A 55,488-nucleotide genomic window follows, 5' to 3' on the forward strand; every position below is an offset into this window, starting at 1 on the left:
CGTCGCAAGGAAGCTCCTGGTCGTCCTCAACGCTATCATTCGCGACAAAACCGCATTCGCGTGAACACAGTTGCCATGCCGTGACGTCGAAGCGCCGCAGCGTTTCAGAATTCTGCACCGTTTGCACCCTACGGCAACCGTCACGGCATGGATTCTAGGGTCTGCGCTCCGCTACGCGTCGCTCCGCCCTAGAATGACGAAGGCACGGATGGTCGCCCTAGTTCCCCTGCGCGTCGTCATACGCCTTCTTGATGTCGTCCGGCCAATCCTTCATCGACGGCCAGGCCTGCGGCTCGCCATTGTCGCCGCGGCGGGCGAAATAGACTTTCTGCTTGGCCGGGTCGAGCGCCATGAAGCCGTCATTGCCGCCGCAGTCATGCGGCACGCAGCCGGTGGCGTAGAAGGCGCCGGACGCCGTCTCTTCGGTGCCGCCGCCGACCAGAAGGCTGGTCGCCATGTCGGGCATGTCGTTGCCCAGCAACGCCTGTCCGGCCTTGTAGACGGCCTCATTGTGGAAGGCATCGATGATGTTGTCCAATTTCGACGGGTCGACATCCTTCCAGCCGGTGCCGGGTTCGGGCGTGTAGGTCAGGGTGCCGGAGGTCGTCAGCCCTTCCGTGGGCGACCATTGCAGCGCCGGCTTGGACTCGCCCGGCAGCAGATAGGGCACGAAATAGATGGCGCTGTCGGAGACTGCTGCCGGCGGCGCGCCGCATTCGTCCTGCTCGACCGTGGTGGTCTGGATCTCGCCGTCCTTCGGCTTCCAGACGATGACCTTGGCCGGCCCGCATTGGTTGCCGCCGTCGCCGACATCGACCAGCGCCACGTTGACGTCGCCGATCTTGACGATCCTGTCGAAAAAGACGTCGTAATTGCTGGCCAACTGCTTGCCGTCATAGGCAAGCACCCTTTCGCTGTCCTGCTCCGGCTGCGTGATGGTGAGCTGCCCGCCCTCGAACGGGATCGGCGCCTGCTTGTCGTCATTCGACGCGGCCTGGTCGTTGCCCTGGTCGGCCGCGCCTTGATCGGCAGCCGGCTGGTCGGACGCGGCGGGCGCCGGCTGCGTGGCCGGCGCGGTGGTTTGCGCATTGGCGCCGATCGTGGCGAGAAGGATTGCCACCGAAGCAGCCAGAAGCGAGCGTGTCATGACTGTCCCTCCATTCAGCCGTCACGAACCCGGCCTGCGAAGGCCGGAGCCTATTGATTTAAAGCCATGCCGCCCAGAGACTGTTTCGAAATTCGCTCTGGCGAGTCATATGGTGGTGGTTTCGAGAACCGTAGCGCAGCGGACATTTGGTCCGTGAGCAACGGAAGCGCAGAAACCGCCATCAGATGGCCGCCGGAGTAGAATTTCCAAACGGTCTCTCAGGCCCAGGGGCGCTGCTCGGCATTCTTCTTCTCGAAGGACGCGATGGCGCCGGCCTTCTCCATGGTCAGCCCGATGTCGTCGAGGCCGTTCAAAAGGCAGTGGCGCTTGAAGTCGTCGAGGTCGAATTTGACCACGCCGCCATCCGGCCCGCGGATTTCCTTCGCCTCGAGGTCGATCGACAGCGTCGCGTTGGAGCCGCGCGAAGCGTCGTCCATCAGCTTGTCGAGGTCTTCCGGGCTGACCGTGATCGGCAGGATGCCGTTCTTGAAGCAGTTGTTGTAGAAGATGTCGGCGAACGAGGTCGAGATCACGCAGCGAATGCCGAAATCGAGTAGCGCCCAGGGCGCGTGCTCGCGGCTCGAGCCGCAGCCGAAATTGTCGCCGGCGACCAGGATCTGCGCCTTGCGGTAGGCCGGCTTGTTGAGCACGAAATCCGGATTCTCCGAGCCGTCCTCATTGTAGCGCATCTCGGCGAACAGCCCGGTGCCGAGCCCGGTGCGCTTGATCGTCTTCAGATAATCCTTGGGGATGATCATGTCGGTGTCGACATTGACGATCGGCATGGGCGCGGCGACGCCGGTGAGCTTGGTGAATTTATCCATGGTCCTTGCCCGTCTTCTTCGTGGCTTGCGGGGAATTTTGCCGGACGGTTTACACAAAGCCGGCGGCAAATGAAAGGCAACTGTTCGTGCGCGGGCCTTGGGCCATGTCGAGCATGGCATGCGCGCCGGAGCTGGAACACCTCAAAAAACGGCTTCGAAATCCTGGCCGGCTGGTGCAATCTGCGGCCATGGCCGATCCTTCAAAAGTCCTTTACGCCAGCGAGCCCACCCTCGACGTCGACGAATTCCGCCGTGTGCTGGTCGAATCCGGCCTCGGTGCAACACGGCCCGTCGACGATGAAGCGCGCCTGAAGACAATGCTCGGCAATGCCAATCTGGTGCTGACAGCGCGGCTCGACATCGTGGGCAAGCCGCTGATCGGCGTCGCGCGCGGCATCACCGATTTTTCCTGGGTCTGCTACATCTCCGAGCTCGCCGTCTCCAAGACGGCGCAAGGGCTCGGCGTCGGCAAGGGCCTGATGGACGAAGCACAGCGCCACCTTGGCCCTTCGGTCGCCATCAGCCTGATCTCGATGCCCAATGCCGTCGGCTTCTACGAGCGCATCGGCATGACGCGCATGACCGACGCGTTCTGGTTCTCCCGCAAGCGCTGACCTGAACCGCCACCGATATCGGAGCTGACTCCTGCCTGGAACCGGCAAGCCAGATCGACCCCCACTCCGTCGAGCTTCGCTCGACACCTCTCCCCCGATCGACGGGGGAGAGGAAGGACGCGAACTTCATTCAGCCTGGCTCCCTTCCTCTCCCTCCGGAGGGGGAGAGGTGGCGCTGCGAAGCAGCGACGGAGTGGGGGAAGGCGCTGCTCAAAATCGAAGCCGCCTCAAGACAGGCACAATCCGGGAAGCAAGAAAACTCAGGCAAGCAGCAATCAGGCTGCAGAATATTTTCGCTAGCGCTTGACATGCAACCAAATGGTTGCATATTAAAGTCATGAGCATGGATGCCGTCTTTCGCGCTTTGGCCGACCCGACCCGCCGGCAATTGCTGGACAGCCTCCATGCCCGGAACGGGCAGACGCTGAACGCGCTCTGCGAGCACATGGAGATGACGCGCCAGGCGGTGACCAAGCACCTGGCGATCCTCGAGGAGGCGAACCTCGTCACCACCATGCGCCGAGGCCGCGAGAAGGAGCACTACCTCAACCCCGTTCCGATCAACGAGATCGCCGAGCGCTGGATCGGCAAGTTCGAGCGGGGGCGGCTTGCCGCTCTCAGCGACCTGAAGCAACGCCTTGAAAGGGAAGAGCCGTGAGCGAGAACAGTTTTGTCTATGTCACCTACATCCGCACCACGCCTGAAAAACTCTGGCAGGCGCTGACTGACCCGGAATTCAACCGGCGGTTCTTCCTCAGCTCCTACCAGGAGAGCGACTGGAAGGTCGGCTCGAGCTGGAAGCTGGTCTTCCCCGACGGCCGCATCGCCGATTCCGGCGAGATCCTCGAGATCGACCCGCCGCGGCGTCTGGTGATCAAATGGCGCAACGAATGGATGCCCGAGGTGAAGGAGGACGGCTACACCCGCTGCACCTTCACCATCGAGCCCGACGGCGAATTGATGAAGCTTGCCATCACCCACGAGGCCGACGGCCCGCACAGGCTGATCCAGAACGTCTCCAAGGGCTGGCCGCTGGTGCTGGCGAGCCTCAAGAGCCTGCTCGAGACCGGCAAGGGTTTCGAGCGCCCGCCGTCGAAGGAGTAAAGTTCGTTTCGGACACGAGACAATTGCCGGCAGAGGTGGATTCGATGCTTCAATTATCCTTGCCGCAAGCCATGGCGAATGCGGACACGGTCATGGCCTCGGCCGAGCTTCCCGCCTCACCGGACGAAGTTGGCGCGGCGCTGGTAACCAGCGAGGTCGAGCGCTGGTGGGGTTCGCCCGAAACTTACCGCATGACCGGCTGGAACGCCGATCTGCGCGTCGGCGGAAGCTGGCGTGTCACGGTGCGAACCGCCGACGGCAGGCGCCTGCCCGCCGGCGGAGAGTTTCTCGAAATCGAAATGCCGCGCCGGATCGTGCAGACGCGGCGCTACGACTGGGACCATCCGGCGCTCGGCCGGCGCGAAACGACCCTCGCCTATCTGCTGGAGCCGATCGCCGGCGGCACGCGGCTCACCATCTGCCATGGCGGCTTCGCAGGTTTCCCGGACGCCGCCGCGGAACATGCCGAAGGCTGGGCGCGGGTGCTTGGGTGGCTGCAAACATATTTTAGTGACGGACGGCAGGCGGCTTAGTGCACCTTCTCCCCTTGTGGGGTGAGAAGCGGTCCGCGCAGTGGACGAAAAGCCAATTGCTTGGCTTGTCGAGCTTCGAACGCCCTGAGCCTGCGAAGGGCCGGGTGGTGGATCGGCGCGCAGCGCCGAGACGGATGAGGGGTGTTCCAGCGGAGTGAGACGCTGGCTTTCCCTGGAACACCCCTCATCCGTCGCCTTCGGCGACACGTTCTCCCACAAGGGGAGAAGGGGGAGCCCTCAAATCACGTTCAGCTCCCGGAACGCCCGTCCTTCTGCCACACGCTCATATCCAAATGCCGTACAGTCGATCGTCCGATACCCGCCATGCACGATGAGCTCGGCGATCGACTTCCCCACCGCCGGCGCCTGTTGCAGGCCGTGGCCGGAAAAGCCGTTGGCGAACAGGAAATTGTCGACCTCCGGATGCGGACCTATCACCGCATTCTGGTCGAGCGTGTTGTAGTCGTAATGCCCGACCCAGGCGCGCGTCGGCTTGATCGCCTCGAAGGCCGGGATGCGGGTGGCGAGCACCGGCCAGATCACCTCTTCGAACAGCGGCCAGTTAACCTCGAAATCCGTTGGATCGGGCGCATGATCGCCTTCCTCCGGCTCGGCGCCGCCGGTGATGTAGACCGAGCCTTCGGGCCGCACATAGATGCCGGACGGATCCACCAGCAGCGGCATGTCGGCGAATTTGTCGCGCGCTTCGAAGACGAAGACATTGCGCTTGCGCGGCTCGACCGGCAGCGCCAGCCCGGCCAAGGCGGCGACGTTGCCGGCATTCGGCCCGGCCGCGTTGATGACGATGCCGGCTTCCAGCGTCTCGCCATTGTCGAGGCTTACACTGGTGATGCGGTTGCCGTCCCGCGCGATGCCGGTGACGGAGGCGGTGATGAGATCGATCTTCTTGTCGCGCAGCGCCTTGCGGAACAACATCAGCATGGCATGCGCGTCGAACCAGCCTTCGCCGCTGCGGCCATAGGCGCCGGCGGCAATGCCTTCGGCCGATAGCCAGGAGAAACGCTGCGTCAGCTGGCCGGCATCCTCCAGCACAATGTCGGCGCCCTCGGCGACCTGCGTCTCGTGATTGGCCTTGAGGATCGGCAGCCCGGCCTCGCCGGCGAGGATGAGATAGCCGCCCTCGCGAAAGCCGATATCGGCGTCGGCGCCGAAGGTTTCCTTCAGCCGCCGGAACAGTTTCAGCGTGAACTGCGACAGGCGGATGTTTTCAGGAATCGAGAATTGCTGGCGGATCGAGGCGCAGGACAAGGTCGTCGCCGCATGCGAGAATTGCGGATCGCGCTCGATCAGCGCGATGGAACCGGTAAAGCCCTCCTCGCGCAAATAATAGGCGACCGAGGACCCGACGATGGCCCCGCCGATGATGACGATGTCGTAGCGCACGCTTTTGGTTCTCCGACTCCAGAGCATGATCCCGACGCTCGGGTTCGCACGCTCAAATCAATGCAGGAAGATCGATCTCGAAGCGCGTGCCGCGCTCGGAGTCAATCAGCCTGATCGTGCCATCATGCGCTTTCAGGAGGGCCAGCACGATGCCGAGCCCCATGCCGGTGCCGCCGGATTCGCGCCGCGTGGTGAAGAAGGGCTCGAAGATCCTGGCGCGGTTGGCGGCCGAGATGCCGTCGCCGTCGTCGCTGATCCGGACCGACGCGCGCTCGCCGTCGGCTGAAGCATGGATCGCCACCTGTCGGGCGCCATGTCGTGCCGAATTGTCGATGAGATTGGCGAGCACGATGCCGAGATTCTCGGCCGAGATGCCGAGCCTGATATCGCCGCCGCCTTCAAGCCGCGCTTCCAGCCTCGTGTCGATCGGCAAGGACGCCAACGCCGCATGAAGCGTGGTGCTTTCGCCGCTCGGCTCCAGATTTTCCGCGCGCGCCAGGTCGAGCAGGCGGCGCACCAGGAGATTGAGCCGCCCGGCATCGGTGACGATGTTGTTGGAGAAACGCCGCCGCTCGGCCTCGTCCATCGCGCCGCCGGAATCCCTCAGCAGCTCCGCCGCGCCCTGGATCGCCGTCAGCGGCGATTTCAGCTCATGCGAGACATGGGTGGCGAAGGTCTGGATGCTGTCGGAGCGCGCCTGCAGTTTTTGCGCCATGTCGAGGAACGCCGCCGACAGCGCCGCCATCTCGCGCGTGCCGTGATGGGCGAGCGGCCTGATTGCTTCGCGGTCGCCGGCGGCGATGCGTTTTGTCCGCTCGATCAGCGCGTAGATCGGCCGGCTGACGGTGCGGATGAACACCAGCGCGATCAGCAGCGTGCCGCCGAGGATGGCGATCGCCGCCAACGTCACCTTGCCGCGCTCGCCATAGAGGTGCTTGACGATGTTGTTCGGCGTTCGCGACAGATAGACCACGCCCGCGACCCGGCCGTCGAGCTCGACCGGCAGGGCGACGAAGACGCGCACCCTGGTGCCGCGGCTCACTGAGTAGAGCGGCGGCGGCGGCTGGTCGGGAATGCGCAGCCTGAGCGCGCTGGCATAGGCGCCTGAAAGCGCGGCCCGCACCTCTTCGATCTCGCCAAGCGACTGGCCGACCTCGTCGCCGCCGGCGATCACCACGCCGCGCGGGTCGAGCAGGCGGAAGCCGGCAAGCGTCGTTTTCTGCGTCTCGTCGAGAATGCCGTCGAGCCGCGCGCCTATTGCCGCGAAGGCCGGATCGGCGGTGGCGGGAAGCGCCGCCGGGCGCGTCGGCATGACATCGTCCGAGGCAAGGTCGAGGCGCGGCTCGATCGGATCATAGGGATAGTTGTTGTCCCTTGCCGGATCGGCCGAGATCGGCGACCCCAGTTTTTCCTGGGGAATGCCTGCGGCGCGCACCTCCTGGGCATAGACGGCGGCGACGACCGCGCCTTGCGCGATGAGCTCGCCTTCGGTCTGGCGGATGAGCTGGTTCTCGTAGAGCCGGAAGAAGAACAGCCCGACCAGCGGCAGCGCCATCACCAGGATGAGGATGACGACGACGACAGTGGCAAGCCTGGGCCGCCACTTCTCCTTGCTCAACCACCGCATCGACCGAGCCGGAAGCCGACGCCATGCACCGTCGCGATCGCGTCGAGACAGCCGACCGCCGCCAGCTTGGCCCTCACGTTGCGGATATGGCTGTCGACCGTGCGTTCCGAGACATGGATGTTGGAGGCATAGGCATTGGCCATCACCGCCTCGCGGCCAAGCACATGAAGCGGGCGGGCGAGGAAGCCCTTCAAAATAGCGAACTCGATCGCCGTCAAGGTGAGCGGCTTGCCGTCGAAGCTGGCTTCATGGCTTGCCGGGACGAGCATGAGCTTGCCATGCACGAATTGACGGTCGTCGGCTTCTTCTTCGACCGGCGCCGGACGCGCGCGCCGCAGGATGACGTTGACGCGGGCGACCAGCTCGCGCGGGCTGAACGGTTTCGTCACATAATCGTCGCCGCCCATCTCCAGCCCGAGCACCCGGTCGATCTCCTCGTCGCGCGCGGACAAAAACAGCACCGGCACGTCGGACTTCTGCCGCAACCTGCGGCAGACCTCCAGCCCGTCCATCTCCGGCATGCCGATATCGAGCACGATGAGATCGGGCGCGCGGCGCTCGACCGCTTGCAGCGCCGCTGCGCCGTCGGCGACGGCGGCCGTCTTCATGCCGGCCTTTTCCAGCGCGAAGCAGATGATCTCGCGGATATGCGGGTCGTCGTCGGCGACGAGGATGTTGTGCGGCATGAAATCAGCGGCCCGGCGCGTAAGATAGGATGACGGCAGGATTAGAGCAATTCCAGGGAAAAGTGCGAAATTGTTTTCGGTCCGGAGTGGAGCGGCCTCGGGGCGAAAAGCAGGATACCCGCCCCATGGCATGGTCTTTGCGGCTCGACGAGCCACCAGCCTTCAGTGCGGAGCCGGCGCGGCAGCGACCAGCGGGATGTATGAGGTGTTCGCATGATGCCGGTTTCGCCGGCCGGTGCGGTAAGTGCGCGGCGGAATCCCGGAGCTTTTCAGCAAGGGTTTGCAGATTTGGTGCAGGCAGGTCGCCTTTTCGGCGGGATAATCGCGTAGGGCGCTCCCCCTCTCCGTCTCGGCTTCGCCGAGTCACCTCTCTCCCGCCTCTGGCGGGGGCGAGGAACCCAGGCCTGCGAAGGTCGCGCGCCCTCGGCGATTAGCGTTTCCTCGCCCCACAAAGTGGGGGAGAGGTGGCTCGGCGCGCAGCGCCGAGACGGAGCGGGGGCTGGCGCCGCCATATGCGATTGTCCTGTCCCCTCCGCCTTGCCTCGCCCGCCATCACCCGGCATAGATCGGCGATGGCTCAAGAACCCTACCGCCCGCGCCGCTCTGTGCTTTACATTCCCGCCTCCAACGACAAGGCGTTTGCCAAGCTCGGCTCCCTGGCCTGCGACGCCGTCATCATCGATCTCGAGGACGCCGTCCTGCCCGCCGGCAAAAAAGCGGCGCGCGACAAGATTGCCGGCATCCTGGCTGCGCGCCCCGAACGGCGCTGCGAGATGGTGGTGCGCATCAATCCTTTGGCCAGCGAATGGGGCACTGATGACCTATTGGCAGTGGCCAAGGCCGAGCCCGACGGCATTCTTCTGCCCAAGATCGCCACGCCGCGCGACATCCTCGAGGCCGGCGACCTGCTCGACGACAATTTCGCGCCGGACAGCGTGAAACTATGGGCGATGGTCGAGACGCCCAAGGCGCTGCTCAACATCGGCGCCATCGCCGAACTCGGCCGCGATCCGGCTTCGAGGCTGGCTTGTTTCGTGACCGGAACGAATGACCTGGTGAAGGCGACCGGCATCCTGGCGACGCCCGACCGGCGCTATCTGATGCCGTGGCTGATGCAGCTGGTGCTTGCGGCGCGGGCCGGCGGTCTCGACGTCATAGATGGCGTTGCCAATGATTTTTGCGATCTCGACGCTTTTGCCCCCGAATGCGCCGACGGGGCGGCCATGGGTTTCGACGGCAAGTCGCTGATCCATCCCGCCCAGATCGAGCCGGCGAACCGCGCTTTTTCGCCGTCGCCCGAGAGGCTGGCTGCGGCCCGGGCGATCCGGGAGGCGTTCGCGCGGCCCGAGAATGCCGGCAAGGGCGTGATTGCGCTGGACGGCCGCATGGTCGAACGGCTGCATCTGGCGGAAGCCGAGAAACTTCTGGCGAAGGCCGCGATCATCGGCGCATGATGTCGGACGAAACACGATTTTTCAGCCCGGCTTTTCGCCCAATCACGACAAATTAGTTACGACAGATTAGGCACGACAGGATCAATCCATGAAACTCTACCGCTTCCTCACCGGCCCGGACGACGCCACCTTCTGCCACAAGGTGACGGCAGCCCTGAACAAGGGCTGGCACCTGTTCGGCTCGCCGACCTATGCCTTTGACCAGCAGACGAAGTCGATGCGCTGCGGCCAGGCCGTGGTGAAGGACGTCGAAGGCCAGGACTACACAGCCGACACCAAGCTCAGCGACTGGTAGGAGGGCAGCAGGCTCTCTCATTCGTCATCCTAGGGCGTAGCGACGCGAAGCGGAGCGCAGACCCTAGGATCCATTCCGTTCCCTCTGCCGAAGGGCGCGGCGGGCCAGAATATAGGGAAATTGCGGTGTCGGGCGGCAGGCGTTCCGTTCTGCACCGCGGCTTGGTGTTGATGGAATGGCATGGATCCTAGGGTCTACGCGCGTCGCTTCGCTCCTTGCTTCGCCCTAGGATGACGAGGTGCGTGCTCAGCCTGCCGCCGCCTGCTCCGCCGCCTCCTCGATCCGCTCCATGTCGTCGTCCGACAGGCCGAAATGGTGGCCGATCTCATGGATCAGCACGTGGGTGACGATGTCGCCCATCGTCTCTTCATTCTCGGCCCAGTAGTCGAGGATGGCGCGGCGGTAGAGCGTGATGCGGTTTGGACCTTCGCCGGTCTGCGGGTTCCAGCGCTCGGCGATGCCGCGCCCCTCGAACAGACCGAGCAGGTCGAAGGGCGTCTCCAGCGACAGATCGTCCATGATCTCGTCGGTCGGGAACTCGGCGATCTGGATGATGATCTCGCCGGTGAGCTTGCGGAACTCGTCCGGCAGATGGGCATAGGCCTCCAGCGCCAGAAGCTCCATCTCGTCCATCGACGGCGAGAGCTGGTCGTGCCAGGTGCGGGTCTTGTAGATGCGGGCCATGAAATGTCCTTTAATCCCGGCATATAGGCTTTCACGCCGATTGAGGCAAATGGACCGGCTGGGGTGTTCGCTTTCAAGGTAAAAGACGAAGGAATAAATTCCTTGCGACTCTGCTTGACTCTTCCGGGCGCCTCTGGAATCTATAGGAACATAACAGGAACAACTGCTGCTGGAAGTGAACGTCATGGCGATGAGCGCCGTGGCGCGGGACACTGTTTTTGCCCTGCGCCGCCAGATCGCGAAGATCGAGGGAACGCTGCCCGAGCGCCTGCAGGCGCCCTCGGGGTGCGCGCCCGAAGCAATTCCAGGAAAAGTGCGAAGCAGTTTTCCCTCCGGAATGGCGCAAAACCAAACATCCAGCGATGCCGCCGGGCCGGACATGACGATTGTCCGGCGCGGCCTTGCCGTGGCTTCGGCGGATGCCTTCCTGCACACCGGCATCGATAGGCTCGATGCAGCGCTTGGCGGCGGCCTGCCCAAGGCGGCGCTCAGCGAAATCCATGGCCTGGAGACCCGCGATGCCGGCGCCGTTGCCGGCTTCGCGCTCTCGCTCGTAAGCCTGGTCCTCAGGGAGAAGCAGGGTCTGCCGATCCTCTGGGTCGGCACGGCGGAAATCTTCCACGAGGCCGGCATGCCCTATGCCAGGGGCCTTCATGCCCTGTTCGGCATCGAGCCGGGGCAATTGCTGTTTTCCGAGGCGCCGAAGCTGCTCGACGCGCTGTGGATTGCCGAGGAGGCCGCCCGCATGACGGCCTTTGCCGCGGTCATCCTCGAGATCCGCGGCAGTCCGCGGCTTCTCGACCTCACCGCCACGCGCCGGCTGCATGCGCGGGCCCGGAGCGCCGGCCGCCCGCTGCTGTTGCTGCGCCAGGCCGGCGAGGCCGATCCCACCGCCGCTCCGGTGCGCCTCATCGTTTCGGCGGCGCCCGCGGCAAGCCGCGAGACCCTCGCCGGGCCGCTCGCCGGCTCGATCGGCCGCCCGGCCTTCAAAGTCGATATCGGCAAGAGCCGCACGGCCCTGCCTGGACAGTTCACACTGGAGTGGAACCCCGATGAGCACGCTTTTGCAGAAAGAACAGAGAATTCTGTCGCTGTGGTTCCCGCATCTGGCCGCGGAGCGGATCCTGCGCCAGCGTCTGGGGCGGTCCTGGCGTTCCCGGCCCTCGCATCGCCTGCCGTCGCCTCAGCCGCCGCTGGTGATCAGCCATCGCGACAACAACACCCAGCGCATCGCAGCCCTCGACGAGCGGGCTGAGGCGCTCAGATTGAAGCGCGGCATGGGCATCGCCGATGCGCGCGCCATGCATCCCTCGATCGATGTGGTCGAGGCAGACCCGGAAGCCGACCGCCGCCTGCTCGAAGGCCTTGCCGACTGGTGCGACCGCTACACGCCGCTGGTGGCGATCGACGGCGAGGACGGGCTGTTCCTCGACGTTACCGGCTGCACGCATCTGTTCGGCGGCGAGCGCGCCATGCAGGACGAGATCCTCGCCCGCTTCTTCCAGCAGGGCTTCGATGTCCGCGCCGGGCTGGCCTCGACGCCGGGCGCCGCTTGGGCGGCGGCGCGCTTCCATGGCGATCGCATCCTAGCCGGCGGCGAGGAGGAGGCGCTGCTTTCGCCGCTGCCCTTGTCGGCGCTGCGCATCGCGCCGGAAACCCGCGCCAGCCTGGAAAGTGTGGGCCTGCGCACCGCCGGCGCGGTGATGGCAGCACCGCGCGCGCCGCTCGCCCGCCGTTTCGGCGCCACCTTGCTTCTGCGCCTCGACCAGGCGCTCGGCCGCCTCGACGAAGCCGTGTCGCCGCGCCTTCCCGTCGCGCCGCTCTCGGTCGAGCGCCATCTTGCCGAGCCGGTCGTGCTCACCGACGACATCGAGCGGCTGGTGAGCCGGCTGGCGATCGCCTTGAAGACCGACCTCGAACGCCGCGGCGAGGGCGCAAGGACGCTGGCGCTGCTTCTCTTCCGCGTCGATGGCGCCGTCAACCGCATCGCCGTCGGCACCTCGCGCCCGATGCGCGAGCCGCGGCTGATCCAAAGACTGTTCCATGAGCGGCTCACCGCGCTGGAGCAGAGCATCGACGCCGGCTTCGGCTTCGATCTCGTGCGGCTGTCCGTGCTGTCGGTCGCGGCCTTCGACCTGGTTCAGGGCGACCTCACCGGCGAGACGGACGACGATGACGCCGACATCGCGCTCTTTGCCGACCGCGTCCGCGCCCGTCTCGGCGAAGCCGCCGTGCTGAAGCCGGTGGTCGTCGAAAGCCATCTGCCGGAACGCGCCGTCAAAACCGTGCCTTTCGCCGAAGCGCCGCAAGGACGCGCCCCGGCGGCCGGCCGGACGCCGCCGCCCCGAACAGCGCCACCGATGACCGTTTATCCGCCGGAGCGGCCGGTGCGCCTGTTCCGCTCGCCCGAGCCGATCGAGGTGCCGGCGACCGAGATCCCGGAGGGACCGCCGATGAATTTCCGCTGGCGGCGCGCGCTCTATCGTGTCGCCCGCGCCGAGGGGCCGGAGCGCATCGCCGCCGAATGGTGGCGCCAGCTGCCCGGCGAGGAAGAGGCGCCGACCCGCGACTATTACCGCATCGAGGACAGCGAGGGGCGCCGCTACTGGCTCTACCGCCAGGGCCTCTACAGCAGCGCCGCGCAGGCCGCGCCGCCGCGCTGGTTCATGCATGGGGTGTTCGCATGAATGCGCTGACCGTCATCCCCTATGCCGAGTTCGGCATAAGCTCGAATTTCTCCTTCCTGCGCGGCGCTTCGAAACCCGAGGAGCTGGTGGTGACGGCGAAGTTCTACGGTTTTGCCTCGATCGGCCTTGCCGACCGCAACACGGTCGCCGGCGTCGTGCGCGCCTGGCAACAGGCCAGGGTGGAAAAGCTCGCCTACCATCCCGGCTGCCGCCTGGTATTTGGCGACGGCACGCCGGACATCCTCGCCTATCCCCGCGACCGCCAGGGCTGGGGGCATCTCTGCCGCATGCTCACGCAAGCCAATCTGCGCGACGAGAACGAGAAGGGCGCGACGCTGCTCCAGTTGAGCGACCTGCTCGAATGGGGCGATCGGATGTCGCTGGCGATCCTGCCCGATTTGTCGGCAGGCGCGCAAGGCAACCTGGCATTCATTAGCCGGTTTAAGGATCGCTTCGGCGCAGCGCTCCGGCTGGCCGTGGCGCCGGATTATGCCGGCAACGACCGTTTCCGCATCGAGCAGGCTTCCGCGATGGCCGAGCATGCCCGCGTCCCGCTGATGGCGACCAACGACGTGCTCTACCATGCCGCCGATCGCCGGCCGCTGCAGGACGTGCTGACCGCAATCCGCCTCAACACGCCGGTTTCCGAGGTCGGGCTGGAGCTGATGGCCAATGCCGAGCGCCACCTGAAGCCGCCGCCGGAGATGGCGCGGCTTTTCCGCCGCCACCCGCAGGCGTTGGCCGAGACACTGCGCTTCGCCGACGAGCTCGCCTTCTCGCTCAGCGACCTCGAATACAATTATCCGGACGAGCCGACCGAATCCGGGCTTGGACCGCAGGCCGAGCTCGAACGGTTGGCGCGGGAAGGCGCGGCCGTTCGCTATCCGGCCGGCGTTCCCGAGGATGTGCTGAAACGCATCGACAGCGAGCTCGTCTTGATCGAGCGCCTGAACTATGCCCGCTATTTCCTCACCGTCCATGACATCGTCAAATTCGCCCGCAGCCAGGGCATCCTTTGCCAGGGCCGCGGTTCGGCCGCCAATTCGATCATCTGCTTCTGCATCGGCATCACCGAGGTCGGACCCGAGCGCATCGACACCTTGTTCGAACGTTTCATCTCGGAGGAACGCAACGAGCCGCCCGACATCGACGTCGACTTCGAGCATGAGCGGCGCGAAGAGGTCATTCAGTACATCTATACGAAATACAGCGCCAAGCGCACCGCCTTGGCCGCCGCCGTCATCAGCTATCGCGGCCGCTCGGCCCTGCGCGAGGTGGCCAAGGCCATGGGCTTGTCGGAGGATGTCCGCAGCGCGCTCTCCAGCACCATCTGGGGCTGGTCGACCTCCGAGCTCGGCGAAAGGGAAGCCAATGCCGGCGGCCTCGACCGCACCGATCCGCTGTCACGTCAGGTGCTGGAACGCGCCAACGAGATCATGGGCTTTCCCCGCCATCTTTCCCAGCATGTCGGCGGCTTCGTTATCACCCGCGACCGGCTCGACGAGGTCGTGCCCATCGTCAAGACGGCGATGGAGGAGCGCAAGATGGTCGAGTGGGACAAGGACGATCTCGATGCTGTGAAGATCCTCAAGGTGGACGTGCTGGCGCTCGGCATGCTGACCTGCCTGAAGCGCGCCTTCACCTTGCTCACCGATCATTATCCGCGGGCGCGGGATCCGTTTGGACAGCCTTATGTGCTCGCGACCCTTCCCGAAGAGGATAGGCGCGTTTACGCCATGATCCAAAGAGCCGACACGCTCGGCGTCTTCCAGATCGAGTCGCGCGCGCAGATGTCGATGCTGCCGCGCCTCAAGCCGGCAAATTTCTACGACCTCGTCATCGAGGTGGCGATCGTGCGCCCCGGCCCGATCCAGGGCGACATGGTGCATCCCTATCTGCGCCGGCGGCAGGGCAAGGAGAAGGCCGAATACCCCAAGCCTGAGTTGGAAGAGATTCTCGGCAAGACCCTTGGAGTGCCTTTGTTCCAGGAGCAGGCGATGAAGATCGCCATCGTCGCCGGCGGCTTCAAGCCGGGTGAGGCAGACGAGTTGCGCCGCGCCATGGCGACCTTCAAACGCACCGGCACGATAGGAAACTATGAAACGCGAATGGTCGAGGGAATGGTCAAGAAGGGCTATCCTAGAGAGTTCGCCGAGCGCTGCTTCAAGCAGATCGAAGGCTTTGGCGAATATGGCTTTCCCGAAAGCCACGCCGCCTCCTTCGCGCTGCTTGTCTACGCCTCCTGCTGGTTCAAGACCTTCTATCCGGACGTGTTCTGCGCCGCGATCCTGAATTCCCAGCCGATGGGTTTTTACCAGCCGGCCCAGCTCGTGCGCGATGCGCGCGACCATGGTGTCGAGGTGCGCGAGGTCGACATCAACCATTCCGTCTGGGACTGCACGCTGGAGGAAACCGCCTTCGATCCGTCCCGCATTCTCGAGCGCCACGCCTCGATGCGCGGCGTTATCGAGACGGCTCACGCCGTCCGCCTCGGCTTCCGCCAGATCAAGGGCCTATCCGAAGAGCGCATGGATATAGTCGTTGCCCGCCGCGGCGACGGCTATCGCTCGGTCAGGGACGTCTGGCTGCGTTCGGGCCTCGATGTCGGCGAGATCGAAAGATTGGCGCAAGCGGACGCCTTCCGCTCGATCGGCCTCGACCGCCGTGCCGCGCTCTGGGAAGTCCGCGCCCTTGACGGCAAGAGCGCCGCCGAGAAACTGCCGTTGTTCGACCAGCCCTCGCTTCGCCTGCGCGAGCTGGAGCCGGAAACGAAACTGCCGAAAATGCCGCTCGGCGAGCATGTCGTGCACGACTACCGCTCGCTCGGCCTGTCGCTGAAGGAGCATCCCGTCGCCTTCCTGCGCGAACGGCTGGATCGCGCCGGCGTCACCCCCAACGCCCGCCTGCCGTCTGTGCGCGACGGCCGTCGCGTCTCCGTCGCCGGGCTGGTGCTGGTGCGCCAGCGTCCGGGCAAGGGCAATGCCATTTTCCTCACGCTGGAAGACGAAAAGTCGATCGCCAACGTCATCATCTGGCCACGCGTCTTCGACCGCTTCCGCCCGGTGGTCATGGGCGCGCGCTTCATCCGCGTCACCGGCAAGCTGCAGCATGAATCGGACGTCATCCACATCGTCGCCGACCGGGTCGAGGATTTGACGTCCTGGCTGGGCGTGCTGCTGGAGTCCGCCAACCGACCGGTCATCGAGCATAATCCCGCCGAACGGCCGGTTGGAGCCGCCGCAAACCGCGGCCGGCCTGTCCATCAGGAGATCGAGGCCCTGTCGGGTGCCGCGCAACAAGTCATGCCGAAAGGGCGGAATTTTCAGTAGAACGATACGGGAAGCAGACGTCCGACTGCGTGTGCCGTCACGATGCACAACTTTGATGTCGGCGGGACAGCGCCCCCCCTCTGTCCTACCGGACATCTCCCCCTCAAGGGGGGAGATCAGACGTCACGCCGGCTTTTCGCTAATCTCCTACACTGCAGAATGGACGGGAGGCCCAAGCTGCCAATCTCCCCCTAGAGGGGGAGATGGCCGGCAGGCCAGAGGGGGGCGCGAAGGATCGCCTACCTACGTCACTGTACCAAGCACAGCCCACTCACGAAGCCCCGCCGAGCCGCGGCGGTGGGGTTAGCATGTCCTCGGCCGAGATCGTGCGCGCCTCCGAGGGCAGCATGATCGGGATGCCGTCGCGCACCGGATAGGCGAGCTTCGCCACGCGCGAGACCAGCTCGTTGCGCTCGGGGTCCCAGGTTAGCGGTCCTTTGGTCAGCGGGCAGGCGAGCAGCTCCAGCAGCTTCGGGTCGACCGTGGCTTTTCGTCCGTCCCGTCCGTCCGCCATGAACTCATCCCCGTGCCGGCAAGCTATTGTAGACTCGAGCCAAACTCATCATCCTCGCGCGCCAGCGTCATTTCGGTGATGGCGATCAGTGTTTCGGCGCGCGTCTTCAGGTCCGGCGCTTCCAGCAGCGCCTGCTTCTCGGCCGGCCCGTAGGGCGCCATCATCGACAGCGCGTTGACCAGCATGCCGTTTTCGGCGCGGCTGACGCTTTCCCAGTCGGCCTCGAGGTCGTTGGCCTGCAGATAGGAACGAAAAGCCTTGAGCAGCGCCGGCCGGTCGACGTCGGCGCCGGCCGGGTCTTCCTCGAGGTCGGCGAGAAACGGCGCGATCTTGCACTGCCGGAACGGCGCCTTTGCCGTAAGTTCCTGCACAACGCGAAACCGGCACACGCCCTGCAGCGAGATCAAATAGCGCCCGTCGCCCGTCTCGGCGAGCGAGATGATGCGCCCGGCGCAGCCGACGCTGCACAGTTCAGGCTCGCCGTCGTCGCGCAATGCGCCGTCGAGGCTGGGCTGGATCATGCCGATCAGCCGCGAGCCGGCCATCGCCAGATCGATCATCTGCAGATAGCGCGGCTCGAAAACGTTGAGCGGCATGCGGCCGCCCGGCAGAAGCAGCGCGCCGGCGAGCGGGAAAACCGGGATTGCCGCCGGCAGATCCTTGGCAAGCCTGTAAAGTGCGTTACCGACGCGCACCGCGACCCTCCCAAAGCAACGCCGGCAAGCGTATCAAGCTGCAATCTCCTCTCGCACCGGCGAATTCGTCACGATCGGCATCCGGCCCGCCCTTATCTGGCGCTGATGTCCCGCTGCGCAAGCCTGCCGGCCGCGACAGCCGGCAAAAAATTCACGGCAATTCCGGGAAAGTATCAGTTGGGGTCGGCAAATTCGCCGCAGCTTTCCGTCCGGAATTGCGCAAACCGAACTTAAAGCGGTTCGGCGGCTCTGTGAATCGCCGAAACCGTCCTACGAGAACAGCAGCGACGAGAGCTTGCGGCGTGCCGCGAGCGTCGCCTCGTCGGTCATTCCCCAGGCTTCGAACAGCTTCAACAGCTGCGCCCTGGCGCCGTCGTCGTTCCAGGTCCGGTCGGCCTTGACGATCGCCAGCAAATTGTCGGCGGCCGCGTCGCGCTCGCCGCGCGCGTTCTGGATCATCGCCAGATCGAAGCGCGCCTGATGGTCGGCGGGGTTGGCGGCGAGCCGGCGCTCGAGCTCGTCCGGATTGCCGAGCGCGGCCGCTTCCGCGGCAAGCGTCATCTTGGCGCGCAGCGCCGCCAGCGCCGGCGCGTCCTTCTTGTCCTCGGGCGCTCGCGCCAGCACGGCCTCGGCACCTTCCACGTCCCCGGCATCGTACAGGATCTCGCCCAGGCCTGCGACCGCCTCGATCGTCTCCGGCGCCTGCTCGAGGACCGCGTCGTAAATGTCGGCCGCAGTCTGGACGTCGCCGGCCGTGCGCGCCTCGGCCGCCGCCGCAAGCGCGTCGGCGATCTGCGGCACGCCGCCGCCCTTGCCGCCGACCTTCTCGATGAATTGGGCGACCTGGCTTTCCGGAACCGCGCCCATGAACCCGTCGACGGGCTGGCCATCCTTGAAGGCGATGACCGCGGGAATCGACTGGATGCCGAGCTGGCCGGCGATCGAGGGGTGATCGTCGATGTTCATCTTGACCAGCTTGACCTTGCCGCCGGCGTTCTTCACCGCCTTTTCGAGCTGCGGCGTCAGCTGCTTGCAAGGCCCGCACCATGGCGCCCAGAAGTCGACCAGCACCGGCTGGCGGCGCGATTCCTGGATGACGTCGGCGGCGAAAGTCGCGGTTGTGGTGTCCTTGATCAGGTCGGCCGCCGCCGGCCCGTCGCCGAGCGAAACCTTGGCGCGGTCGCCGCCGCCATATTGCACCGTCTGGGCATACTGGCCGCCATTGCCGCCAAACGCGCCGCTATACGGATTGTTGTCACTCATCTTGTCGCCCTTTCGGTCACGCTCTCAGGCGTCGGCGCCCGGCGCGTCATTGTCGGATTTCGCAACCGCCTTCCATGTGGCGATCAGCCCCCGAGTTTCAAGGCAATAAGGCCTTCAAGGCAAGGGCACTTTCAAGGTCATGAGACTTTCAGGATAACAGGATCATGGCCGGTTGCCTCGACGAATCTGATCAGGTCGGCGGCGGCGATCGAGGTCGTCGCCTCATTGGTCAGCGGATGGCCGTTGATGACGTCGTGGCTCATCAACGCCTCGTCGAGCACGACCTTGACCTTGCCTTCCGTGTCGTTGATCAGGCCGAAAACGGTGACCGCGCCGGGGATGACGCCGAGCAGCTCCATCAGCATTTCCGGCTTGCCGAACGACACCCGGCTGGCGGCGCCGATCAGGTGGTGGATCTGCTTCAGGTCGACCACGGCGTCCTCGCCGACGGTGACGAGGAAATAATTGTCCTTCCTGTCCTTGAGGAACAGGTTCTTGGTGTGGCCGCCGGGAATCTCGCCGCGCAGGCCTTGCGAATCGGCGACCGTGAACAGCGGCGGGTGCCTGACCGTCGAGACGGAAATGCCGAGATCGGCAAGAAATTCGTTGAGCTCGGCTTCGGTCTTCGGCATCGGTCCTCGCGCGGTCAAAAAAGGGCTCATGCCGTTTACGGCCAACGGTGCCATCGGGGCAAGGCCGCCGGAGCCATTGCGGGCAAAGCGGGCGGCGGCTTGCCTGCGGATTTGCGAGCAGTCCGGTTTCGCCGCCGCTTCGGTGCTTTCGAGCGAACGTCGCCGCGGGAAGAATTCGCGCCAAAAAAGACCGTCATTTCCCTGTTGCAATCGCCGCGCTCTTCGGCCATATAGGCGCGGCTTGCGGCCCAAGGCCGCGCGAGCGGGTGTAGCTCAGGGGTAGAGCACAACCTTGCCAAGGTTGGGGTCGGGCGTTCGAATCGCCTCACCCGCTCCAGTTTCCTTCAAGGAATCAAGCAAACGAAAAGCCGCGGTCTCCGCGGCTTTTTCGCGTTTGCGGCTAGCGGGAAACCCACCCGCGGCACAGCGCCGGAGTTACGTCTGGACCGTCGGCAACGCGCATTGCCGCATCTCCACGATCTCCTGCAAAAATATCCAGCAGATGGTTCACGCGATATTTTCCTCCGGACGGCCACGTCCGCCATCCGGAAAGTATCCGCTGCCCATCAGACTTGAGTCGCATGCCGAAGGGACTGTAGAGCCTCTTTTGCCGGGCGCCCGACAACTATATGTTGTGTGAAAGTGCTGGAATTAATCCGGCCGGACAGTCTCGCGGGAAGCATTCCCGCAAGTCGTTACGTTGGGGCATAGCTGGAGCAATTCCAGGAAAGTGTGAGCGGTTAATGCTCGGCGACTTCGCCGTAGTCTCCGTTCGGAATTGCGTCGAAGCAAAGATAGAACAGACGTCGGCCATGAGGTTCACAGCCTTTCAGGATCCGTGCGGCCAATGGATGGTGTTCGATTTGCGGTCCGGTCTCCCGGCGCGAATGCCGGACATGTTGCTGCTTGGCCCGACTCGCGAGGAGGCGGAGCTGCTCGCGGGCCAGGCAAATGAATTCCTCTCGGTGCCGCGCTCGGCCGTGCCTCTTTCTCGATATTTGATCGCCCCGCGATGGAACGATTGGGCATCATCGGAAATTTAGCTTGCGCTAAAACAAGGAGGGCCTATGAGGTTCGCGGCAATACAGGATCCCTGCGACGACTGGCTTGTCTGCGATCTGGTTTCCGATCTCCCGGCGGAGATAGCAGGCAGGCTGCTGATCGGGTTGACGCAACGCGAAGCCGAGCAACTTGCCGACCAGGCCAATGCCGGGCCAATCGAGCAGGCCATCGATTGGCCGATCCCGCTCGCCAGCGTCGCTTGAAGGCGGCCGGGCTTGGGAACCCGCCTCGCCGACGGAGCATCGGCGATTCAATCCAAGATCACATCGGATAACATTTGCGTTCCACCTCCGTTTCGACGCCGGGGCGGCTTTCTATATGTCGTTTCTGGGCCGAGATCCGCCGGCGGCGAATGGCCAGCACCGCGACACGACGCGACCGGACGGCCCGTTTTCGGAAAAAGCGGTCTTGCCGCTTCCTCCATCACGAGGAGATGTCATCATGCGTTCTTTCACCCCAAAATTCATCGCGGCCGCCTCGATCTTCGCGGCCATACCGCTTTCGAGCGCCTATGCCGTGCACCGCCACCATAGGGCGCAGGTCGACACAATGACCACGGCGTCAGTGCCGGCGGAGCCCGAAGCGAGAGCCGCGACGCAGCAGCTGCTTGGCGTGAAGCAAGGTATCCGTGCGGCCAGGCAGGCCGGCAAGATCACGCAGGAACAGGCTCGCGACCTGATGCGGCAGGCCGATAGCATCCAGCCCGCCGGCGGCCGTTCTGCGATCGGGCGGATCAATGAGCTGGACCAGCGGCTCCGAAACGCTACCGGCCAAGGGACCTATATGGGCGACGGCTCGGACGGCGGCTATTATCCGAACGGCTGACCGCCTGCATGAGCGGTGCGATGCGGCAGTCCTGGAGCAATTCCGGGAAAGCCGGATCGCGATCCGGCCCGGCGCCGTCGCTTTCGGCCCGCGCACGAAATAAGAACCTGAAGCGGCCCGGCGTTTCGCAAGATCGCCGAACCGCTTCACGCCTCACCGCTGCCGTCACCGATCATGCGACTACGTCAGCCGCGCCCGCGTCGTCCTCGGCGTCGCCAGCAGCAGGCTTGTCTCGCTCCCCGTAATGCCGGGGATCAGCCGGATGCGCCGCAGCACCGCGTCGAAATCCGTCAGCGTGGCTGTGCCGAGCTCGACCACCAGGTCCCAGCGGCCGTTGGTGGTGTGGATGGTCGAGACCTCGGCGAGGCCGCCGAGCGCCTTGACGACGCGGTCGGCGGCATGGCCTTCGATCTCGATCGTCATCACGCCGCGTATCTTCTGGTCGACCGCGTCGGCGCGCAGCACCACCGTGTAGCCGATGATCTCGCCGGACTTTTCCAGCCGTTCCATGCGCGACCTGACCGTGGCGCGTGACACGCCGAGATCGATGGCGAGGTCGGACACGCTGCGCCGCGCATCGTGCCTCAGCAGCGTCACCAGTTTCTCGTCCAATGCGTCCATGGCTTCCATTTCGATAAAATCGTCTGACCATTATGATAGATTAGTCTTCTCGAAATGCCAATTTTCACTGTTCAAGCCGCCAGCGGCTGATGGTTCACTCCTTCGATCAATCGCAAGGTGAGAAAAGATGCGCTGCAGGATCGTCGGCGCGCCGGTGCAGGACGGCGCGGGCAGGATGGGATGCGAGATGGGGCCGAGCGCGCTGCGCACGGCAGGGCTGGTCTCGGTGCTGGCCGAGCTCGGCCACGAGGTCGAGGACTGGGGCGCGGTCGAGAAAGCCGCGGCGCGGCCCGTGGCGCACGGCAATCTCGCGCTGAAGGCGCTGCCGGAGATCTCCGCCTGGACGGCGGCGATCGCCGAGACCGCCTACGCGGCTTCGCGGGACGCCATGCCGATCTTCCTCGGCGGCGACCATTCGATCTCCGCCGGCACCATGTCGGGCGTGGCGCGCCGCGCGGCCGAGCGCGGACGGCCGCTCTTCGTGCTGTGGCTCGACGCACATCCCGATTTCCACACGCTCGACACCACCACCAGCGGCAATCTGCACGGCGTGCCGCTCGCCTATGCCAGCGGCCAGGCCGGTTTTCAGGGCTATTTCCCGGATCTGCCGCAAGCGGTCGACCCGGCCCGCATCTGCGCCATCGGCCTGCGCAGCGTCGATCCGGCCGAGCGCCGCGCGCTCACTGAAGCCGGCGTCACCGTGCACGACATGCGCGCCATCGACGAGCACGGCATCGCGCCTCTGCTGCGCGCCTTCCTGGCCCGCGTCGAGAAGGAGAACGGGCTCTTGCATGTCAGCCTCGACGTCGATTTCCTCGACCCCTCGATCGCGCCCGCCGTCGGCACCACCGTTCCCGGCGGCGCCACCTTCCGCGAGGCGCATCTGGTGATGGAGATGCTGTCCGACTCAGGCCTCGTCTCAAGCCTCGACCTGGTCGAATTGAACCCCTTCCTCGACGAGCGCGGCCGTACCGCCACCCTGATGGTCGACCTCACCGCCAGCCTGATGGGCCGCCGCATCATGGATCGCCCGACCCGCAGCCATTCCGGAAACCTCTGATCATGACCCAGCCTTCGCGCCTTGCCATCGTTCCCTTTGTCAGCGTCGATCGCATGATGAAGCTGGTGCTCGCCATCGGCGTCGAGCGCTTCCTCACCGAGCTCGCCGCCTATATCGAGGAGGATTTCCGCCGCTGGGAGCTGTTCGACAAGACGCCGCGCATCGCCTCGCACAGCCATGACGGCGTCATCGAGCTGATGCCGACCAGCGACGGCAAGATGTACGGCTTCAAATATGTCAACGGCCATCCGAAGAACATGCGCGAAGGACGCCAGACCGTAACCGCTTTCGGCGTCCTCGCCGATGTCGGCTCCGGCTATCCGATGCTGTTGACCGAAATGACCATCCTGACGGCGCTGCGCACGGCGGCCACCTCGGCGGTAGCGGCAAAATACCTGGCGCCGAAGAACTCCCGCGCCATGGCCATCATCGGCAATGGCGCCCAGTCCGAATTCCAGGCCATCGCCTTCAAGGCGCTCATCGGCATCGACCGGCTGCGGCTCTATGACATCGACCGCTCGGCCTCGGAAAAATGCGCCCGCAACCTCGCCGGCAAGGGGTTCGATATCACCATCTGCTCGACCGGGCAGGATGCCGTGGAAGGCGTCGACATCATCACCACGGTGACCGCCGACAAGCAGTATGCCACGATCCTCACCGACAACATGGTCGGCGCCGGCGTCCATATCAACGCGGTCGGCGGCGACTGCCCCGGCAAGACCGAGCTGCACCGCGACATCCTTCTGCGCTCCGACATCTTCGTCGAGTTCCCGCCGCAGACGCGCATCGAGGGCGAGATCCAGCAGCTCGACGCCGATCATCCGGTGACGGAGCTGTGGCAGGTGATGACCGGGAAGGCCGAGGGCCGCAAGACGTCCGAGCAGATCACGCTGTTCGATTCCGTCGGCTTCGCCACGGAAGATTTTTCCGCGCTGCGCTACGTCCGCGACCAGCTCCAGGCCACCGGCCTCTATGAGGAGCTCGACCTGCTCGCCGACCCCGACGAGCCGCGCGACCTGTTCGGCATGCTGCTGAGAGCCGCCATGCAGCCGGCGGCCTGAGGCGGTTCGCTGAGGCGATTTCATACGGCGGGATAATCGCATAGAGCGCTCCCCCTCTCCCGTCTCGGCTTCGCCGAGCCACCTCTCACCACTTCGTCTACGTTAAGCACATCTTCTGTGACTGGCGCGACTGATCAGGCCGACGCTTGATTGCCACGTGGTTCCCCCAATCCGTCGCTGCTTCGCAGCGCCACCTTCCCCCCCTCCGGAGGGAAAGGAAGGGAGCTGGACGGGCGTTGACGGCAAAAGGCTTGGCGCCTTTCCTCTACCCCGTCGATCGGGGGAGAGGTGGCTCGGCGAAGCCGAGACGGAGTGGGGGTCGACCAGCGCGCTGCCATGCACGCTATCGCCAAAGGCCGGCCGCTTTGAAAGGTGTGCATGCCATAGATGAAATGGCGGAGAGGTGGATCGGCGCGCAGCGCCGAGACGGAGCGGGGGCAGTGCCTAAGTCGTCGATTGCCAGACTACCCCCGCGCCGCGCAGCTTTCCCGCTCCACCAGAACCGGCGCCAGCACCTCGCGCCTTGACGGCGCTTCCGGCTCGCCCAGCCTCTCGAGCAGCAGGCTCACCGCCAGCGTGCCGATCTTTTCCACCGGCTGCGCGATTGTCGTCAGCGGCGGCCAGGTGGTGACGGCGTAGGGGATGTCGTCGAAGCCGATCATCGACATATCGTCGGGAACATGCAATCCCCGCGAGCGCAGCGCCGTGACCGCGCCCATGGCCATCAGGTCGTTGCAGGCGAACACCGCAGTGATGCCGGCCGCCTGTACCATAAGCTGCTCCATCGCTAGGCGGCCGCCGGCGAAATGATAGTCGGAATCGACGATTGACGACGCCGGCAGCTCAACGCCTGCTTCGCCAAGCGCGCGGACAAAACCGCGCAGGCGGGCCGGGCTGGAGCTCGAATCGCGCGGACCGCCGATGACGCCGATCTTCCTGTGGCCGAGGCCGGCCAGGTATTTGCCGGCGAGATAGCCGCCATGGTCGTGGTCGACCAGCACCGAATCGACATTGACCGACTGGATCTCGCGGTCGAGCAGCACCGCCGGCACGCTGGGCAGGAGGCGGGCGAACACCCGCGCGTGGTCGGACGAGCCGGCAAAGATCAACCCGTCGATCTGCTTGGCCATCAGCACCGAGAGATAGCGCTCCTCCTTCTCGGCATTGCCGTCGGAGTTGCACAGGATCACCGTGTAGCCGGAAACGAAGCCCGCATCCTCGATCTGCCGCGCCACGCTGGCGAAGAAGGGATTGGAATTGTCGGGGAGCAAAAGGCCGATGGTCTTGGTTTCGCCGCGCCTGAGACTCCTCGCCACCGAGTTCGGGCTGTAGCGCAGCGCCGCGATCGCGGCGCGCACGCGCTCGGCCGTTTCCGGCTCGACATGACGCGTATGGTTCATCACATGCGAGACGGTGGCGACGGACACCCCCGCACGGCGCGCGACATCGGCAATCGTCGTCATGGCCCGTTCCCCTCAGCGGATTTTCCGCAACAGCCTCTCCCGGTACGCGTCTAGGATGACCGCGAGCACGATGACAAGGCCAATCACGATCGGTTTGAAATTGTCGCCGACGCCAAGCAGCTGCAATCCGGTGGAAAGCACCTGCAGGATACAGGCGCCGACCAGCGTGCCGATGATTGAGCCCTTGCCGCCGCTGAGGCTGGTGCCGCCGATGATGACGGCGGCAATGGCGTTGAGCTCGTAGCCGACGCCGGCGATCGGGCTGCCGATGTTGAGGCGCAACAGATAGACCATCGCCGCGATGCCGGCGGTGAGCCCGCTGATGGTGAAGGCGGCGACCTTGTAGAAATCCGGATTGTGGCCCGACAGCCGCACCGCCTCGTCATTGGTGCCGACGGCGAAGATCATGCGGCCGAAGACGGTGAAGCGCAGCACGAACCAGCCGGCGGCGATCACCAGCACGGCGACGAGGAAGATCGACGGCAGGAAGCCGCCGATGATCAGATTGCCGAAATCGACAAAACTCTGCGGCAGGCCGGTGATGGTCGAATTGTCGCTGACCACGCGCGCGGCGCCCGCCGCCATGTTGAGCATGCCCAGCGTTACGATGAAGGACGGGATCTTCCAGCGCGTCGAGATCCAGCCATTGAGGAAGCCGCACACCGCACCCGTCGCCATGCAGGCAAGCAGCGCCAGCGTGATCGCGACGGCCGGCGACAGGCTCTCGTTTATCATGACGGTGGCGCCGACCACGGTGCACAGCGCCAGCACCGAGCCGACCGAAAGGTCGATGCCGCCGGTGAGGATGACGAAGGTCATGCCGGCCGCCAGCACCGTGTTGATGGCGATCTGCACGAAGATCTTCAGCGCGTTGCCGGAGGTGGCGAAATAGGGCGCGGTCGCCGAGAAGAACAGCGTGATCAGCACCAGTGCCAGGAGCACGCCGGCATCGCGCACCAGGAAACGCAGGAACTTCGCCCGACCCGGAGAAACAGGCGCCGCCACGGCTATCTCGGACGTCTCGCTCATGGTCGCACATACTCCTGATAGGCGAGCGACAGGATGCGCTCCTGGTCGAATTCGGATCGCGGCACCTCGCCGACGATCTTGTTTTTCGAAAAGACGATGATGCGGTGGCACATGCCCATCAATTCAGGCAGGTCGGACGACACCATGATGATGCCCTTCTGCCGCGCCGCCAGCATCCACAGCAGCTGGTAGATCTCGCGCCGCGCGCCGATGTCGACGCCGCGCGTCGGCTCGTCGAGGATCAGCGTGGAGGTGCCGCGGAACAGCCATTTGGCCAGCACCACCTTCTGCTGGTTGCCGCCGGAGAGATTGCGCACCGCCTGCTCGATCGAGCTCGCCTTGACGCGCAGCTGGCCGACGAGATCGTTGGCGGCCGCAGCCTCCGTCCTTCGGTTGAGCAGCCCGTTGCGCGAGATTTTGCCGAGATTGGTGATGGTGATGTTCTTGTCGACGGCCATGTCGAGCAGAAGGCCTTGGCCCTTGCGGTCTTCGGTAAGCAGGCTCAAGCCGTGCCGCACCGCATCCTTGGGCGCAGCGATCGCCACCGGCTTGCCGTCGATCTCGACGACACCGTCGAGTTTTGCGTCGGCGCCGAACAGAGCGCGCATAGCTTCGGTGCGGCCGCTGCCGACCAGGCCGGCAACGCCGAGGATCTCGCCATGGCGCACGGCGAAGGAGATCTCCGGGGTGGAGGCGTCACGCTTCAGATTGGCGACGCTGAGCGCAACCTTGCCCGGCACGACCCTGACATCGAAACCATATTCGTCGGCGATGTCGCGACCGATCATCATGCGCACCAGGTCGGGCACGGTGAGCCCGTGCAGGTCGCGCGTCGCGACCAGCCTGCCGTTGCGCAGCACCGTCACCCGGTCACCGATCTCGAACACCTCGTGCAGCCGGTGCGAGATGTAGATGATGGTGACACCCCGGGCCTTCAGCCGCTTGATGATGGAAAACAGCCGCTCGATCTCCGGCGGCGTCAGCGTCGCCGTCGGCTCGTCGAGCACCAGAAGCTTCGAGTCGTAGCTCAGCGCCTTGGCGATCTCGACGAGCTGCATCTGCGCGACGCCCAGCGCCTCGACCCGTATGCGCGGATCGATATCGAGCCCGACTTCCTTGAGCAGCGCCGCCGCGCGGCTGTTCAGCGCCCTGCGGTCGACGATGCCGAAGGCGCGACGCGGCAGGCTTTCCAGCATCAGATTCTCGGCGATGCTGAGATAGGGCAACAGGTTCAGCTCCTGGTGCACGACGCGGATGCCGCTCTGCTGCGCATCATGCGGCGTCTTCGGCCGGTAAGGCTGGCCGTTGAAGGCGATCGTGCCGGAGTCCGGCTGGTAGATGCCGGCCAAGAGCTTGATCAGCGTCGACTTGCCGGCGCCGTTCTCGCCCAGGATGATATGGGTCTCGCCGCGCGCGATCGACAGCGACACCTCGCTCAGCGCGACGGCGCCGGGAAAGATCTTTTCGACCCTTTCAAGAGAGAGAATCGCATCCATGGGCGGCAGAATCCTAAACCGTGCCCGTCGGCGACGACAGCAGCGGATGCTCCGTCACCGCCGCCGGAACTGGCGGCGGCGGTGACGAGAGAGACAAAGCCTGGCGCCGGAAGGGAGCGCCGGCGCCCCGGCTCGCCTCATGCGGTGACCAGCTTGACGTCGGTCTTGACCCAGCCGGAGAATTTCTCGCCGGCCAGCTCGCGCAGGCCGTAGTCGATGCCCATCGCCGCCATCTTCGCGCCATACTGCTCGACGGTGGCGAGCATCTTGCCTTCCTTCAGCAGCGGACCGACGGCCGGGATGTTGTCGAAGCCGACGACCTTGATCTGGCCGGACTTGCCTGCCGCGTCGATCGCCTTGACGACGCCGAGCGCCATGGAGTCGTTGGCCGCCATCACGCCCTGGATGTCGGGATGCTGGGTGAGGAAGTTGGTCATCAGCGTGTTGGCTTCCTCGGTCTCCCAATGCGCGGTCTTGGAGTCGAGCAGGTCGAGGCCGTATTCCTTCACCGAATCATCGAAGCCGAGCTTGCGCTGCTTGGCGTTGTCGGCTTCCGGGTTGCCTTCGAGGATGACAACCTTGCCGCCCTTGCCCAGCGCCTTGCCGAGCGCGTCGCCGGCCAGCTTGGCGCCGGCGCGGTTGTCCGGGCCGAAGAAGGCGAGGTCGATGCCGGCCTTCTTCTTGGCCTCGGTGTCGAGCGCAACGTCGATGTTGATGACCTTGATGCCGGCCTTCAGCGCCTTGGCGATCGGCGTAACCATGGCCTTCGAATCCGCCGGGGCGACGACGATGATGTTGTAGTTCTGGGTGATGAAGTTCTCGATGGCGTCGACCTGCGCGGCGAAGTCGCGCTCGTCCTTCATGCCGACAGCGGCGAAATCGAACTTGTCCTTGTTCTTGGCCGCATACTCCTCCGCGCCAGCCTGCATCTGCTTGAAGAACTCATTGGCCAGGGACTTCATGACCAGGCCGACCTTCGGCTTGTCGGCGGCGAGAACCGGTCCGAGCGGCAGCGCCAGCGCGCCGGCAGCCAAGGCGCTGGTCTTCAGGAACTGGCGGCGCGAGAACGGGCCAAGCCCATGCGTGTTTGAGAACTTGCTCATTAGTCTCCTCCACTTGATTGAGCCGTAATCGGTTACGTAACCGATTACGCGCCAAAGTAGATTGCTATTTTATCAGATGTCAACGTCGAAGGAAGGACGAGAGAGAAGGCGGTCCAAGGCTGACGTTGGTGATTGGCGAAAGCCGGCGTGAAGTCTGATCTCCCCCCTTGCGGGGGAGATTACGCGTTTTGCGGTTTTCGCCACATCACCGCCAGCCCAGCGCCGGCGCGACATGCTTCAGGATCGACTCGATGACATGGGCGTTGTAGTCGACGCCGAGCTGGTTGGGCACGGTGAGCAGCAGCGTGTCGGCCTCGGCGATCGCCTCGTCCTCCTTCAACTGCTCGATAAGCACCTCCGGCTCGGCGGCATAGGTGCGGCCGAACACGGCCCGCTTTTCCGGCTCGATATAGCCAAAATGGTCCTCGCCCTCGCTGCCGCCGAAATAGGCGCGGTCCATGTCGTTGACGAGAGCGAAGATGCTGCGGCTGACCGAGACGCGCGGCTCCCTGGCATGGCCTGCTTCCTTCCAGGCGGCGCGGTAGGCCCTTATCTGCTTGGCTTGCTGGACATGCAGCGGCTCGCCGGTCTCATCGAATTTCAGCGTCGAGCTTTGCAGATTCATGCCGAGCTTGGCCGCCCACACGGCCGTGGCGTCGGTGGCCGCGCCCCACCAGATGCGTTCGCGCAGGCCGGCCGAGAACGGCTCGAGCCTGAGCAGGCCGGGCGGGTTGGGGAACATCGGCCGCGGATTGGGCTGGGCGAAGCCTTCGCCGCGCAGCAGGTCGAGGAAGATCTCGGAGTGCCGGCGCGCCATGTCGGCATCGCTCTTGCCCTCTTCCGGCACGTAGCCGAAATAGCGCCAGCCATCGATCACCTGCTCGGGCGAGCCGCGGCTGATGCCCAACTGCAGACGCCCGCCGGCAATCAGGTCCGCGGCGCCCGCGTCCTCGGCCATGTAGAGCGGGTTCTCGTAGCGCATATCGATGACGGCGGTGCCGAGCTCGATACGCTTGGTCCTGGCGCCGGCCGCGGCAAGCAGCGGAAACGGCGAGGCGAGCTGGCGGGCGAAATGGTGGACGCGGTAATAGGCACCGTCCGCGCCAAGTTCCTCGGCCGCGACCGCGAGGTCGATCGACTGCAGCAGCGCGTCGGCGCCCGAGCGCGTGCCCGATTGCGGCGAGGGCGACCAATGCCCGAACGACAGAAATCCGATCTTCTTCATGTGCTCCGTTCCTGCTGGAGCGGCCCAACGACCGCTTGAACTTCTTGTTGCTCCAGCAGATAGCCAGGGCAGTGCCGCGATACAACGGACACCGAACGGATACAGACCGTCAATGCGTCCTGCGAAATGTCCGCCCTCGCGTCGGGACGTGATGGGGCCGGAGGCGGCGCCGATCGCCTCATCCTGGCATTCTCGCCGGCGCCGGAGCGCTGTATCGTTCTCGCCACCCGATGATTCCCGAGCATTGGACGAAGCCTTGATGCATGGCCTGACACCCATATTTTCCACCGTGACCGCCTCGTTCCTGGCCTCCTTCGTCGAAGTGGTTGAAGCCTTCACCATCGTGCTCGCCGTCGGCGTGACGCGCAGCTGGCGACCGGCGCTGACGGGTGCGGCGCTGGCGCTCGCCCTGCTGGCGGCGCTGGTGCTTGTTTTCGGACCGCTGCTGGCGCTCGTCCCCATCACCGTCCTGCAATTCGTGGTCGGCGTGCTTTTGATCCTGTTCGGCATGCGCTGGCTGAGAAAGGCGATCCTGCGCAGCGTCGGCGTCATCGCGCTGCATGACGAGGAGCAGGCCTTTTCCAAGGAGACGGCCGCCTTGCAGCGGCAGGCCGCCGACCGCCGCGCCGACTATCTGGCGGCCGTCGCATCGTTCAAGGCAGTGCTGCTCGAAGGCGTCGAGGTGGTGTTCATCGTCATCGCCGTCGGCGCCGCGCACGGGCAGACGCTCTATGCCGGCCTCGGCGCGCTGGCGGCCTTCGTGCTGGTGATGCTGATCGGCCTTGCCGTGCATCGTCCTTTAGCCCGCGTGCCCGAGAATGCGCTGAAATTCGTCGTCGGCCTGATGCTGACCAGCTTCGGCGTGTTCTGGACCGGCGAGGGCCTCGGCGCCGAGTGGCCGGGCGCCGACCTCGCTCTGCTCGCCATCTTCGCCGTCATTGCCGCCGCATCCTTCGCCATCGTGCGCTGGCTGCGCGGCGCCTACCCGGAACCCGCCGAAGGAGTTGCCCGATGATCCGTCTGGTCTTCAAGGAGCTCGTCGGCATGTTCGTCGACGACGGCAATCTCGCCCTGCTCGCGCTGATCCTGATCGCGCTGATCACCGCCGCGGTAAAGCTTCTGACGCTGCCGCCGCTCATCGGCGGCTTCCTGCTTCTCGCCGGCTGCCTGGCAATTCTCCTGCAGAGCACACGCCGCGCCGCGCGCGGCAGGGCGCGCTGACCGGGGTTTATTTTCCGCGAAATCAGCGCAACGCTGGAGACTGGCGGAAGCTTCACAACCTCGTCATCCACGGGCGGAGCGACGCGAAGCGGAGCGCAGACCCGAGGATCCATTCCGTGACCTTGGTCGAGGAAAGCAGCGGAGCAGAATTCTGCACCGTGGCAACGCCTCGATGTCACGGAATGGATTCTAAGGTCTGCGCGCGTCGCTTCGCTCCTTGCTCCGCCATAGAATGACGACCTGACAAGCGCGTCAGTCAATCTCCAACGTATGCCGCCTGCCAAGGCAGACAGAGCCGTCGGTCATTCTGTACCGGAAAACTAATAGACCGTGAAAAGCGTCGGCAGGTCGCCGCTGAGGCGCAAATACTCGACCGCCTCGATCACCGGAAACAAAGCCAGGAAATAGAGCCCGTCGCGGAACGTGTTCCGCAGCGCGCCGGTCGAAAACAGCCACTGCGCCTCGTCGCGGTAAAGCAGCGGATTCGGCCAGAAGGACGGCGTGCGTTCGGCATAGGCCGCGTAAGCCGCACCGAACTTGCCGGCAAGATACTCCGCCTCTTTGCGCGCGGTGAAGCGGAAGACGAGGAAGCTCGCCAGGCCGAGCATGAGGGCCGCCAGCAGCGAGCCGAACATCAGCCCGATGCCAGCCGTGCCGACCGTCGAGAAGAAATAGAGCGGGTTCCGGGTCATCGAGAACGGGCCGGACACGATCAGCTCGTCATTCTTCCTGCCGCCGACGAAGAGGATGCTCCACAGCCGGCCGAGGAAGCAGATCAGCACCATCGCGAAGCCGATCGTCTCCATGACTTCGTGACCGTCCGATCCCTCGGCCAACGCCGGCTTGCTGAACAGGAGCAGGATGACGGCAAGCACGGCGGCCAGCTGCACGACGATCAGGCGCTTGTGCTGGTCGAACGCATTCGGCGTCGATTTGGGGGATGCCATTCTTCTCACCGCTCCGGCGCAGCCAGGGGGCGCCAAGGCTTGTCTATCTCTTCGCTGGCGGCATGACGAGGCTCGGCGGATGTTTTTGGCCAACCTTACGAATTTGTAAGAACGCGGACAGGCCGCGGTGAATTCGCCTGCCTAATTTGGGCGTCGCCGCCATACGGAATTCGAGGCGGCTCGAACGAACAGCGGATCGCGCCATGATCTCTCAAGCCGACAACCTCGCCCCCAACCGCGTCCCGGACGTCACCATCGATTTCTGGCTGGTCAAGATCATGGCGGTGACCATGGGCGAGACGGCGGCCGACTACCTCGCCGTGAAGCTCGGCCTCGGCCTTACCGTCACGTCCTTGATCATGGGCGGCATCCTCATCGTCGCGCTCGTCCTGCAATTCGCGCAGAAACGCTATGTACCTTGGGCCTATTGGCTCGCCGTCGTGCTGATCAGCGTCGTCGGCACCCTGGTCGCCGACAACCTCATCGACGATTTCGGCGTGCGGCTGGAGACGACGACCATCGTCTTCTCGGTCGCCCTCGCACTGACTTTCGCGGTCTGGTATGCCAGCGAAAGGACCCTCTCGATCCACACCATCTTCACCGCCAGGCGCGAGATCTTCTACTGGCTAGCGATCCTCTTCACCTTCTCGCTCGGCACGGCTGCCGGCGATCTGGTGGCCGAGCGCTTCGATATCGGCTATCTCGCTACCGGCCTCATCTTTGGCGGCGTGATCGCGGCGATCGCTTTTGCCTGGTTCTTCCTCGGCCTGAACAGCGTCCTCGCCTTCTGGCTTGCCTATATCCTGACCCGGCCGTTCGGCGCCTCCTTCGGCGACCTGCTCTCGCATCCGGTCGACTATGGCGGGCTGGGCTTCGGCGCCACCTTCACCAGCCTGATTTTCCTCGGCTGCATCGTGGCCATCGTTCTCCATATGACGCTGAGAAAACTGATCGACGAAGACGAGCTGGCGCTCCTCGACTAGAGCATGTCGCGATTGACCGTAAGCTGCAGCAGCGAGACTGGCTCGGTCCGGGAGGGCCGGCAGCGCAGCCCGCCCGCTATCCCCTTGCGCGCCGCTCAACGATGCGCTAGATACTGAACCAAATGGTTCAGTATTTGAAGTCCCGCCTCGATGTCTCGTTCGCCGCGCTCTCGGACGCCACACGGCGCGGCGTTCTGGAGCAGCTCGGACGCGCGGAGGCCTCGATCACGGACCTTGCCGAGAAATTCCACATGACCCTCACAGGCATGAAGAAGCATATCGGCGTCTTGGAACAGGCGGGGCTCGTCACCACCCGGAAAGCCGGGCGGGTGCGGACCTGCACGCTCGGCCTGCGCGGACTGGAGGAGGAGGCGGCTTGGATCGAGAGCTACCGCCGGCTTTGGGACGCACGCTTCGAAGAGCTGGACAAGGTTGTCGAGGAACTGAAACGGAAGGAGGATGTCGATGGAACGGAGTGAGCCTGCTCGCACGACAGTAGAACGGAGGTCCGACCGTGAGCTGGTCGTTACGCGAATCTTCGACGCCCCCGCACGCATCGTGTTCGAGGCGTGGACCAAGCCCGAACTGTTCAAGCGGTGGTGGGCGCCGAAGTCGATGGGCATGATCCTGCGTTCCTGCGAGATGGATGTTCGCGTCGGGGGCGGGTACCGTTTGGCGTTCGGCCATGACCCCTCGAACCCCGCCGAGTTCTTCGGCCGGTATATCGAAGTGGTGCCGTACTCGCGCCTCGCCTGGACCAATGACGAAGGCGGCGACGGTGGACCCGTCACCACGGTGACCTTCGAGGAAAAGGGCGGCAAGACGCTGCTGGTGATGCACGAGCTCTATCCCTCGAAAGAAGCTCTCGACGCTGCCGGCACCGGGGCGGCCGATGCGATGGGCGAGACGTTCGAGCAACTGGACGAGCTTCTTCTCACGCTGGGCGCGAGCGCGGGACGACCATGAGGTCGCTCTCGCCGCCGGCCGCCCGGTTCTTCGCCGCTGCCGTCGGCGGTCGCGACGGATATCGGCTGTCCCTCGCAAAAATGTGTAGCGGCACTAGGTCTGAAAGCTCGTAAAAACAAATGGTTGAAGTGGCAAGGACGGCACCGGACAATGCGACTTCTGCTTGTTGAAGACGATCCGAGAACCGCGGATTATATCATCAGGGGACTGACCGAGGCCGGCCATGTCTGCGATCTCTTGCGCGACGGTCATGACGGGCTCTTCGCCGCGACCCGCAACGCCTATGACGTGATCGTCGCCGACCGCATGGTGCCCGGCCTCGACGGCCTGTCGATGATCAAGGCGGTGCGTGCCGCCGGCATCCGCACGCCCGCTATTTTCCTGACCTCGATCGGCGGCGTTGACGACCGGGTCGAGGGCCTCGAGGCCGGCGGCGACGACTATCTGGTCAAGCCGTTCGCCTTTTCCGAGCTGCTTGCCCGCATCCATGCGCTCGGCCGCCGGCCGGCGGCGCAGGAGCAGAAGACGGCTTTGCGTGTCGCCGACCTCGAAATGGACCTTATCCAGCGCCGCGTCACCAGGCAGGGCCAGCCGATCGACCTGCAGCCGCGCGAGTTCAGCCTGCTCGAAGTGCTGATGCGCGGTGAGGGCCGCGTCATCACCCGCACCATGCTGCTCGAGCGCGTCTGGGATTTTCATTTCGACCCCAAGACCAGTGTCGTCGAGACGCATATCAGCCGGCTCAGGGCCAAGGTCGACAGGCCCTTCGACGTGCCGTTGATCCACACCGTGCGCAACACCGGCTACAGCCTGCATGTCCCGGCCTGATCTTGCCTCCGCAATCGCGGGGCGGCCAACCGCTTCCGCGATCGCATGAGCGGGACGCGCTCCAGCCTGCTGCGCAGCACGCCGTTCCGGCTGGCGCTGACCTTCGCCTTCCTGTTCCTGCTGGCCTTCATTCTGTCGGGCGCGATCGTCTATCAGCTGATGAGCGCCTCGCTCGCCAGGCAGCTCGATCAATCGATCAAGGAGACCTATTCGCTCATCGCCGCGACCCATGCCGAGGGCGACGAGGAAGATCTCGTTTCAACCGTCAGGGACCATGCCCAGTTCAGCCAAGACAAGGACGAAATCTTTTCCCTCACCGATCGGAACGGCAACCGTCTCGCCGGGGATTTCACCGCCTCCAGCCTGCCGGACGGCTTTTCCATGTTCGCCGCCGACTTGCCGGGCGTGCCGCCCGATACCCAATATCGCGCCTATTCGGGCACGGTCGGCGGCAACAAGCTGACGGTCGCCTTCTCGCTTTCGGAAACCGAGGATCTGGAAAGGATCGTGTTGATGAGCTTCGGCTGGGCCACGCTGTTCATCACCGTCCTGGCGATCGGCGGCGGCGCCGTGCTTGCCTCGCGCGTCCAGCGCCGCCTCGACGGCATCGCCAATACCATGGTCGACGTCTCGCATGGGCGTCTCGATGCCCGCATCCCGCTGACCGGCAATGGCGACGACATCGACGCCGTCTCGGCCCAGGTGAATTCCGCGCTCGATCGCCTGTCTGCCCTGGTCGACGGCATGCGGGAGGTGAGCGCCAACATCGCCCACGATCTCAAGACGCCGCTCAACCGGCTGCAGATGATCCTGGAATCCGCCGCCGACAAGACGGTGTCGGGCGAGGATGTCTCGACCGAGCTGACCGACGCCCGCACCGAGAGCCAGCAGATCAACAGCACGTTCGACGCTTTGCTGCGCATCGCCCAGATCGAAGCCGGCGCCCGCAAGGCGCGCTTCGTCGATCTCGATGTCGGACCGGTCGTCGAGACCATTGGCGAAGTCTATGCCGATGTCGCCGAGGACGACGGCAAGTCTCTGTCCACCGTGATCGTTCCGGATACAAAATGGTACGTGCACGGCGACCGCGACCTGCTCATGCAAATGTTGGCCAATCTGGTCGAGAACGCGCTCAGGCATTGCCCGCCGGGCACCGCGATCGAGCTCTCGGTGACCGGGGCAGGCAACCACGTCCTCATTCATGTCCGCGACAATGGCCCGGGCATTCCCGCCGAGGAGCGCGAAAAAGTGTTCCGCCGGCTCTATCGGCTCGATGCCAGCCGCACGACGCCCGGCAGCGGCCTGGGCCTCAGCTTGGTCAAGGCGGTGGCCGACCTGCATGGCGCCGCGATAACGCTCAAGGACCGCAATCCGGGTCTCGGCGTTACCGTCAGCTTTCCGGCCGTGGGAACTCCGGTGACGTCGTCATTCTAGGGCGAAGCAAGGAGCGGAGCGACGCGCGCAGACCCTAGAATCCATGCCATAACTTCTGCCGGGAAATGCAACGGTGCAGAAGATTCTGTAACCGCTGCAACGCCTTAACGTCACGGCATGGATTCTAGGGTCTACGCGGTACGCTTCGCTTCCCGCTCCGCCCTAGAATGACGATCACGATGGGCGACGACGGGTGGGCGACCGTCGGCCATTTTTACCGCCCGCCGCCCGCCCGGCGGAAATCGGAGGGCGACATGCCGGCAAGCTTGCGGAACGATTTGTTGAAGGCGCTAAGCGAGCCGAAGCCCGAGTCCATGGCGACCCTCAGCACATTGGCGTCCTCATGCATCAGCAACGCCTGGGCGTAGCTCAACCGCAGCAGGTTGACATATTCGTTGAGCGTCATGCCGGTCGATTTCTTGAACAGGCTCATGGCGTATTTGGGATGGATATCGGCGGCCGCGGCGATGGTCACGCAGTCGATGTCGTAGAGGAAATTCTCGGCGATGAAATCGCACATGCGCCCGACATTACGGGACGACTGCTGGTCAAAGGCATTGCCGGCGCCTTGGCCAGCCACCCTTTCCGGAACCAGCCGGTAAGGCTCGAAGCGTACCCGCTCGAGCCGCAGCAGCAGCTCGTTGACGGCATGCTCGGCCCTCGCCGGATCGCCCGAGCGCGCATATTCGTTCCAGCGCTTGAAATTGTCGTTGTCCGACTGGTCGGTCGCATTGGTCACCAGCGTCGCGCCGGTCATCAGCCGATCGCGTATGTTGGCCGGCAGATGCAGGCGGAAGAAATGCACCAGCGGCAGATGCGCGCCGGCATAGATGGCGTCGTCGGAGAGGTCGTTCATCTGGTGCGGCAGGCCGCCCCAGAACAGGCACATCTCGCCGGCCGAAAGCGAAATCTCGTGCTCGGCCATGCGGTAATGCACGCGGCCCTGCACGATGAAATTCACCTCCACCTGGGCGTGCCAGTGCGGTTTCAGCATCACCAACGGGTGGTTGTAAAACATCTGCAGCATGAGCGGCAGTCCTTCGACGCTGCTCGCGCCAGGCTGGTAGAATGGACGCTCCGGCATCTTACTTTCCGCCAACTTCTTATTCCCTCTGACGGCGACAAGCCTTCCGCGCCGCATAGTCTGGCCACGCTCACAGTGAGAGAGCAAATGAAATGGGAGGATTTCAATGCGCACTACACTGACCTGCGCCGCGCTTATGCTTGCCCTGGGCTCCGGCCCGGCGCTGGCGCAGTCCGGCGAGATCACCATCTGGAGCTGGAACATCGCCGCCTCGTCATTGAAGGCGACGGTCGAGGGCTTCAACAAGAAATACCCCGACATCAAGGTCACGGTTCAGGATCTCGGCAACCAGCCCACCTATGACAAATCGATCGCCGGCTGCGCCGCCGGCGGCGTCGGCCTGCCCGATATCGTGTCGATCGAGAACGGCGAGGCGGAGAATTACTGGAGCCAATTCCCGGACTGCTTCGTCGACTTGCACACGCTGGGTTACACCGCGGAAGACCAGAAGAAATTCCCCGATTTCAAGCGCACCGAGCTCGAAGTCGGCGACAAGGCCTATGCCATGCCCTGGGATTCCGGCCCGGTGGCCGTCTTCTACCGCCGCGACTTCTACGAGAAGGCAGGCGTCGACCCGGCCTCGATCAAGACCTGGGACGATTTCATCGCCGCCGGCAAGAAGATCCAGGACGCCAATCCGGGCGTGTCGATGACCAATGCCGATTTCAACGGCGACACCGAATTCTTCCGCATGATCTCCAACGAGCAGGGCTGCGCTTATTTCGCCGAGGATGGCCAGTCGATCACCGTGGCCGAGCCGAAATGCGTCGACGCCATGACCAAGGTCAAGGAGATGAAGGACGCCGGCATCGTGTCGTCGGCCGACTGGTCGACCAAGATCACCAACAACACCGCCGGCACCGTCGCCAGCCAGGTCTATGGCGGCTGGTATGAGGGCACGATCCGCACCGAATCGCCGAAGGAGAGCGGCAAGTGGGGCGTCTACCTGATGCCGAGCCTGACCGCCGACGGCCCGCGCGCCGCCAATCTCGGCGGCTCGTCCCTGGCCATCACCTCGGCCTCCAAGAACAAGGAGGCGGCTTACGCCTATCTGAAATACACGCTTGAGACCAATGACGGCCAGATCACCATGCTGAAGGATTTCGGCCTGGTGCCGTCGCTGATCTCGGCGCTCGACGATCCTTACGTCTCGCAGCCGCAGCCCTATTGGGGCGGCCAGCCGGTCTGGAAGGATATCCTGGCCACGCTGCCCAAGGTGGTGCCGAGCCGCGGCACGCAGTTCCAGAGCGACGCCGAGATCATCGTCCGCGCCGTGCAGACCAAATACCTGGCCAACGGCTATCCTGACGCCAAGGCCGCGCTCGACGACGCCGCCAAGCAGATCGCCGCCGCGACAGGTTTGCCGGTTAAATAGGACGCCACTTTGCCTTCTCCCCTTGTGGGAGAAGGTGGATTGGCGCGCAGCGCCAAGACGGATGAGGGGTGTTCCAGCGGAGTGAGACGTTGGCATTCCCTGGAACACCCCTCATCCGGCCGCTTCGCGGCCACCTTCTCCCACAGGGGGAGAAGGGAAAGACAGGACAGCGCCTGCATGACAATTGGCGCTGCTCCGGCATGATCAACACCGCGCCCGCCAAGAAGGCGCCACCGGGAAAGGAGGAAGCTGATGCGCACCCAGAACGCCACCGCGTACCGCTTCCTCACGCCCTATCTTTTGATCTTCGCCATCTTCTGGATCTGGCCGATCATCTCTTCCTTCATCATCTCCTTCCAGGCGACGCGCACCGTGCCGTGGCGCTTCGCGCCGACCTTCAACTGGGGGCGCCTTATCGGCGACCCCGCCTTCTACAATGCGCTGAAGAACACGCTGCTGATCCTGGTCATCCAGGTGCCGGTGATGATCTCGCTGGCGATCGTCATGGCGGTGCTTCTGAACTCGCCGCTGCTTAAAGCCCGCGGCCTCTACCGCTTCGCTTTCTTCGCCCCGGTTGTAGTCGGCGAGGTCGCCTATTCGGCCGTCTTCCGGCTGATGTTCAGCCTCGATTTCGGCATCGTCAACAAGCTCCTGGAGAGCGTCGGCATCTCAAAGATCGACTGGTTCTCCAACGTCACGCCGGCCATGGCGCTGATCATGATCGCGGTGACCTGGCGCTGGGCCGGCTACAACGCCATCATCATCCTGGCCGGCCTGCAGTCGATACCGGAGGATGTCTATGAGGCGGCGACGCTCGACCGCGTCAGCAGGGTGAAGCAGTTCTTCTACATCACCTTGCCGCTGCTGAAGCCGGTCATCGTCTTTTGCGCCGTGCTGTCGATCATCGGCACCATGCAGCTCTTCACCGAGCCGTTCCTGATCACCGAGCGCGGCGGCCCGGGCGGCGGCACCGAGACGCTCGGGCTGCTGCTTTATCGCCAGGGCTTCCGCTCGCTCAATTTCGGCTACGCCTCGGCCGTCGCCTACACCATGGCGGGGCTCGCCATCGCCATCACCCTGGTGCAGCTCTGGCTGATGAGGGAGCCGAAATGACCTCGCGCTCGCAAGCAAGGCTGGGCCGCGCCATTGCGCTGCATCTTTTCCTGACGCCGCTGGCGCTGGTCTGGCTGTTCCCGCTGTGGATGATGGTGGTGTTCTCCACCATGCCCGACAACGGCATCTTCAGCCCCGGCATCGAGCTCCTGCCGCACGACAATTTCCTCGACAATGTCGCCAACCTGCAGCGCGACACCAACTTCATCGGCGCCATCGGCATCTCGGTCTCGGTAGCGGTGACCTACACGGTCCTTTCGGTGCTGCTCACCTCGATGGCCGGCTGGGCGCTGGCGCGCTACGAATTCCACGGCAAGGGCGCGGTCGTCGCCATCATCTTCGGCACCATCACTCTTCCCTATGCGGTGGTGCTGATCCCGCAATTCATCATGGTGGCGCGCGACTTCGCCTTGGCCAACACCTGGATCGCGCTGATCGTGCCGCCGCTGTTCAATTCGCTGGGCGTGCTTTTCATGCGCCAGGCCTTTTCCATGATGCCGGCCGAGCTGTTCGACGCGGCGCGCGTCGAAGGCGTCAAGGAATGGCGCATCTTCCTGTTCGTGGCGCTGCCGCTGGCCCGCCCGATGCTGGCGGCGCTGGCGATCATCCTCTTCCTCGCCTCGTGGAACAATTATCTGTGGCCGCTGCTGATCAACAGCCAGCCGGGCGCGATGACGGCGCCGGTGGCGCTCGGCACGCTGATCGGCCTGACCAAGGTTTCGTGGGGCGGCATCATGGCCGGCGCCGTGATGCTGACGGTGCCGATGCTGATCGTCTTCGTGCTCTTGCAGCGCCATTTCATCGCCGGCATCGCCGCCGGCGCGGTCAAATAGGAAAGCGCGAGATGCCTCGCCCACTGGGATACAGAATGATCCACCCTAGCCACATCTCGCTCTAACATGGCGGCAGTCACCCTCACCAATGTCGTCAAACGCTTCGGCACCTTCGAAGTCGTCCATGGCGCCAACATCGACATCGCCGACGGCGAGTTCGTCGTCTTCGTCGGCCCCTCCGGCTGCGGCAAGTCCACGCTGCTGAGGATGATCGCCGGGCTGGAGGACATCAGCGGCGGCGATATCGCCATCGGCGGCAAGGTGATGAACGATGTCGAGCCGGCCGACCGCGGCATCGCCATGGTGTTCCAGTCCTACGCGCTCTACCCGCATATGACGGTCGAGCAGAACCTCAGCTTCGGGCTGAGGATGAACGGCAACCCGAAGGCCGACACCGAGCGCCGGGTGAAGCGAGCGGCGGAAATCCTGCGCATCGACGAATTGATGCAGCGGCGGCCGAAGCAATTGTCCGGCGGCCAGCGCCAGCGCGTCGCCATCGGCCGCGCCATCGTGCGCGAGCCGCAAGTCTTCCTTTTCGACGAGCCGCTCTCCAATCTCGACGCCGAGCTCAGGGTGCAGATGCGGGTCGAGATCTCGCGCCTGCACAAGGAGCTCGGCGTCACCATGATCTATGTGACGCACGACCAGACCGAGGCGATGACGCTGGCCGACCGCATCGTCGTGCTCAAAGCCGGCAATGTCGAGCAGATCGGCGCGCCGCTCGACCTCTATGACGACCCGGCCAACCGTTTCGTCGCCGGCTTCATCGGCTCGCCGAAGATGAATTTCCTCAGCGCCAAGGTTGTCGAGACGACGAACAGCGCCGCGATTATCGAGCTCGCCCATCACGGCGGCGCCAGATTGCGCAAGCCGCTTTGCGAGACTTTTCCCGCCGTCGGCGCCGAGGTCGTGCTCGGCGTCAGGCCGGAGCATTTCTTCGAGGCCGGCGAGGGCGATTGCGACATCCCGGTCAAGGCCGACGTCGCCGAGCATCTGGGCTCGGTGAGCTATGTCTACGCCAATGCCGGACCCGAGGAGCTGATCGTCGAGCGCGAGGCTTCGCGCCAGCGCGCCAGCGGCGACCATTTCACGGTCTCGATCAAGGCGGAACGGGCGCTGCTCTTCGACAAGGCGGGCGCAAGGATCCGCTGACCCGCAAATTATCTTTGCCGGCATGCCAGGCGTGGCGGCGACCATGGAGAATTCGACATGACACCCTCACCCAAGAAAATCCGCTGGGGCATTCTCGGACCCGGCAATATAGCCAAATCCTTTGCCGGCGGCGTGGCGGGCTCGCGCAACGGCGAGCTGGTCGCGCTCGGCGCCCGCAATCCCGCCAAGCCGGGCTTGGCCCAGAGCTTTCCGGGCGCGCGCATCCTCGACGGCTATGAGGCGCTGCTCGCCGACACGCAAGTTGACGCCGTTTACATTTCGATCCCGCATCCCGGCCATGCCGAATGGGCGATCAAGGCCGCCGAGGCCGGCAAGCATGTCTTGTGCGAGAAGCCGCTGGCGCTGACCGCCTTCGAGGCCGACGCCATGATGCATGCGGCGCGCAAGGCCGGCACGTTTCTCGGCGAAGCCTTCATGTACCGGCTGCACCCGCAGACGTTGAAGCTGGTCGAGCTGATCAAGTCGGGCGCCATCGGCGAGGTGCGCATGATCAAGTCGAGCTTCGGCTTCGCCATGCCGGGCTTCATGCCGGAACACCGGCTCTATGCCAACGACATGGCCGGCGGCGGCATCCTCGATGTCGGCGGCTATCCGGTGTCGATGGCGCGGTTGATCGCGGGCGCCGCCGCCGCGCAGCCTTTCCTCGAGCCGGACAAGGTTGTCGGCGCCGCCCATCTCGGCCAAACGGGCGTCGATGAGTGGGCCTCGGCGCTGCTGTACTTCCCGGGTGGCATCGTCGCCGAGATCTCCTGCAGCATCTCGCTCAACCAAGACAATGTGCTGCGCATTTTCGGCACCAAGGGTCAGATCGAGGTGCCCGATTTCTGGTTCGCCGGTGGCAACCGCGACGTCGGACCGGGCCGGATCGAGGTGATCCGGTCCGGGGCGGCTCGCGAGGTGATCAGCCTCGGCGAGACCCGCCACCTCTATTCCTTCGAGGTCGAGGCCGCCGGCGAGGCGATCCTGGCCGGACGGCAGGAGTTCGCCTGGCCGGGCATGGGCTGGGCCGACAGCCTCGGCACGCTGCGCGTTCTCGACAAATGGCGTGCCGCGGTCGGGCTGGAATATGATATCGAAAAGCCGGCTAAGCGCATCAACACCCTCTCCGGCCGGCCGCTGCGCACCAACGGCACCGCCATCGGCAAGCGCGCCATCCCCGGCCTGCCGCGCGCAGTGTCGCTGCTGGCGCTCGGCTTCGAGGATTTCCGCACCTTTTCCTCCGGCTCGATCCTGCTCGACGCCTATTTCGAGGCCGGCGGCAATCTGTTCGACACCGGTTATGTCTACGGCGCCGGCTACACCGAGACGCTGCTTGGCCAATGGCTCAGGAATCGCGGCATGCGCGAGCAGTCGGTGATCATCGCCAAGGGCGCGCATTCGCCGCTCTGTTACCCCGACGTCATCGGCAAGCAGCTGGCGCAGTCGCTCGACCGGCTGCAGACCGACCATGTCGACATCTATTTCATGCATCGCGACAATCCGGACGTGCCGGTCGGCGAATTCGTCGACGCGATGGATCGCGAGGCGAAAGCCGGCCGCATCCGCGGGCTGTTCGGCGGCTCCAACTGGACGATGGAACGCATGGACGCGGCCATTGCCTATGCCGAAAAGAACGGCAAGCAGAAGCCCGGCGCGCTCTCCAACAATTTCTCGCTGGCCGAGATGCTGGAGCCGATCTGGGCCGGCTGCGTCACCTCTTCCACGGATGACTGGAAGGCCTGGCTGACGGCAAGGCAGATGCCGAACTTCGCCTGGTCGAGCCAGGGCCGCGGCTTCTTCACCGACCGCGCCGGCCGCGACCGGACCGACAATGAGGAGCTGGTGCGGGTCTGGTATTCGGAAAAGAATTTCGGCCGCCGCGACCGCGCCATCGAGCTGGCGCGCAAGCTCGGCAAGAGCCCGATCCATGTCGCGCTCGCCTATGTCCTGGCGCAGCCCTTCCCCTCGGTGCCGCTGATCGGCCCGCGCACGCTGGACGAGCTGGAGGACAGTCTTAGGGCGCTGGATATCAAGCTGACGCCGGAGGATGTGGCGTGGCTTGACGAGGGGCCGGAGAGACGGAGGGCTTGATCGGAGCGAGGAAAAACAAACGCCTCATTCCTTCGCCCCCCCTGCCCTGCCGGGCATCTCCCCCTCAAGGGGGGAGATCAGATGTCACGCCGGCTTTCGCCAATCACCAATGCTGCAGAAAAGGCGCCGGCGTCGAAGCTGCCAATCTCCCCCCTTGAGGGGGAGATGTCCGGCAGGACAGAGAGGGGGCCTCGCGCCAACATCTCAGGCCCCCTACCGATCCACCCGTGTCGACAGAATAATCGACGACGACGTCCGCTCTACCCCCTCCATCGCCCCGATCCGATCAAGCAGCGCGTCGAGGTCGCGGATCGACGGCGCGTCGACGATGACGATCATGTCGAAATTGCCGCTCACCGAATGCACCGTGCGCACCGGCGGCATCGCTGCGAGGCTGCGCACCACCTTGTCGGCGAGCTTCGGCGTGACGGTGAGCAGCACATGCGCCTTGACCAGCCCTTGCTCATAATCGGGCGACAGCCTGACCCCATAGCCGGTGATGATGCCGCGCTGCTCCAGCCGCTCGATGCGGCTCTGCACTGTGGTACGCGACACGCCGAGCTGGCGCGCGAGCTCGGCGGTCGAGGCGCGGGCGTTGGCGCGCAACAGGGTAAGCAGCGCCTGTTCGGCTTCACTGATCATTTCGACGAGACCTTTCGGCATATTGCGCAAAGTTCGGCTGCACATTGCCAGATTCCACGCTTCCTTTCGACAGGCAAGCTGCGAGGATTCTCGCCAAATCGAAATCAGCATTGGCAGGGGAATTGATCATGAAGAACATCGTTGTCGTCGGCGCCGGCAAGATCGGCTCGACCATCGCCGAAATGCTGAACGCCACGGGCGACTACCACGTCACGCTGGTCGACCGCTCGGCGGCTCAGCTTGCCGCCGCCGAACTGCCGGCCGGCGTCGCGACGCAGGAGCTCGACATCACTGCCTCGGGTGAGCTCGAAAAAGTGCTTGCCGGCAAATTCGCCGTGCTCAGCGCCGCGCCCTTTCACCTCACCACGCGCATTGCCGAGGCCGCCGCCGCCACCGGCGTGCATTATCTCGACCTCACCGAGGACGTCGTCTCGACCCGCCGCGTCAAGGAGCTGGCGCGTGATGCCAAAAGCGCATTCATCCCGCAATGCGGCCTGGCGCCGGGCTTCATCTCGATCGTCGCCAACGATCTCGCCAGCCGCTTCGACACGCTGGAAAGCGTGCGCATGCGCGTCGGCGCGCTGCCGCAATATCCATCGAATGCGCTCAACTACAACCTCACCTGGAGCACCGACGGCGTCATCAACGAATATTGCGAGCCCTGCGAGGCGATCGTCGAGGGCGAGCTGATCGAGGTGCCGCCGCTGGAGGAACGCGAGGAGTTCTCGCTCGACGGCGTCACCTATGAGGCCTTCAACACCTCCGGCGGCCTCGGCACTTTGGCCGAGACGCTGAAGGGTAAGGTGCGCACGCTGAACTACCGCACCATCCGCTATCCCGGTCACGCTGCGATCATGAAGGCGCTGCTCAACGACCTTGGGCTCCGCCACCGCCGCGACGTGCTGAAGGACATTTTCGAGAGCGCCCTGCCGGCGACGCTGCAGGACGTGGTCATCGTCTTCGTCACCGTTTCGGGGCGCCGCAACGGTCGCCTGCTGCAGGAGACCTACGCCAACAAGATCTATTCGCAGCGCGTCGGCAACATCGTGCGCAGCGCCATCCAGATCACCACCGCCTCCGGCATCTGCGCCGTGCTCGACATGCTGGCCGACAGCTCGCTGCCGGCGAAGGGCTTTGTCAAGCAGGAAGACATCGCCCTCGACGCTTTCCTCGCCAACCGCTTCGGCCGCGCCTACGCCCAGCACGAGATGGTGAGCCGGCTGGCGAGCTGAGGTCTCTTCCTTCTCCCCTTGTGGGAGAAGGTGGATCGGCGCGCAAGCGCCGAGACGGATGAGGGGTGTTCCAGCGGAGTGAGACGCTTGCTTTCCCTGGAGCACCCCTCATCCGTCGCCTTCGGCGACACCTTCTCCCACAGGGGGAGAAGGAAGAAGCGCTCAAACATGCAGCGCGTGGCCCAGCGCCTTCAGCGCCGCTTCCTGGAAACCTTCGCCTTGCGTCGGATGCGCATGGATCGTGCCGGCGATGTCCTCCAGCCGCGCGCCCATCTCCAGCGCCAGGCCGAAAGCCGCCGCTAGTTCCGACACGCCCTGCCCGACCGCCTGGATGCCCAGCACCAGATGGTTGTCGGCACGCGCCACGACCCGCACAAAACCGTCCTCGCCCTGTTTCGTCATCGCACGGCCATTGGCGGCGAAAGGGAACTGGCCGATCTTGATCTCGCCGGCGAGCGCCTTCGCTTCTTCGGGCGACAGCCCGGCGGTGACCAGCTCCGGATCGGTGAAGCAGATCGCCGGAATGGCGCGCTTGTCCCAGCTTCTTTTGTGGCCGGCAACGATCTCGGCCACCATCTCGCCCTGCGCCATCGCCCGGTGCGCCAGCATCGGCTCGCCGGTGACGTCGCCGATGGCAAAAATGCCGCGCATCGAAGTGCGGCACTGGTCGTCGATGCGGATGAATTTTCCCGCCATGTCAAGGTCGATCTGCTCCAAGCCCCAGCCCTCGGTCAGCGGCTTGCGGCCGACCGTGACCAGGATCCTGTCGGCGGCGATCTTGGCGTTCTTGCCGTCGGCCGTCTCGACCAGCAGCGCGTCGCCCTTGGCCGACAGGCCTTTGGCATTCGCCCCTGTCATCACCTCGACGCCGAGCTCGCCGAGCCGTTTCAGCACCGGTCTTGTCAGCTCGGCGTCATACTGCGTGAGCCCGCGCGGCAGGGCTTCGATCACGGTGATCTTGGCGCCCATCTTGGCGAAGGCCATGCCGAGCTCCAACCCGATATAGCCGCCGCCGACGACCGCGAGCTTCTCCGGCACTTCGCTCAGCGCCAGCGCCTCGGTGGACGAGATGACCGGACCGCCGAAAGGCAGGAAGGGCAATTCGACCGGCGCCGAGCCGGTGGCGATAACGACGGTCTCGGCGCGGATCACCTGGGTCCCGGTTTCGGTCTCGACCTCCACGGTCTTGCCGTCCCGGAAGGTTGCCCAACCATGCACGGTCTTCACCCTGGCCTTCTTCAACAGGCCGGCCACGCCGCTGTTGAGCCGGCTAACGATCCCATCCTTCCAGCCGACAGTTTTCGCAAGATCGAGCGTCGGCGCGGGGACCTTGATGCCCAGCGGATCCTTGCCGCCGGCCATATGCGCGATCTTCTCGAACGCCTCCGCCGCGTGGATCAGCGCCTTGGACGGGATGCAGCCGACATTGAGGCAGGTGCCGCCCGGCTTACCGGCTTCGACGATGACCGTATCGATGCCAAGCTGGCCGGCACGGATGGCGCAGACATAGCCGCCCGGCCCGGCGCCGATGACGAGCAGCTTGCAGAAGATTTCTTTCATGACGGCTGCTTCCTTTCGGCGGAGGCGGCGACGCGCCTTTTCCTTCTCCCCTCGTGGGAGAAGGTGGATCGGCGCGACAGCGCCGAGACGGATGAGGGGTGTTCCAGGGAAAGCCAACGTCTCACTCCGCTGGAGCACCCCTCATCCGTCGCCTTCGGCGACACCTTCTCCCACAAGGGGAGAAGGGGGAGCGCGCATTTCGGCGCCGCGACGTTCGAGACCGACCCCATCTCCCTCAATCCACGAAGATCAGCGCCGGCGTCTCCAGCAGCGCCTTGATGCGCTGCACGAAAACCGCGGCATCCCAGCCGTCGATGACGCGGTGGTCGAAGCTGGACGACAGGTTCATCATCTTGCGCGGGATGAACTGCGTGCCGTCCCACACCGGCCGCACCATGATCTTGTTGACGCCGACGATCGCCACTTCCGGATAGTTGATGACCGGCGTCGTCGCCACGCCGCCCATGGCGCCGAGCGAGGTGATGGTGATGGTCGAGCCGGAAAGCTCCTCGCGGCTCGCCGTGCCGGCCTTCGCCGCATCGGCCAGCCGGTTGACCTCCGCCGCGCAGTCCCACAGGTCGCGCGCCTCGGCATGTTTCACCACCGGCACCACCAACCCGTTCGGCGTCTGCGCGGCGATGCCGATATGGATGCCTTCATGCCGGTGGATGATGCCGGCATCGTCGTCGAACAGCGCGTTGAGATTCGGCTGCTCGGCAATCGCCTTGACCATCGCCCGCATCAGGAAAGGCAGCAGCGTCAGCTTGGGCCTTTCCGTCCCCTTGGCGCCGCGCTTCTCCTTGTTGAGGGTGGCGCGCAGCTCCTCCAGCGCGGTGACGTCGATCTCCTCGACATAGGTGATATGCGGGATGCGCGATTTCGCCAGCGCCATCTTTTCCGCGATCTTGCGCCTGAGACCAACGACCTTGATGTCCTCGACGCCGTCTTTGCGGGCAAGCCCGGTGGCGCGGGCGATTTGCGGGCCGCGCGCGAGGAATGCGTCGATGTCCTCATGGCTGATGCGCCCGGCCGGACCGCTGCCCGCAACCTGGCGCAGATCGATGCCGGCTTCCTTGGCGCGCAGGCGAACGGCCGGCGAGGCCAGCGGCTTCTCGCCTTCCGCGCGCGGCGCGCCCGAAAGGCTGGGCACGGCGCGATCCTTCTTAACGCCGTCATCCTCGGGCTTGTCCCGAGGATCTGCCGACCTGCGTGGATGCGACGCCAGTTCCGGCGAACCAGCGGATCCTCGGGACAAGCCCGAGGATGACGGCACTGCGTTTTGCGCAGGGGGAAGACGATCGCCATGGCTCGCTCCAGCGGGGATGCCGTCGGCACCACTCTCGCCTGGCGAGGTGTTTTTCACATTGCCTTCGCCGGCCACCTTCAGCCGCACGATCGGCGAGCCGATCGCCACCGTGTCGCCGATCTCGGCCCCGAGCCACAGGATCTCGCCGTCGACCGGTGACGGGATTTCGACCGTCGCCTTGTCGGTCATGACGGCGGCGAGAACCGTGTCCTCGCGCACAAGGTCGCCCACCTTGACGTGCCACTCGACAAGCTCGGCCTCGGCAACGCCTTCGCCGACATCGGGAAGCTTAATGACGTGCTCGCCCATCTCAGGCCTCCCCCACTCTAAGCTTCCAATGTTTCGATCAGCGCGCGCCCGACCCGCGCCGGACCGGGGAAATAGTCCCATTCCTGCGCATGCGGATAGGGCGTGTCCCAGCCGGCGACCCGCGCCACCGGCGCTTCCAGATGGTAGAAGCAGTTCTCCTGCACCAGCGCCACCAGCTCGGCGCCGAAGCCGGAGGTGAGCGTCGCCTCGTGCACGACGACGCAGCGGCCGGTCTTCTTCACCGAGGCGACGATCGCCTCGAGGTCGAGCGGCAGCAGCGTCCGGAGGTCGATGACCTCGGCATCGATGCCGGTCTCCTCGGCCGCGGCTTGGGCAACATAGACCATCGTGCCATAGGCAAGCACCGTCACCGCCGATCCCGGCCTGCGGACCGCCGCCTTGCCGAGCGGGATCGTGTAATGGCCGTCCGCGACCTCGCCCAGCTCATGCTTCGACCACGGCGTCACCGGCTTCTCGTGATGCCCGTCGAACGGGCCGTTATAGAGCCGCTTCGGCTCGAGGAAGATCACCGGGTCCGGATCCTCGATCGCCGCGATCAGCAACCCCTTGGCGTCATGCGGGTTGGAGGGCACGATCACCTTCAGGCCCGAGACATGGGTGAACAGCGCTTCCGGGCTCTGGCTGTGCGTCTGGCCGCCGAAGATGCCGCCGCCGGTCGGCATGCGCACCACGATCGGGCAGGTGAAATCGCCGTTGGAGCGATAGCGCAGCCGCGCCGCCTCTGACACGATCTGATCGTAAGCCGGATAAACATAATCGGCGAATTGCACCTCGACGCAGGGCTTCAGCCCATAGGCGGCCATGCCGATGGCCGAGCCGACGATGCCGGATTCGCTGATCGGTGCGTCGAAGCAGCGGCTCTTGCCGTATTTGGCCTGCAGGCCCTGCGTGGCGCGGAAGACGCCGCCGAAGAAGCCGACATCCTCGCCATAGACGATGACTTGGCTGTCGCGCCCCATCGACACGTCCATGGCGTCACGGATCGCCTCGATCATCGTGCGTCTCGGCATGGTCAGACCCCCGCCTGCTGGCGCTGGCGCCTGAGATGCGGCGGCATCTCGGCATAGACGCCCTCGAACATGTCGCGCGTCGACGGCTTGCCGCCGGCATGCAGCGTGCCGTGGCTTTCGGCCTCCTTCTGCGCCGCGATCACCGTTTCGAGGATCTCGGCCTCCGCCTGGGTGTGTCGCTCCTCCGACCAGACTTGCTTGTGGATGAGGTGGTTCTTCAACCGGATCACCGGATCGCCGAGCGGCCAGGCATCGGATTCCGCCTTCGGCCGGTAGGCAGACGGATCGTCCGAGCTCGAATGCGCGCCGGCGCGGTAGGTGACATATTCGACCAGCGTCGGCCCGAGATTGGCGCGCGCCCGCTCCGTCGCCCATTTGGCCACCGCATGCACGGCGAGATAGTCGTTGCCGTCGACGCGCAGCGAAGGAATCCCGAAGCCGAGCCCGCGCGCGGCGAACGTGCCGGAGCCGCCGCGCGCGATTCCCTGAAAGGTCGAGATCGCCCACTGGTTGTTGACGACGTTGAGCACGACAGGCGCCTTGTAGGTGGAAGCAAACACCAGCGCCGCATGGAAATCGGACTCCGCCGTCGAGCCGTCGCCGATCCACGCTGCCGCAATCTTGGAATCATTGGAGATCGCCGAGGCCATCGCCCAGCCGACCGCCTGGATATATTGCGTCGCCAGATTGCCGGAGATCGAGAAGAAGCCGTGCTCCTTCGACGAATACATGATCGGCAGCTGCCGGCCCTTCAGCGGATCGGCTTCGTTGGAATAGATCTGATTCATCATCGTGACCATCGGATAGCCGTCGGCGATCAGAAGGCCGGCCTGCCGATAGGTCGGGAAGTTCATGTCGCCCGGCTTGAGCGCCTTGCGGAAAGCGCAGCTCACCGCCTCTTCGCCCAGATGCTGCATGTAGAAGGAGGTCTTGCCCTGGCGCTGCGCCATCTGCATGCGCGCATCGAAGGTCCTGAGCGTCATCATATGGCGCAGGCCTTCGAGCAGCTCCTCGTCCGAAAGCAGCCCGGCCCATGGCCCGACGGCCTCGCCGGCGCGGTTCAGCACCCGGATGATGGAAAAAGCCATGTCGCGGATGCTGCGCGGATCGACCTCGATCTCCGGACGCGGCACCGAGCCCGCCTTGGGGATGGTCACATTCGAGAAGTCGGGCGTGCCGCCGGGCCGCACCTCGGGCTCGGGCACATGGAAGCGCAACAATCCAGCGTCGGCCATGAGCTCACATCCTCCAATGTTGCCGGTGCGATATTTGCACATCCGCGCCGCCATTTCATCGTGCGAGAAGGCGGACATCCTCCCGGTCGTCGGCCCGCGGAACCGATGCGGCACAGACGTCAAGATGCAGATATGGCGGCGAAATTTCTTGTCGATGTTTTTGCCCGCCGCGCAATTTGGCGGAAGTTTGCGGGGCGATTGCCGCCATTTAAAGCAATTGACGATGACGCCGGGCGCGGCCTTCCCCTTCTCCCCTTGTGGGAGAAGGTGTCGCCGAAGGCGACGGATGAGGGGTGTTCCAGATGCCACCAGCGTCTCACTCCGCTGGAACACCCCTCATCCGTCTCGGCGCTGTCGCGCCGATCCACCTTCTCCCACAGGGGGAGAAGGGGAAGACGCTAGTTCCGTCACCCCGCCCCGTGCTAACTCACCCCGCATGGCACAGAAGAAAGGATACGAGGTCGATTCGTGGCTGGCGAAGCCCGATCCGGCCATGGCAATCGTCCTGCTTTACGGCCCTGACCGCGGCCTTGTCGCCGAGCGGGCGAAAACCTTCGCCGCGAAAACCGGCCTGCCGCTCGACGATCCCTTCTCTGTCGTCAGGCTGGACGGCGCCGAAGTCGACCGCGACGAGGGTCGGCTGCTCGACGAAGCGCGCACGGTGCCGATGTTTTCCGACCGGCGGCTGCTTTGGGTGCGCAACGCCAGCGGCCAGAAGGCGCTTGCCGACGACATCAAGGCGCTGACCGCCGACCCCGCGCGCGACGCGATCATCCTCATCGAAGCCGGCGACCTGAAGAAAGGCACCGGCCTGCGCGCCATCGTCGAGGCCGCCGGCAACGCCATTGCCTTGCCTTGCTATGCCGACGAGGCCCGCGACCTGGATACGGTGATCGACGACGAATTGCGCAAGGCCGGCATGTCGATGACGTTGGACGCCAGGCAAGCGCTGCGCCGCAACCTCGGCGGCGACCGCCTCGCCTCGCGCGGCGAGATCGAGAAGCTGGTGCTCTACGCGCATGGCCAGAAGGAAATCGGCATCGACGACGTCAACGCGCTGTCGGGCGACGTCTCCGGCGCTTCCTTCGATGCCGCGGTCGACGCCATGCTGGACGGCAAGGTCGGCGATTTCGACATCGCCTTCAACCGTCACTGCCAGTCCGGCGGCCATCCGTTCCTGGTTTTGTCATCGGCGATGCGGCAATTGCAGGCGATCCAGGCGATGCGCGGCCAGATGGAGACCGGCGGCCGCAACGCCGCTTCGGTCGTCGCCGGCGCCCGCCCCCCGGTTTTCTTCTCGCGCCGCAAGCTGGTGGAAAAGACGCTGGAGCGCTGGAATGTCGAGGCGCTCGCACGTGCGCTCGGCCGGCTGCAGACGGCGGTGCTGCAGACCCGCAAGCGCCCCGACCTGTCGGAAGCGCTGGCACGCCAGGCGCTGCTTGGCATTGCGATCGAAAGCGCGAGGCTGGGGCAAAGGTAGCTGCCTGCCGCTGCTCAATTCATCATCATATCCGTCGGCTGAAAGGTCGGCAGCGCCTGGGGAAAGACCAGCACCACCGCGCCGTAAAGGAGCAGGGCGATGCCAGACACCTTGGCTATGCCCTTTCCCGCCGGAAAGGTCTTTTCCGCAAAGATCAGCAGCGTGACCACGGCCATTGCGGCGACATTCATGATCCCGAGCGGGAAAAGTGCCAGAAACAAGAGCCAGCAACAGCCCAGACAAAAGGCGCCGTGCTCGAGGCCCATGCGGACCGCGCCCCAAGAACCATCGCGCCAGGAGGTCAGGATGAAACCGATTGGCGTGCGGCATTTGGCCAGGCACAGATCCTTCAGTGGCGAGAGCTGGTAGGCGCCGGCAATGATCAGCAGGGCGCCGCCGATGCGCGCGGCCGTCGCCGTGGACAATCCCGCATGATCGGCAAGCGTCTCGGCGCCTGCGGCGCCGGCAAAGGCCAAAACGCCCACCGTGCCCCAAACCAGCATATAGCCTGCCACGAATACCCAGGTAGCGACAAAGGCCTCGCCGCGACCTCGTTTGCCGGCTTGGACCTGGTGGAAGGTCAGGATCATGGGCGCCGCCGTCGGAAACATCATGGCAATCATCATGATCATCCAGACGGCAAGAAACAGCGGCGCCCCCATGCCCATGGTGGGTGAGTACATCTGCACGCGCATATCTGCGTCCGCGCCGATCCGCTGCCGGATGAGCAAGACCCACGCCGCCGCGGCGACCGCGCCCAACAGGGCGAGAATGATGTTTCGCTGCAATGTCAGCGTCATGGGCGAGGCCGTTCCGACCATGCGTGCGGGACTATTGCTGGCCGGACCAATTGATCGGAGCGTAGTGCGCGTTCCGGCGGGAATTGTCCCAACTTATGCCATGGTCGCTGAAAGTATTGCCTTCCATTCCCATCCCCATACCGAGCCAGTCGGGATTGACGGGATGGCCGGAGGCCACCCACATCTCGCCGTCCTCGCGCATTGTCGGCAACGGTTCGACCGCCAACTGCATCACGCCGGCAATCTCCACCGACCGCTTCTTGCCGTCGACCTGGTATCTGATCGGCACCTTCTTGGCTCCGAGATTGGTGCTGATCATCGGCGCGAAGGCGGCCATCGGCCCACCCGCGGCGCCGGTGAAGATGGCGCCCAGCGCTTCGGTCTGCCTGTCATCCGCATGGTCGTCGATATAGGCGGCGGCCGTCCAATTGCCCTCCGCCATCGGGCCTGGCGTGTGAGCAACCATCGCGACATTGAGCCCGTCCAATCGAACGTCCCCGAAACTTCCCTTGTCGATATGAAAGACCAAGGCGACGTCGCAAACGCCTTTCGTCGGCTTCGATGTCAGCTGCGCCCGGGTCGACAACAGGCAAGGACATACGACATCGCAGCTGCAGTTTTCGAAGTAGCTTCCAGACAACCGCCAACTGACTGCCATTTAAACCTCCCATTGTGTCAGGCGTGTCCGGCTTTGGCGAGGCGGTGCCGTTTCACGGAGAACGGCAGATAGCCCTCACCGCGACTGATCGGCACGCTGGGGCAGTAATTTAAGGTCAAGCTAATAAAGGGTACGCCGTTGCCGTGGACTGTCAAGCGGAGGGCGCTGGGGAGGGGCGCTGTCTCGCCGACATATCCTTCGTCATTCTAGGGCGGAGCAAGGAGCGAAGCGAAGCGCGCAGACCCTAGAATCCATGCCATGGCATTGGCCGTAGAATGCTGCGGTCCAGAATAGGCGCCGATGGCTGCGCCAGCTAGGATCGCCAGATGACCGGCTATGTCTACATGACTGCTAGCCAGAAAGGGGGCACGGTGTCACCAATGACCTTGCCCGCCGCATACCCGAGCACAAGAATGGCCAAGGTTCCAGCTTCGCCAGCCGTTGCGGTGTGCAGCGTCTCGTCTGGTACGAGGAATATTTCGACATCGCTGATGCCACCCAGCGTGAGACGTCACTGAAACGCTGGCCACGGCGATGGAAGATTGAACTGATCGAAAAGAGCAATCCGGAATGGTTCGAGCTGTTTCGCGGAATTGGTTGGTGAGCGTTCTGCACCGTGGCGGCGCTCAGGCGTCACGGCATGGATTCTAGGGTCTGCGCGCGTCGCTTCGCTCCTTGCTCCGCCCTAGAATGACGAAGGACAGGTTGACGGGACAGCACGCTCCTCTGTCCTGCCGGGGCATCTTCTCGCAGGGAAGGATTCGCAGTTCC

Annotated in this window: 52 protein-coding genes, 1 tRNA gene and 1 pseudogene; 29 read left to right on the plus strand and 25 right to left on the minus strand. The window is 64.8% G+C overall.

All coding sequences use genetic code 11. The features are described 5' to 3' along the window. Window positions 1-217: 217 nt before the first annotated feature. A complete protein-coding gene (locus tag LB526_RS25890) occupies window positions 218-1,147 on the minus strand; it encodes a hypothetical protein (protein ID WP_224532489.1) in 930 nt (309 codons plus the stop codon). Window positions 1,148-1,365: 218 nt separating this feature from the next. Then, window positions 1,366-1,971: a 3-isopropylmalate dehydratase small subunit gene (gene leuD, locus LB526_RS25895; protein WP_224532490.1), complete on the minus strand. Its 606-nt coding sequence runs from the start codon at window positions 1,969-1,971 to the stop codon at window positions 1,366-1,368. 188 nt (window positions 1,972-2,159) lie between these two features. Between leuD and LB526_RS25900 the strand changes: the two genes are divergently transcribed. The 4 genes from LB526_RS25900 (at window position 2,160) to LB526_RS25915 (ending at window position 4,222) form a co-directional block, all read left to right on the plus strand. After that, the gene (locus LB526_RS25900; protein WP_224630259.1) at window positions 2,160-2,585 is read left to right on the plus strand and encodes a GNAT family N-acetyltransferase; all 426 of its coding nucleotides are present in this window, start codon (window positions 2,160-2,162) and stop codon (window positions 2,583-2,585) included. A 337-nt stretch (window positions 2,586-2,922) separates the two neighbouring features. Continuing rightward, window positions 2,923-3,243: an ArsR/SmtB family transcription factor gene (locus tag LB526_RS25905; RefSeq protein ID WP_095770025.1), complete on the plus strand. Its 321-nt coding sequence runs from the start codon at window positions 2,923-2,925 to the stop codon at window positions 3,241-3,243. Beyond that, on the plus strand, window positions 3,240-3,689 hold the full coding sequence (locus LB526_RS25910) for an SRPBCC family protein (RefSeq protein WP_224630260.1): 450 nt from the start codon (window positions 3,240-3,242) through the stop codon (window positions 3,687-3,689). The genes LB526_RS25905 and LB526_RS25910 overlap by 4 nt, the downstream gene beginning before the upstream one ends. Window positions 3,690-3,733: 44 nt before the next feature. Continuing rightward, on the plus strand, window positions 3,734-4,222 hold the full coding sequence (locus LB526_RS25915) for an SRPBCC domain-containing protein (protein WP_224630261.1): 489 nt from the start codon (window positions 3,734-3,736) through the stop codon (window positions 4,220-4,222). A 237-nt stretch (window positions 4,223-4,459) separates the two neighbouring features. Here LB526_RS25915 and LB526_RS25920 read toward each other — a convergent pair whose 3' ends face one another. The 3 genes from LB526_RS25920 to LB526_RS25930 are packed head-to-tail and all read right to left on the minus strand — an operon-like array spanning window position 4,460 to window position 7,939. After that, window positions 4,460-5,626 carry an NAD(P)/FAD-dependent oxidoreductase gene (locus LB526_RS25920; RefSeq protein ID WP_224630262.1) on the minus strand — a complete coding sequence of 389 codons (1,167 nt, stop codon included), beginning with the start codon at window positions 5,624-5,626 and terminating at the stop codon, window positions 4,460-4,462. A gap of 52 nt (window positions 5,627-5,678) precedes the next feature. Beyond that, on the minus strand, window positions 5,679-7,253 hold the full coding sequence (locus LB526_RS25925) for a sensor histidine kinase (protein ID WP_224630263.1): 1,575 nt from the start codon (window positions 7,251-7,253) through the stop codon (window positions 5,679-5,681). After that, the gene (locus LB526_RS25930) at window positions 7,241-7,939 is read right to left on the minus strand and encodes a response regulator transcription factor (protein WP_224630264.1); all 699 of its coding nucleotides are present in this window, start codon (window positions 7,937-7,939) and stop codon (window positions 7,241-7,243) included. The genes LB526_RS25925 and LB526_RS25930 overlap by 13 nt, the downstream gene beginning before the upstream one ends. Window positions 7,940-8,511: 572 nt before the next feature. Between LB526_RS25930 and LB526_RS25935 the strand changes: the two genes are divergently transcribed. After that, the gene (locus LB526_RS25935) at window positions 8,512-9,393 is read left to right on the plus strand and encodes an HpcH/HpaI aldolase/citrate lyase family protein (RefSeq protein WP_224630265.1); all 882 of its coding nucleotides are present in this window, start codon (window positions 8,512-8,514) and stop codon (window positions 9,391-9,393) included. 88 nt (window positions 9,394-9,481) lie between these two features. Next, on the plus strand, window positions 9,482-9,688 hold the full coding sequence (locus tag LB526_RS25940) for a DUF1737 domain-containing protein (RefSeq protein WP_224630266.1): 207 nt from the start codon (window positions 9,482-9,484) through the stop codon (window positions 9,686-9,688). Between the two features lie 246 nt (window positions 9,689-9,934). On the opposite strand, the gene LB526_RS25945 is transcribed toward LB526_RS25940, so the two are convergent. Beyond that, entirely contained in the window at window positions 9,935-10,372 is a 438-nt protein-coding gene (locus tag LB526_RS25945) for a metallopeptidase family protein (RefSeq protein ID WP_095769832.1), read from the minus strand. A 184-nt stretch (window positions 10,373-10,556) separates the two neighbouring features. Between LB526_RS25945 and LB526_RS25950 the strand changes: the two genes are divergently transcribed. From LB526_RS25950 to LB526_RS25960, 3 genes are read left to right on the plus strand one after another with little or no spacing between them, the layout of a single operon-like run. Then, window positions 10,557-11,627 (plus strand): ImuA family protein, encoded by a 1,071-nt coding sequence (locus LB526_RS25950; RefSeq protein ID WP_224532501.1) that lies wholly within the window; start codon window positions 10,557-10,559, stop codon window positions 11,625-11,627. After that, window positions 11,569-13,059, plus strand: coding sequence for a DUF6504 family protein (locus tag LB526_RS25955; RefSeq protein WP_224630267.1), 1,491 nt, complete (start codon window positions 11,569-11,571; stop codon window positions 13,057-13,059). Before LB526_RS25950 ends, LB526_RS25955 begins: the two co-directional genes overlap by 59 nt. Next, window positions 13,056-16,388 (plus strand): error-prone DNA polymerase, encoded by a 3,333-nt coding sequence (locus LB526_RS25960; protein WP_224630268.1) that lies wholly within the window; start codon window positions 13,056-13,058, stop codon window positions 16,386-16,388. The genes LB526_RS25955 and LB526_RS25960 overlap by 4 nt, the downstream gene beginning before the upstream one ends. A gap of 271 nt (window positions 16,389-16,659) precedes the next feature. On the opposite strand, the gene LB526_RS25965 is transcribed toward LB526_RS25960, so the two are convergent. From LB526_RS25965 to LB526_RS25980, 4 genes are all read right to left on the minus strand, one after another. Beyond that, window positions 16,660-16,902 carry a Trm112 family protein gene (locus LB526_RS25965; protein WP_095769836.1) on the minus strand — a complete coding sequence of 81 codons (243 nt, stop codon included), beginning with the start codon at window positions 16,900-16,902 and terminating at the stop codon, window positions 16,660-16,662. A 23-nt stretch (window positions 16,903-16,925) separates the two neighbouring features. Beyond that, entirely contained in the window at window positions 16,926-17,597 is a 672-nt protein-coding gene (locus LB526_RS25970) for an LON peptidase substrate-binding domain-containing protein (protein ID WP_224630269.1), read from the minus strand. 270 nt (window positions 17,598-17,867) lie between these two features. Next, window positions 17,868-18,860, minus strand: a complete 993-nt coding sequence (gene trxA / locus LB526_RS25975) for a thioredoxin (RefSeq protein ID WP_224544353.1) — start codon at window positions 18,858-18,860, stop codon at window positions 17,868-17,870. Between the two features lie 137 nt (window positions 18,861-18,997). Further along, window positions 18,998-19,492 carry a prolyl-tRNA synthetase associated domain-containing protein gene (locus LB526_RS25980; RefSeq protein ID WP_224630270.1) on the minus strand — a complete coding sequence of 165 codons (495 nt, stop codon included), beginning with the start codon at window positions 19,490-19,492 and terminating at the stop codon, window positions 18,998-19,000. A 262-nt stretch (window positions 19,493-19,754) separates the two neighbouring features. Here LB526_RS25980 and LB526_RS25985 point away from each other — a divergent pair. The 3 genes from LB526_RS25985 to LB526_RS25995 all read left to right on the plus strand — a co-directional run bounded on the left by LB526_RS25985 (window position 19,755) and on the right by LB526_RS25995 (window position 21,379). After that, window positions 19,755-19,829 (plus strand) — tRNA-Gly (locus LB526_RS25985). A gap of 730 nt (window positions 19,830-20,559) precedes the next feature. Continuing rightward, window positions 20,560-20,757, plus strand: a complete 198-nt coding sequence (locus LB526_RS25990; RefSeq protein ID WP_095769841.1) for a hypothetical protein — start codon at window positions 20,560-20,562, stop codon at window positions 20,755-20,757. A gap of 238 nt (window positions 20,758-20,995) precedes the next feature. After that, window positions 20,996-21,379 (plus strand): hypothetical protein, encoded by a 384-nt coding sequence (locus LB526_RS25995; RefSeq protein ID WP_224532507.1) that lies wholly within the window; start codon window positions 20,996-20,998, stop codon window positions 21,377-21,379. Between the two features lie 180 nt (window positions 21,380-21,559). On the opposite strand, the gene LB526_RS26000 is transcribed toward LB526_RS25995, so the two are convergent. Then, window positions 21,560-22,000, minus strand: a complete 441-nt coding sequence (locus LB526_RS26000) for an Lrp/AsnC family transcriptional regulator (protein WP_140700454.1) — start codon at window positions 21,998-22,000, stop codon at window positions 21,560-21,562. A gap of 127 nt (window positions 22,001-22,127) precedes the next feature. Here LB526_RS26000 and rocF point away from each other — a divergent pair, with 127 nt between their 5' ends. Then, window positions 22,128-23,060, plus strand: a complete 933-nt coding sequence (rocF, locus tag LB526_RS26005) for an arginase (protein ID WP_224532508.1) — start codon at window positions 22,128-22,130, stop codon at window positions 23,058-23,060. A 2-nt stretch (window positions 23,061-23,062) separates the two neighbouring features. After that, window positions 23,063-24,121, plus strand: a complete 1,059-nt coding sequence (locus tag LB526_RS26010; RefSeq protein WP_224544356.1) for an ornithine cyclodeaminase — start codon at window positions 23,063-23,065, stop codon at window positions 24,119-24,121. Between the two features lie 464 nt (window positions 24,122-24,585). On the opposite strand, the gene LB526_RS26015 is transcribed toward LB526_RS26010, so the two are convergent. The 5 genes from LB526_RS26015 to LB526_RS26035 form a co-directional block, all read right to left on the minus strand. Next, window positions 24,586-25,584 carry a LacI family DNA-binding transcriptional regulator gene (locus LB526_RS26015; RefSeq protein ID WP_224544357.1) on the minus strand — a complete coding sequence of 333 codons (999 nt, stop codon included), beginning with the start codon at window positions 25,582-25,584 and terminating at the stop codon, window positions 24,586-24,588. Between the two features lie 12 nt (window positions 25,585-25,596). Further along, complete coding sequence (locus LB526_RS26020; RefSeq protein WP_140845941.1) at window positions 25,597-26,613, minus strand: ABC transporter permease; 1,017 nt, start codon at window positions 26,611-26,613, stop codon at window positions 25,597-25,599. Next, window positions 26,610-28,109, minus strand: coding sequence for a sugar ABC transporter ATP-binding protein (locus LB526_RS26025; protein WP_224630271.1), 1,500 nt, complete (start codon window positions 28,107-28,109; stop codon window positions 26,610-26,612). The genes LB526_RS26020 and LB526_RS26025 overlap by 4 nt, the downstream gene beginning before the upstream one ends. A 137-nt stretch (window positions 28,110-28,246) precedes the next feature. Further along, window positions 28,247-29,212, minus strand: a complete 966-nt coding sequence (locus tag LB526_RS26030; RefSeq protein ID WP_140845939.1) for a sugar ABC transporter substrate-binding protein — start codon at window positions 29,210-29,212, stop codon at window positions 28,247-28,249. Between the two features lie 205 nt (window positions 29,213-29,417). Beyond that, window positions 29,418-30,437, minus strand: coding sequence for an LLM class flavin-dependent oxidoreductase (locus LB526_RS26035; RefSeq protein ID WP_224544359.1), 1,020 nt, complete (start codon window positions 30,435-30,437; stop codon window positions 29,418-29,420). Between the two features lie 259 nt (window positions 30,438-30,696). Here LB526_RS26035 and LB526_RS26040 point away from each other — a divergent pair, with 259 nt between their 5' ends. Together LB526_RS26040 and LB526_RS26045 are read left to right on the plus strand one after the other, a co-directional pair. Then, window positions 30,697-31,452, plus strand: a complete 756-nt coding sequence (locus LB526_RS26040) for a COG4280 domain-containing protein (protein WP_224544360.1) — start codon at window positions 30,697-30,699, stop codon at window positions 31,450-31,452. Continuing rightward, window positions 31,449-31,658, plus strand: coding sequence for a hypothetical protein (locus LB526_RS26045; protein ID WP_224544361.1), 210 nt, complete (start codon window positions 31,449-31,451; stop codon window positions 31,656-31,658). The genes LB526_RS26040 and LB526_RS26045 overlap by 4 nt, the downstream gene beginning before the upstream one ends. Window positions 31,659-31,978: 320 nt before the next feature. Here LB526_RS26045 and LB526_RS26050 read toward each other — a convergent pair whose 3' ends face one another. Next, complete coding sequence (locus tag LB526_RS26050) at window positions 31,979-32,605, minus strand: methyltransferase family protein (RefSeq protein ID WP_224544362.1); 627 nt, start codon at window positions 32,603-32,605, stop codon at window positions 31,979-31,981. Between the two features lie 203 nt (window positions 32,606-32,808). Here LB526_RS26050 and LB526_RS26055 point away from each other — a divergent pair, with 203 nt between their 5' ends. The 5 genes from LB526_RS26055 (at window position 32,809) to LB526_RS26075 (ending at window position 36,816) form a co-directional block, all read left to right on the plus strand. Continuing rightward, on the plus strand, window positions 32,809-33,588 hold the full coding sequence (locus tag LB526_RS26055) for a hypothetical protein (RefSeq protein ID WP_224544363.1): 780 nt from the start codon (window positions 32,809-32,811) through the stop codon (window positions 33,586-33,588). Between the two features lie 122 nt (window positions 33,589-33,710). Then, window positions 33,711-34,067, plus strand: coding sequence for an ArsR/SmtB family transcription factor (locus LB526_RS26060; protein ID WP_224630272.1), 357 nt, complete (start codon window positions 33,711-33,713; stop codon window positions 34,065-34,067). Continuing rightward, on the plus strand, window positions 34,054-34,554 hold the full coding sequence (locus LB526_RS26065) for an SRPBCC family protein (protein ID WP_224630273.1): 501 nt from the start codon (window positions 34,054-34,056) through the stop codon (window positions 34,552-34,554). Before LB526_RS26060 ends, LB526_RS26065 begins: the two co-directional genes overlap by 14 nt. A 150-nt stretch (window positions 34,555-34,704) precedes the next feature. After that, a complete protein-coding gene (locus LB526_RS26070; protein ID WP_095769853.1) occupies window positions 34,705-35,382 on the plus strand; it encodes a winged helix-turn-helix domain-containing protein in 678 nt (225 codons plus the stop codon). A gap of 45 nt (window positions 35,383-35,427) precedes the next feature. After that, on the plus strand, window positions 35,428-36,816 hold the full coding sequence (locus LB526_RS26075) for a sensor histidine kinase (protein ID WP_224630274.1): 1,389 nt from the start codon (window positions 35,428-35,430) through the stop codon (window positions 36,814-36,816). Window positions 36,817-37,030: 214 nt separating this feature from the next. On the opposite strand, the gene LB526_RS26080 is transcribed toward LB526_RS26075, so the two are convergent. After that, a complete protein-coding gene (locus LB526_RS26080; RefSeq protein WP_224630275.1) occupies window positions 37,031-37,900 on the minus strand; it encodes a helix-turn-helix domain-containing protein in 870 nt (289 codons plus the stop codon). 106 nt (window positions 37,901-38,006) lie between these two features. Between LB526_RS26080 and LB526_RS26085 the strand changes: the two genes are divergently transcribed. The 5 genes from LB526_RS26085 to LB526_RS26105 all read left to right on the plus strand — a co-directional run bounded on the left by LB526_RS26085 (window position 38,007) and on the right by LB526_RS26105 (window position 44,464). Next, window positions 38,007-39,275 (plus strand): ABC transporter substrate-binding protein, encoded by a 1,269-nt coding sequence (locus LB526_RS26085; protein WP_140845929.1) that lies wholly within the window; start codon window positions 38,007-38,009, stop codon window positions 39,273-39,275. A 252-nt stretch (window positions 39,276-39,527) separates the two neighbouring features. Continuing rightward, entirely contained in the window at window positions 39,528-40,388 is an 861-nt protein-coding gene (locus tag LB526_RS26090) for a carbohydrate ABC transporter permease (RefSeq protein WP_140845928.1), read from the plus strand. Then, window positions 40,385-41,221 (plus strand): carbohydrate ABC transporter permease, encoded by an 837-nt coding sequence (locus LB526_RS26095; protein ID WP_224630276.1) that lies wholly within the window; start codon window positions 40,385-40,387, stop codon window positions 41,219-41,221. Before LB526_RS26090 ends, LB526_RS26095 begins: the two co-directional genes overlap by 4 nt. A gap of 66 nt (window positions 41,222-41,287) precedes the next feature. Continuing rightward, window positions 41,288-42,373, plus strand: a complete 1,086-nt coding sequence (locus LB526_RS26100) for an ABC transporter ATP-binding protein (RefSeq protein ID WP_224630277.1) — start codon at window positions 41,288-41,290, stop codon at window positions 42,371-42,373. A 57-nt stretch (window positions 42,374-42,430) separates the two neighbouring features. Next, entirely contained in the window at window positions 42,431-44,464 is a 2,034-nt protein-coding gene (locus LB526_RS26105; protein ID WP_224630278.1) for an aldo/keto reductase, read from the plus strand. A 213-nt stretch (window positions 44,465-44,677) separates the two neighbouring features. Here LB526_RS26105 and LB526_RS26110 read toward each other — a convergent pair whose 3' ends face one another. Next, window positions 44,678-45,106 carry an Lrp/AsnC family transcriptional regulator gene (locus tag LB526_RS26110; protein WP_224609608.1) on the minus strand — a complete coding sequence of 143 codons (429 nt, stop codon included), beginning with the start codon at window positions 45,104-45,106 and terminating at the stop codon, window positions 44,678-44,680. A 128-nt stretch (window positions 45,107-45,234) separates the two neighbouring features. Between LB526_RS26110 and LB526_RS26115 the strand changes: the two genes are divergently transcribed. After that, on the plus strand, window positions 45,235-46,338 hold the full coding sequence (locus LB526_RS26115) for a saccharopine dehydrogenase family protein (protein WP_224630279.1): 1,104 nt from the start codon (window positions 45,235-45,237) through the stop codon (window positions 46,336-46,338). 162 nt (window positions 46,339-46,500) lie between these two features. Here LB526_RS26115 and lpdA read toward each other — a convergent pair whose 3' ends face one another. From lpdA to LB526_RS26135, 4 genes are all read right to left on the minus strand, one after another. Next, entirely contained in the window at window positions 46,501-47,898 is a 1,398-nt protein-coding gene (lpdA, locus tag LB526_RS26120; protein WP_224630280.1) for a dihydrolipoyl dehydrogenase, read from the minus strand. A 235-nt stretch (window positions 47,899-48,133) separates the two neighbouring features. After that, entirely contained in the window at window positions 48,134-49,513 is a 1,380-nt protein-coding gene (locus LB526_RS26125) for a dihydrolipoamide acetyltransferase family protein (RefSeq protein ID WP_224630281.1), read from the minus strand. A gap of 17 nt (window positions 49,514-49,530) precedes the next feature. After that, the gene (locus tag LB526_RS26130) at window positions 49,531-50,544 is read right to left on the minus strand and encodes an alpha-ketoacid dehydrogenase subunit beta (RefSeq protein ID WP_224630282.1); all 1,014 of its coding nucleotides are present in this window, start codon (window positions 50,542-50,544) and stop codon (window positions 49,531-49,533) included. 2 nt (window positions 50,545-50,546) lie between these two features. After that, on the minus strand, window positions 50,547-51,779 hold the full coding sequence (locus tag LB526_RS26135) for a 3-methyl-2-oxobutanoate dehydrogenase (2-methylpropanoyl-transferring) subunit alpha (RefSeq protein WP_224630283.1): 1,233 nt from the start codon (window positions 51,777-51,779) through the stop codon (window positions 50,547-50,549). Between the two features lie 436 nt (window positions 51,780-52,215). On the opposite strand from LB526_RS26135, the gene holA reads away from it, so the two are divergent. After that, window positions 52,216-53,259 carry a DNA polymerase III subunit delta gene (gene holA / locus LB526_RS26140; RefSeq protein ID WP_224630284.1) on the plus strand — a complete coding sequence of 348 codons (1,044 nt, stop codon included), beginning with the start codon at window positions 52,216-52,218 and terminating at the stop codon, window positions 53,257-53,259. Window positions 53,260-53,273: 14 nt separating this feature from the next. Here the strand turns inward: holA and LB526_RS26145 are convergent, their stop codons facing one another. Then, entirely contained in the window at window positions 53,274-54,059 is a 786-nt protein-coding gene (locus tag LB526_RS26145; protein ID WP_224630285.1) for a DUF2182 domain-containing protein, read from the minus strand. Between the two features lie 31 nt (window positions 54,060-54,090). Beyond that, window positions 54,091-54,717 carry a DUF1326 domain-containing protein gene (locus LB526_RS26150; RefSeq protein WP_224630286.1) on the minus strand — a complete coding sequence of 209 codons (627 nt, stop codon included), beginning with the start codon at window positions 54,715-54,717 and terminating at the stop codon, window positions 54,091-54,093. A gap of 326 nt (window positions 54,718-55,043) precedes the next feature. Here LB526_RS26150 and LB526_RS26155 point away from each other — a divergent pair. Further along, window positions 55,044-55,321 (plus strand): annotated as a pseudogene (locus LB526_RS26155) (GIY-YIG nuclease family protein). Window positions 55,322-55,488 lie beyond the last annotated feature (167 nt).

Source organism: Mesorhizobium sp. CA6, from assembly GCF_020165035.1.
Classification (GTDB): domain Bacteria; phylum Pseudomonadota; class Alphaproteobacteria; order Rhizobiales; family Rhizobiaceae; genus Mesorhizobium.

Excerpts from the sequence above, each read along its gene's own strand:
- LB526_RS25890 (WP_224532489.1), bottom strand. The coding sequence starts at position 1,147 with ATGACACGCTCGCTTCTGGCTGCTTCGGTGGCAATCCTTCTCGCCACG.
- leuD (WP_224532490.1), bottom strand. The coding sequence starts at position 1,971 with ATGGATAAATTCACCAAGCTCACCGGCGTCGCCGCGCCCATGCCGATC.
- LB526_RS25900 (WP_224630259.1), top strand. The coding sequence starts at position 2,160 with ATGGCCGATCCTTCAAAAGTCCTTTACGCCAGCGAGCCCACCCTCGAC.
- LB526_RS25905 (WP_095770025.1), top strand. The coding sequence starts at position 2,923 with ATGAGCATGGATGCCGTCTTTCGCGCTTTGGCCGACCCGACCCGCCGG.
- LB526_RS25915 (WP_224630261.1), top strand. The coding sequence starts at position 3,734 with ATGCTTCAATTATCCTTGCCGCAAGCCATGGCGAATGCGGACACGGTC.
- LB526_RS25925 (WP_224630263.1), bottom strand. The coding sequence starts at position 7,253 with ATGCGGTGGTTGAGCAAGGAGAAGTGGCGGCCCAGGCTTGCCACTGTC.
- LB526_RS25930 (WP_224630264.1), bottom strand. The coding sequence starts at position 7,939 with ATGCCGCACAACATCCTCGTCGCCGACGACGACCCGCATATCCGCGAG.
- LB526_RS25935 (WP_224630265.1), top strand. The coding sequence starts at position 8,512 with ATGGCTCAAGAACCCTACCGCCCGCGCCGCTCTGTGCTTTACATTCCC.
- LB526_RS25940 (WP_224630266.1), top strand. The coding sequence starts at position 9,482 with ATGAAACTCTACCGCTTCCTCACCGGCCCGGACGACGCCACCTTCTGC.
- LB526_RS25945 (WP_095769832.1), bottom strand. The coding sequence starts at position 10,372 with ATGGCCCGCATCTACAAGACCCGCACCTGGCACGACCAGCTCTCGCCG.
- LB526_RS25950 (WP_224532501.1), top strand. The coding sequence starts at position 10,557 with ATGGCGATGAGCGCCGTGGCGCGGGACACTGTTTTTGCCCTGCGCCGC.
- LB526_RS25960 (WP_224630268.1), top strand. The coding sequence starts at position 13,056 with ATGAATGCGCTGACCGTCATCCCCTATGCCGAGTTCGGCATAAGCTCG.
- LB526_RS25965 (WP_095769836.1), bottom strand. The coding sequence starts at position 16,902 with ATGGCGGACGGACGGGACGGACGAAAAGCCACGGTCGACCCGAAGCTG.
- trxA (WP_224544353.1), bottom strand. The coding sequence starts at position 18,860 with ATGAGTGACAACAATCCGTATAGCGGCGCGTTTGGCGGCAATGGCGGC.
- LB526_RS25980 (WP_224630270.1), bottom strand. The coding sequence starts at position 19,492 with ATGCCGAAGACCGAAGCCGAGCTCAACGAATTTCTTGCCGATCTCGGC.
- LB526_RS25990 (WP_095769841.1), top strand. The coding sequence starts at position 20,560 with ATGAGGTTCGCGGCAATACAGGATCCCTGCGACGACTGGCTTGTCTGC.
- LB526_RS25995 (WP_224532507.1), top strand. The coding sequence starts at position 20,996 with ATGCGTTCTTTCACCCCAAAATTCATCGCGGCCGCCTCGATCTTCGCG.
- LB526_RS26000 (WP_140700454.1), bottom strand. The coding sequence starts at position 22,000 with ATGGACGCATTGGACGAGAAACTGGTGACGCTGCTGAGGCACGATGCG.
- rocF (WP_224532508.1), top strand. The coding sequence starts at position 22,128 with ATGCGCTGCAGGATCGTCGGCGCGCCGGTGCAGGACGGCGCGGGCAGG.
- LB526_RS26010 (WP_224544356.1), top strand. The coding sequence starts at position 23,063 with ATGACCCAGCCTTCGCGCCTTGCCATCGTTCCCTTTGTCAGCGTCGAT.
- LB526_RS26015 (WP_224544357.1), bottom strand. The coding sequence starts at position 25,584 with ATGACGACGATTGCCGATGTCGCGCGCCGTGCGGGGGTGTCCGTCGCC.
- LB526_RS26020 (WP_140845941.1), bottom strand. The coding sequence starts at position 26,613 with ATGAGCGAGACGTCCGAGATAGCCGTGGCGGCGCCTGTTTCTCCGGGT.
- LB526_RS26025 (WP_224630271.1), bottom strand. The coding sequence starts at position 28,109 with ATGGATGCGATTCTCTCTCTTGAAAGGGTCGAAAAGATCTTTCCCGGC.
- LB526_RS26030 (WP_140845939.1), bottom strand. The coding sequence starts at position 29,212 with ATGAGCAAGTTCTCAAACACGCATGGGCTTGGCCCGTTCTCGCGCCGC.
- LB526_RS26035 (WP_224544359.1), bottom strand. The coding sequence starts at position 30,437 with ATGAAGAAGATCGGATTTCTGTCGTTCGGGCATTGGTCGCCCTCGCCG.
- LB526_RS26040 (WP_224544360.1), top strand. The coding sequence starts at position 30,697 with ATGCATGGCCTGACACCCATATTTTCCACCGTGACCGCCTCGTTCCTG.
- LB526_RS26045 (WP_224544361.1), top strand. The coding sequence starts at position 31,449 with ATGATCCGTCTGGTCTTCAAGGAGCTCGTCGGCATGTTCGTCGACGAC.
- LB526_RS26050 (WP_224544362.1), bottom strand. The coding sequence starts at position 32,605 with ATGGCATCCCCCAAATCGACGCCGAATGCGTTCGACCAGCACAAGCGC.
- LB526_RS26055 (WP_224544363.1), top strand. The coding sequence starts at position 32,809 with ATGATCTCTCAAGCCGACAACCTCGCCCCCAACCGCGTCCCGGACGTC.
- LB526_RS26060 (WP_224630272.1), top strand. The coding sequence starts at position 33,711 with ATGGTTCAGTATTTGAAGTCCCGCCTCGATGTCTCGTTCGCCGCGCTC.
- LB526_RS26065 (WP_224630273.1), top strand. The coding sequence starts at position 34,054 with ATGGAACGGAGTGAGCCTGCTCGCACGACAGTAGAACGGAGGTCCGAC.
- LB526_RS26070 (WP_095769853.1), top strand. The coding sequence starts at position 34,705 with ATGCGACTTCTGCTTGTTGAAGACGATCCGAGAACCGCGGATTATATC.
- LB526_RS26075 (WP_224630274.1), top strand. The coding sequence starts at position 35,428 with ATGAGCGGGACGCGCTCCAGCCTGCTGCGCAGCACGCCGTTCCGGCTG.
- LB526_RS26080 (WP_224630275.1), bottom strand. The coding sequence starts at position 37,900 with ATGCCGGAGCGTCCATTCTACCAGCCTGGCGCGAGCAGCGTCGAAGGA.
- LB526_RS26085 (WP_140845929.1), top strand. The coding sequence starts at position 38,007 with ATGCGCACTACACTGACCTGCGCCGCGCTTATGCTTGCCCTGGGCTCC.
- LB526_RS26090 (WP_140845928.1), top strand. The coding sequence starts at position 39,528 with ATGCGCACCCAGAACGCCACCGCGTACCGCTTCCTCACGCCCTATCTT.
- LB526_RS26095 (WP_224630276.1), top strand. The coding sequence starts at position 40,385 with ATGACCTCGCGCTCGCAAGCAAGGCTGGGCCGCGCCATTGCGCTGCAT.
- LB526_RS26100 (WP_224630277.1), top strand. The coding sequence starts at position 41,288 with ATGGCGGCAGTCACCCTCACCAATGTCGTCAAACGCTTCGGCACCTTC.
- LB526_RS26105 (WP_224630278.1), top strand. The coding sequence starts at position 42,431 with ATGACACCCTCACCCAAGAAAATCCGCTGGGGCATTCTCGGACCCGGC.
- LB526_RS26110 (WP_224609608.1), bottom strand. The coding sequence starts at position 45,106 with ATGATCAGTGAAGCCGAACAGGCGCTGCTTACCCTGTTGCGCGCCAAC.
- LB526_RS26115 (WP_224630279.1), top strand. The coding sequence starts at position 45,235 with ATGAAGAACATCGTTGTCGTCGGCGCCGGCAAGATCGGCTCGACCATC.
- lpdA (WP_224630280.1), bottom strand. The coding sequence starts at position 47,898 with ATGAAAGAAATCTTCTGCAAGCTGCTCGTCATCGGCGCCGGGCCGGGC.
- LB526_RS26125 (WP_224630281.1), bottom strand. The coding sequence starts at position 49,513 with ATGGGCGAGCACGTCATTAAGCTTCCCGATGTCGGCGAAGGCGTTGCC.
- LB526_RS26130 (WP_224630282.1), bottom strand. The coding sequence starts at position 50,544 with ATGCCGAGACGCACGATGATCGAGGCGATCCGTGACGCCATGGACGTG.
- LB526_RS26135 (WP_224630283.1), bottom strand. The coding sequence starts at position 51,779 with ATGGCCGACGCTGGATTGTTGCGCTTCCATGTGCCCGAGCCCGAGGTG.
- holA (WP_224630284.1), top strand. The coding sequence starts at position 52,216 with ATGGCACAGAAGAAAGGATACGAGGTCGATTCGTGGCTGGCGAAGCCC.
- LB526_RS26145 (WP_224630285.1), bottom strand. The coding sequence starts at position 54,059 with ATGACGCTGACATTGCAGCGAAACATCATTCTCGCCCTGTTGGGCGCG.
- LB526_RS26150 (WP_224630286.1), bottom strand. The coding sequence starts at position 54,717 with ATGGCAGTCAGTTGGCGGTTGTCTGGAAGCTACTTCGAAAACTGCAGC.